General features: G+C 46.5%; 61 protein-coding genes, 1 pseudogene, 1 riboswitch and 1 other annotated feature (2 of these 64 only partly in view). Of the genes and pseudogenes, 22 read left to right on the top strand and 40 right to left on the bottom strand.

Annotated features, from left to right (window positions below):
- Positions 1–766, top strand: the final stretch of a protein-coding gene (locus NLX73_RS16450; protein WP_254326718.1) for a Ppx/GppA phosphatase family protein. Its footprint begins 770 nt before the window's first position; only the last 766 of its 1,536 coding nucleotides appear in the window; its start codon lies off the left edge, out of view; its stop codon occupies positions 764–766.
- Here NLX73_RS16450 and ppk1 read toward each other — a convergent pair.
- Positions 726–2,834, bottom strand: a complete 2,109-nt coding sequence (gene ppk1, locus NLX73_RS16445; RefSeq protein ID WP_235308432.1) for a polyphosphate kinase 1 — start codon at positions 2,832–2,834, stop codon at positions 726–728. The two genes, NLX73_RS16450 and ppk1, sit on opposite strands and share 41 nt — an antisense overlap.
- A 307-nt stretch (positions 2,835–3,141) precedes the next feature.
- Here ppk1 and NLX73_RS16440 point away from each other — a divergent pair, with 307 nt between their 5' ends.
- From NLX73_RS16440 to NLX73_RS16430, 3 genes are all read left to right on the top strand, one after another.
- Entirely contained in the window at positions 3,142–3,387 is a 246-nt protein-coding gene (locus NLX73_RS16440; protein WP_007431922.1) for a hypothetical protein, read from the top strand.
- Between the two features lie 200 nt (positions 3,388–3,587).
- A complete protein-coding gene (locus NLX73_RS16435; protein ID WP_254326840.1) occupies positions 3,588–4,250 on the top strand; it encodes a futalosine hydrolase in 663 nt (220 codons plus the stop codon).
- A complete protein-coding gene (locus tag NLX73_RS16430; RefSeq protein ID WP_254326717.1) occupies positions 4,251–5,105 on the top strand; it encodes a 1,4-dihydroxy-6-naphtoate synthase in 855 nt (284 codons plus the stop codon).
- 151 nt (positions 5,106–5,256) lie between these two features.
- Here NLX73_RS16430 and NLX73_RS16425 read toward each other — a convergent pair whose 3' ends face one another.
- The 6 genes from NLX73_RS16425 to NLX73_RS16400 all read right to left on the bottom strand — a co-directional run bounded on the left by NLX73_RS16425 (position 5,257) and on the right by NLX73_RS16400 (position 8,539).
- The gene (locus NLX73_RS16425; protein ID WP_014277849.1) at positions 5,257–5,577 is read right to left on the bottom strand and encodes a hypothetical protein; all 321 of its coding nucleotides are present in this window, start codon (positions 5,575–5,577) and stop codon (positions 5,257–5,259) included.
- A gap of 313 nt (positions 5,578–5,890) precedes the next feature.
- Positions 5,891–6,181: a hypothetical protein gene (locus tag NLX73_RS16420; protein WP_254326716.1), complete on the bottom strand. Its 291-nt coding sequence runs from the start codon at positions 6,179–6,181 to the stop codon at positions 5,891–5,893.
- A gap of 18 nt (positions 6,182–6,199) precedes the next feature.
- Positions 6,200–6,526 carry a hypothetical protein gene (locus tag NLX73_RS16415; RefSeq protein ID WP_254326715.1) on the bottom strand — a complete coding sequence of 109 codons (327 nt, stop codon included), beginning with the start codon at positions 6,524–6,526 and terminating at the stop codon, positions 6,200–6,202.
- Between the two features lie 30 nt (positions 6,527–6,556).
- The gene (locus NLX73_RS16410; protein WP_235308429.1) at positions 6,557–6,901 is read right to left on the bottom strand and encodes a YkvA family protein; all 345 of its coding nucleotides are present in this window, start codon (positions 6,899–6,901) and stop codon (positions 6,557–6,559) included.
- Between the two features lie 9 nt (positions 6,902–6,910).
- Entirely contained in the window at positions 6,911–7,525 is a 615-nt protein-coding gene (locus NLX73_RS16405; protein ID WP_254326714.1) for a hypothetical protein, read from the bottom strand.
- Between the two features lie 84 nt (positions 7,526–7,609).
- Positions 7,610–8,539, bottom strand: a complete 930-nt coding sequence (locus NLX73_RS16400) for a DMT family transporter (protein ID WP_254326713.1) — start codon at positions 8,537–8,539, stop codon at positions 7,610–7,612.
- A gap of 147 nt (positions 8,540–8,686) precedes the next feature.
- Here NLX73_RS16400 and NLX73_RS16395 point away from each other — a divergent pair, with 147 nt between their 5' ends.
- Positions 8,687–9,565, top strand: coding sequence for a LysR family transcriptional regulator (locus tag NLX73_RS16395; RefSeq protein WP_254326712.1), 879 nt, complete (start codon positions 8,687–8,689; stop codon positions 9,563–9,565).
- A gap of 146 nt (positions 9,566–9,711) precedes the next feature.
- Here the strand turns inward: NLX73_RS16395 and NLX73_RS16390 are convergent, their stop codons facing one another.
- Both NLX73_RS16390 and NLX73_RS16385 read right to left on the bottom strand, forming a co-directional pair.
- Entirely contained in the window at positions 9,712–11,286 is a 1,575-nt protein-coding gene (locus NLX73_RS16390) for a sigma-70 family RNA polymerase sigma factor (protein WP_254326711.1), read from the bottom strand.
- A gap of 193 nt (positions 11,287–11,479) precedes the next feature.
- Complete coding sequence (locus NLX73_RS16385; RefSeq protein WP_254326710.1) at positions 11,480–11,845, bottom strand: hypothetical protein; 366 nt, start codon at positions 11,843–11,845, stop codon at positions 11,480–11,482.
- 353 nt (positions 11,846–12,198) lie between these two features.
- Here NLX73_RS16385 and NLX73_RS16380 point away from each other — a divergent pair, with 353 nt between their 5' ends.
- Positions 12,199–12,426: a helix-turn-helix domain-containing protein gene (locus tag NLX73_RS16380; RefSeq protein WP_013311830.1), complete on the top strand. Its 228-nt coding sequence runs from the start codon at positions 12,199–12,201 to the stop codon at positions 12,424–12,426.
- Positions 12,427–12,877: 451 nt separating this feature from the next.
- On the opposite strand, the gene NLX73_RS16375 is transcribed toward NLX73_RS16380, so the two are convergent.
- Positions 12,878–13,648, bottom strand: coding sequence for an S-layer homology domain-containing protein (locus NLX73_RS16375; protein WP_254326709.1), 771 nt, complete (start codon positions 13,646–13,648; stop codon positions 12,878–12,880).
- 237 nt (positions 13,649–13,885) lie between these two features.
- Entirely contained in the window at positions 13,886–14,245 is a 360-nt protein-coding gene (locus NLX73_RS16370) for a HesB/IscA family protein (RefSeq protein WP_254326708.1), read from the bottom strand.
- Positions 14,246–14,618: 373 nt separating this feature from the next.
- Between NLX73_RS16370 and mqnE the strand changes: the two genes are divergently transcribed.
- Both mqnE and NLX73_RS16360 read left to right on the top strand, forming a co-directional pair.
- Entirely contained in the window at positions 14,619–15,725 is a 1,107-nt protein-coding gene (mqnE, locus tag NLX73_RS16365; RefSeq protein WP_254326707.1) for an aminofutalosine synthase MqnE, read from the top strand.
- Positions 15,726–15,929: 204 nt separating this feature from the next.
- Positions 15,930–16,997, top strand: coding sequence for an NAD(P)/FAD-dependent oxidoreductase (locus NLX73_RS16360; RefSeq protein ID WP_076294236.1), 1,068 nt, complete (start codon positions 15,930–15,932; stop codon positions 16,995–16,997).
- Between the two features lie 111 nt (positions 16,998–17,108).
- Here the strand turns inward: NLX73_RS16360 and NLX73_RS16355 are convergent, their stop codons facing one another.
- Positions 17,109–17,366, bottom strand: a complete 258-nt coding sequence (locus NLX73_RS16355; protein WP_023990179.1) for a YuzB family protein — start codon at positions 17,364–17,366, stop codon at positions 17,109–17,111.
- An 87-nt stretch (positions 17,367–17,453) separates the two neighbouring features.
- Between NLX73_RS16355 and NLX73_RS16350 the strand changes: the two genes are divergently transcribed.
- On the top strand, positions 17,454–17,699 hold the full coding sequence (locus NLX73_RS16350; RefSeq protein WP_013311836.1) for a NifU family protein: 246 nt from the start codon (positions 17,454–17,456) through the stop codon (positions 17,697–17,699).
- 92 nt (positions 17,700–17,791) lie between these two features.
- On the opposite strand, the gene NLX73_RS16345 is transcribed toward NLX73_RS16350, so the two are convergent.
- The 8 genes from NLX73_RS16345 to NLX73_RS16310 all read right to left on the bottom strand — a co-directional run bounded on the left by NLX73_RS16345 (position 17,792) and on the right by NLX73_RS16310 (position 25,869).
- Positions 17,792–18,556 carry an SDR family oxidoreductase gene (locus NLX73_RS16345; protein WP_043882348.1) on the bottom strand — a complete coding sequence of 255 codons (765 nt, stop codon included), beginning with the start codon at positions 18,554–18,556 and terminating at the stop codon, positions 17,792–17,794.
- 144 nt (positions 18,557–18,700) lie between these two features.
- Positions 18,701–19,543, bottom strand: coding sequence for a MetQ/NlpA family ABC transporter substrate-binding protein (locus tag NLX73_RS16340; RefSeq protein WP_061829843.1), 843 nt, complete (start codon positions 19,541–19,543; stop codon positions 18,701–18,703).
- A 74-nt stretch (positions 19,544–19,617) separates the two neighbouring features.
- Positions 19,618–20,286 carry a methionine ABC transporter permease gene (locus tag NLX73_RS16335; RefSeq protein WP_013311839.1) on the bottom strand — a complete coding sequence of 223 codons (669 nt, stop codon included), beginning with the start codon at positions 20,284–20,286 and terminating at the stop codon, positions 19,618–19,620.
- Complete coding sequence (locus tag NLX73_RS16330; protein WP_254326706.1) at positions 20,283–21,305, bottom strand: methionine ABC transporter ATP-binding protein; 1,023 nt, start codon at positions 21,303–21,305, stop codon at positions 20,283–20,285. Before NLX73_RS16330 ends, NLX73_RS16335 begins: the two co-directional genes overlap by 4 nt.
- A 136-nt stretch (positions 21,306–21,441) precedes the next feature.
- Positions 21,442–21,581: riboswitch (SAM riboswitch) on the bottom strand.
- A gap of 125 nt (positions 21,582–21,706) precedes the next feature.
- Positions 21,707–22,432, bottom strand: a complete 726-nt coding sequence (locus NLX73_RS16325; protein WP_061829845.1) for a Cthe_2314 family HEPN domain-containing protein — start codon at positions 22,430–22,432, stop codon at positions 21,707–21,709.
- Positions 22,433–22,483: 51 nt separating this feature from the next.
- Complete coding sequence (locus NLX73_RS16320; protein ID WP_061829846.1) at positions 22,484–24,250, bottom strand: UbiD family decarboxylase; 1,767 nt, start codon at positions 24,248–24,250, stop codon at positions 22,484–22,486.
- 129 nt (positions 24,251–24,379) lie between these two features.
- Complete coding sequence (locus tag NLX73_RS16315; RefSeq protein ID WP_165179076.1) at positions 24,380–25,309, bottom strand: COX15/CtaA family protein; 930 nt, start codon at positions 25,307–25,309, stop codon at positions 24,380–24,382.
- Between the two features lie 215 nt (positions 25,310–25,524).
- Complete coding sequence (locus NLX73_RS16310) at positions 25,525–25,869, bottom strand: thioredoxin family protein (RefSeq protein ID WP_025723593.1); 345 nt, start codon at positions 25,867–25,869, stop codon at positions 25,525–25,527.
- 234 nt (positions 25,870–26,103) lie between these two features.
- Here NLX73_RS16310 and NLX73_RS16305 point away from each other — a divergent pair, with 234 nt between their 5' ends.
- Positions 26,104–27,393 carry a DUF2515 family protein gene (locus NLX73_RS16305; RefSeq protein ID WP_254326705.1) on the top strand — a complete coding sequence of 430 codons (1,290 nt, stop codon included), beginning with the start codon at positions 26,104–26,106 and terminating at the stop codon, positions 27,391–27,393.
- Between the two features lie 17 nt (positions 27,394–27,410).
- Here the strand turns inward: NLX73_RS16305 and NLX73_RS16300 are convergent, their stop codons facing one another.
- The 7 genes from NLX73_RS16300 to NLX73_RS16270 all read right to left on the bottom strand — a co-directional run bounded on the left by NLX73_RS16300 (position 27,411) and on the right by NLX73_RS16270 (position 36,556).
- The gene (locus NLX73_RS16300) at positions 27,411–29,045 is read right to left on the bottom strand and encodes a putative polysaccharide biosynthesis protein (protein WP_103049982.1); all 1,635 of its coding nucleotides are present in this window, start codon (positions 29,043–29,045) and stop codon (positions 27,411–27,413) included.
- Positions 29,046–29,183: 138 nt separating this feature from the next.
- Positions 29,184–29,663, bottom strand: a complete 480-nt coding sequence (locus tag NLX73_RS16295; protein ID WP_061829850.1) for a DUF456 domain-containing protein — start codon at positions 29,661–29,663, stop codon at positions 29,184–29,186.
- Between the two features lie 51 nt (positions 29,664–29,714).
- Positions 29,715–30,464, bottom strand: coding sequence for a Cof-type HAD-IIB family hydrolase (locus tag NLX73_RS16290; RefSeq protein WP_061829851.1), 750 nt, complete (start codon positions 30,462–30,464; stop codon positions 29,715–29,717).
- 82 nt (positions 30,465–30,546) lie between these two features.
- Positions 30,547–32,625, bottom strand: coding sequence for a peptidoglycan D,D-transpeptidase FtsI family protein (locus NLX73_RS16285; RefSeq protein WP_254326704.1), 2,079 nt, complete (start codon positions 32,623–32,625; stop codon positions 30,547–30,549).
- 178 nt (positions 32,626–32,803) lie between these two features.
- Complete coding sequence (locus NLX73_RS16280; protein WP_254326703.1) at positions 32,804–34,885, bottom strand: peptidoglycan D,D-transpeptidase FtsI family protein; 2,082 nt, start codon at positions 34,883–34,885, stop codon at positions 32,804–32,806.
- A gap of 20 nt (positions 34,886–34,905) precedes the next feature.
- Positions 34,906–36,057, bottom strand: a complete 1,152-nt coding sequence (locus NLX73_RS16275) for a transglutaminase domain-containing protein (protein WP_254326702.1) — start codon at positions 36,055–36,057, stop codon at positions 34,906–34,908.
- A gap of 16 nt (positions 36,058–36,073) precedes the next feature.
- Entirely contained in the window at positions 36,074–36,556 is a 483-nt protein-coding gene (locus NLX73_RS16270; RefSeq protein ID WP_071558288.1) for a hypothetical protein, read from the bottom strand.
- A gap of 223 nt (positions 36,557–36,779) precedes the next feature.
- Between NLX73_RS16270 and NLX73_RS16265 the strand changes: the two genes are divergently transcribed.
- From NLX73_RS16265 to NLX73_RS16255, 3 genes and pseudogenes are all read left to right on the top strand, one after another.
- Complete coding sequence (locus tag NLX73_RS16265; protein WP_254326701.1) at positions 36,780–37,952, top strand: MFS transporter; 1,173 nt, start codon at positions 36,780–36,782, stop codon at positions 37,950–37,952.
- Between the two features lie 184 nt (positions 37,953–38,136).
- A pseudogene (locus tag NLX73_RS16260) lies at positions 38,137–38,205 on the top strand (YjcZ family sporulation protein); the annotation flags it as partial.
- Between the two features lie 166 nt (positions 38,206–38,371).
- The gene (locus tag NLX73_RS16255; protein ID WP_235308411.1) at positions 38,372–38,716 is read left to right on the top strand and encodes a toprim domain-containing protein; all 345 of its coding nucleotides are present in this window, start codon (positions 38,372–38,374) and stop codon (positions 38,714–38,716) included.
- 89 nt (positions 38,717–38,805) lie between these two features.
- Here NLX73_RS16255 and cyoE read toward each other — a convergent pair whose 3' ends face one another.
- Entirely contained in the window at positions 38,806–39,750 is a 945-nt protein-coding gene (gene cyoE, locus NLX73_RS16250; protein ID WP_254326700.1) for a heme o synthase, read from the bottom strand.
- Between the two features lie 203 nt (positions 39,751–39,953).
- Here cyoE and NLX73_RS16245 point away from each other — a divergent pair, with 203 nt between their 5' ends.
- Positions 39,954–40,937: a metal-dependent hydrolase gene (locus tag NLX73_RS16245; RefSeq protein WP_254326699.1), complete on the top strand. Its 984-nt coding sequence runs from the start codon at positions 39,954–39,956 to the stop codon at positions 40,935–40,937.
- 252 nt (positions 40,938–41,189) lie between these two features.
- Here NLX73_RS16245 and NLX73_RS16240 read toward each other — a convergent pair whose 3' ends face one another.
- Positions 41,190–41,411, bottom strand: a complete 222-nt coding sequence (locus NLX73_RS16240; RefSeq protein WP_013311857.1) for an alpha/beta-type small acid-soluble spore protein — start codon at positions 41,409–41,411, stop codon at positions 41,190–41,192.
- Between the two features lie 121 nt (positions 41,412–41,532).
- On the opposite strand from NLX73_RS16240, the gene NLX73_RS16235 reads away from it, so the two are divergent.
- On the top strand, positions 41,533–41,700 hold the full coding sequence (locus NLX73_RS16235; RefSeq protein WP_007431986.1) for a hypothetical protein: 168 nt from the start codon (positions 41,533–41,535) through the stop codon (positions 41,698–41,700).
- A gap of 43 nt (positions 41,701–41,743) precedes the next feature.
- Here NLX73_RS16235 and trpS read toward each other — a convergent pair whose 3' ends face one another.
- Positions 41,744–42,733 carry a tryptophan--tRNA ligase gene (gene trpS, locus NLX73_RS16230; protein WP_254326698.1) on the bottom strand — a complete coding sequence of 330 codons (990 nt, stop codon included), beginning with the start codon at positions 42,731–42,733 and terminating at the stop codon, positions 41,744–41,746.
- Between the two features lie 51 nt (positions 42,734–42,784).
- Positions 42,785–43,043, bottom strand: a binding site (T-box leader).
- Between the two features lie 141 nt (positions 43,044–43,184).
- On the opposite strand from trpS, the gene NLX73_RS16225 reads away from it, so the two are divergent.
- Positions 43,185–44,150: an aldose 1-epimerase gene (locus NLX73_RS16225; RefSeq protein WP_250270224.1), complete on the top strand. Its 966-nt coding sequence runs from the start codon at positions 43,185–43,187 to the stop codon at positions 44,148–44,150.
- A 90-nt stretch (positions 44,151–44,240) separates the two neighbouring features.
- Positions 44,241–44,477, top strand: coding sequence for an alpha/beta-type small acid-soluble spore protein (locus NLX73_RS16220; RefSeq protein ID WP_013311861.1), 237 nt, complete (start codon positions 44,241–44,243; stop codon positions 44,475–44,477).
- A gap of 122 nt (positions 44,478–44,599) precedes the next feature.
- Here NLX73_RS16220 and NLX73_RS16215 read toward each other — a convergent pair whose 3' ends face one another.
- Both NLX73_RS16215 and NLX73_RS16210 read right to left on the bottom strand, forming a co-directional pair.
- Entirely contained in the window at positions 44,600–45,001 is a 402-nt protein-coding gene (locus tag NLX73_RS16215; protein ID WP_013311862.1) for a hypothetical protein, read from the bottom strand.
- Between the two features lie 261 nt (positions 45,002–45,262).
- A complete protein-coding gene (locus NLX73_RS16210; RefSeq protein ID WP_250266634.1) occupies positions 45,263–47,050 on the bottom strand; it encodes a M3 family oligoendopeptidase in 1,788 nt (595 codons plus the stop codon).
- Between the two features lie 97 nt (positions 47,051–47,147).
- Here NLX73_RS16210 and NLX73_RS16205 point away from each other — a divergent pair, with 97 nt between their 5' ends.
- A complete protein-coding gene (locus tag NLX73_RS16205) occupies positions 47,148–47,318 on the top strand; it encodes a YycC family protein (RefSeq protein ID WP_013311864.1) in 171 nt (56 codons plus the stop codon).
- Entirely contained in the window at positions 47,315–47,551 is a 237-nt protein-coding gene (locus tag NLX73_RS16200; protein WP_023990206.1) for a hypothetical protein, read from the top strand. The genes NLX73_RS16205 and NLX73_RS16200 overlap by 4 nt, the downstream gene beginning before the upstream one ends.
- Positions 47,552–47,643: 92 nt before the next feature.
- Here the strand turns inward: NLX73_RS16200 and NLX73_RS16195 are convergent, their stop codons facing one another.
- Positions 47,644–48,375 carry a DUF2225 domain-containing protein gene (locus tag NLX73_RS16195; RefSeq protein ID WP_254326697.1) on the bottom strand — a complete coding sequence of 244 codons (732 nt, stop codon included), beginning with the start codon at positions 48,373–48,375 and terminating at the stop codon, positions 47,644–47,646.
- A 21-nt stretch (positions 48,376–48,396) separates the two neighbouring features.
- On the bottom strand, positions 48,397–48,774 hold the full coding sequence (locus NLX73_RS16190; protein ID WP_023990208.1) for a globin domain-containing protein: 378 nt from the start codon (positions 48,772–48,774) through the stop codon (positions 48,397–48,399).
- Positions 48,775–49,184: 410 nt separating this feature from the next.
- On the opposite strand from NLX73_RS16190, the gene ylbJ reads away from it, so the two are divergent.
- Both ylbJ and NLX73_RS16180 read left to right on the top strand, forming a co-directional pair.
- A complete protein-coding gene (ylbJ, locus tag NLX73_RS16185) occupies positions 49,185–50,483 on the top strand; it encodes a sporulation integral membrane protein YlbJ (protein WP_254326696.1) in 1,299 nt (432 codons plus the stop codon).
- Between the two features lie 66 nt (positions 50,484–50,549).
- Complete coding sequence (locus NLX73_RS16180; RefSeq protein ID WP_013372943.1) at positions 50,550–51,353, top strand: NAD kinase; 804 nt, start codon at positions 50,550–50,552, stop codon at positions 51,351–51,353.
- Positions 51,354–51,411: 58 nt separating this feature from the next.
- Here NLX73_RS16180 and NLX73_RS16175 read toward each other — a convergent pair whose 3' ends face one another.
- Positions 51,412–52,263 carry a YutD-like domain-containing protein gene (locus NLX73_RS16175; RefSeq protein ID WP_254326695.1) on the bottom strand — a complete coding sequence of 284 codons (852 nt, stop codon included), beginning with the start codon at positions 52,261–52,263 and terminating at the stop codon, positions 51,412–51,414.
- Positions 52,264–52,287: 24 nt separating this feature from the next.
- A complete protein-coding gene (lipA, locus tag NLX73_RS16170) occupies positions 52,288–53,190 on the bottom strand; it encodes a lipoyl synthase (RefSeq protein ID WP_069290345.1) in 903 nt (300 codons plus the stop codon).
- Positions 53,191–53,436: 246 nt separating this feature from the next.
- Between lipA and NLX73_RS16165 the strand changes: the two genes are divergently transcribed.
- A complete protein-coding gene (locus NLX73_RS16165; RefSeq protein ID WP_254326694.1) occupies positions 53,437–54,543 on the top strand; it encodes a M23 family metallopeptidase in 1,107 nt (368 codons plus the stop codon).
- A 46-nt stretch (positions 54,544–54,589) separates the two neighbouring features.
- On the opposite strand, the gene yunB is transcribed toward NLX73_RS16165, so the two are convergent.
- From yunB to NLX73_RS16145, 4 genes are all read right to left on the bottom strand, one after another.
- The gene (yunB, locus tag NLX73_RS16160; RefSeq protein WP_414126568.1) at positions 54,590–55,396 is read right to left on the bottom strand and encodes a sporulation protein YunB; all 807 of its coding nucleotides are present in this window, start codon (positions 55,394–55,396) and stop codon (positions 54,590–54,592) included.
- A gap of 129 nt (positions 55,397–55,525) precedes the next feature.
- Positions 55,526–56,458, bottom strand: coding sequence for an aldo/keto reductase (locus NLX73_RS16155; protein WP_254326693.1), 933 nt, complete (start codon positions 56,456–56,458; stop codon positions 55,526–55,528).
- 83 nt (positions 56,459–56,541) lie between these two features.
- The gene (locus NLX73_RS16150; protein ID WP_254326692.1) at positions 56,542–57,378 is read right to left on the bottom strand and encodes a carbohydrate ABC transporter permease; all 837 of its coding nucleotides are present in this window, start codon (positions 57,376–57,378) and stop codon (positions 56,542–56,544) included.
- Between the two features lie 2 nt (positions 57,379–57,380).
- Positions 57,381–57,427 carry the 3' end of a carbohydrate ABC transporter permease gene (locus NLX73_RS16145; protein WP_069290350.1) on the bottom strand. It continues 856 nt past the right edge of the window, so 47 of the gene's 903 nt are visible here — the last part of the coding sequence; its start codon lies beyond the right edge, outside the window; it ends in the stop codon at positions 57,381–57,383.

Here is a 57,427-nt window from a genome sequence, read left to right as displayed (position 1 = left end):
CAAAAAAACAGCCGGCCTGTCCAAGGACAGAGCCGACATCATTGTACCGGGTCTTATTATATTGAAAACGATATTTGAAGCTGCTCAAGGTTCCGCGTATTTGGTCAGTGGGGCGGGTCTGCGAGACGGCCTATTTCATGAGCTGGTCAACGCTGAACAGCCCGTGGTAGCTAATCCGCTTATCACATCCATTCGCAATATCCTTTCGTTTGCTGTCCCGGTTAGCGAAGCGCATGTCAAGCGGGTTAACGAGTACGCCGTCCGTCTTTATGACACATTGGCTAACGGAACCTCAGCTGCTATGGACAAGCGCTTGTTACTGACCGCAGCAACTCTTTACAAAACGGGGGCTGCCTTGAATTACTATCATTTCCGCCAGAATTCCGTATTCTGGATTTTACATGCAGGCATTGGCGGTCTATCCCATAGGGAAACGGTACTAGCCGCGTTGATCGCGGATTACCATCCCAAGAACCGGACTCCCCGTTTGCTACGCACACATGCCGATATTTTGGAGCCTTCCGACGAGGAACGTGTACATCGGCTCGGCTCGCTGCTCCAGCTCGCGATTGGCATGGATCGGAGTGAGTCAGGAATGATTACCAGCATCAATCCCACTACAGGGGATGACGCACTGCATCTTCGTCTGGAAAGCAAGAGTGAACCCATATTAGAACAACGGGAGCTAGAATCGGTTGCCAAGGATTTTCAAAAGGCGTGGAACCTTACATTGTCGTGGTCCATTCTACCTTCTTCCAATTTCTAACCTTCATCGCTTCAGATTGGCTCCTAATGGGAGCCTCTTTGTCGTTTCTGGACACAAATTGATAGCTGCCGTTAGGCAAAAGCTGGCGCGCCTTCACATTATCCCTTAACGATAAATGCAGAATATCTGCCAGCATTTCTTTGATCCCGTCATCATAAATCGGGCACATCAGTTCAATTCGGCGGGTCAAATTGCGCGTCATCCAATCCGCACTGGACAAAAATAACTCGGAGTTCCCTCCATTTTCAAAATAAAACAATCTGGAATGCTCCAGGAAGCGGTCTACAATACTGATGACACGTATGTTCTCGCTGAATCCTTCCACACCGGGACGCAAACAACAAACCCCTCTAATGATAAGATCAATCTTCACACCTGCCTGGGAAGCTGCATATAGTTCATCGATCATCTCTTGATTGGATAAGGAGTTGATCTTGGCAATAATCCGGGCGGGCTTACCTGCCAATGCTTGCTCAGCTTCCCTACGGATGAGTTCAAACAGCTTGTTCTTCATTCCCGTTGGAGCCACCGTAAAAGCTTGCAAAGTCTTGAGCGCAGAGAAACCCGTGATTTCATTAAACAGTTCGGAGGCATCCTCGCCAAGTACCGGATCTGACGTAAACAATCCGATATCCGTATACACGCGCGCCGTGCTTTCATTATAATTGCCTGTGCCTACGTGCACATATCGTTTGAGTGCGTTGCGCTCATGACGTATGACAAGAATGATTTTGGCGTGCGTCTTCAAGCCAACCAATCCATACACTACATGACAGCCTGCTTTTTCAAGCTTACGCGCCCAGGCAATATTACGTTCCTCGTCAAAACGGGCTTTCAGCTCCACCACCACCGTTACCTGCTTGCCCGATTCGGCCGCACGTGCCAATGCCGGAATCAGTTTCGATTCCCCGTTGACACGGTATAGGGTCATTTTGATTGCCATCACATCCGGGTCTTCTGATGCCTCAATGATAAAATCAGTTACCGCATCGAATGATTCATATGGATGGTACACGAGCACGTCCCGTTTGCGAAGTACGTTGAAAATATCCTCTTGTGGGGGCAGTTCTTCCGGATACAGTGGTTTGATTGCCGGAAATTTCAAATGCGAATACCCCTCCAAATGATCGGCAAAAGACGACAAAAACGTCAGATCCAACGGCCCGTCCATCTCAAACACATGATCGAACAGCTTGAATTCGCGTTGAAGCTCCATCAGGGCATAGGGATGAATCCCTTTTTCTACTTCCAGTCTAACCGGCGCCCCCCGGCGTCTTCGACGCAGCTCTTTTTCAATCTCTTCGAGCAAATCTTCGATCTCTTCTTCATTAATGGATAAATCGGAGTTACGGGTAACACGAAAGGCATGAACCGCCTCCGGAACATATCCAGTGAACAGCGTTTGGATGTGATGCTTGATTAGTTCCTCAATTAAAATAAATGATTTCTTCTTGCTGTTCGACCGCAAAGGCACCGTAACAACACGTGGAATATTCGAAGGCACCTGCACAATGGCAAAAAGCGGTTTATCCTCCTCCGTATCCCCGGGACGTCTCAAGACGACCGCTAAATATACGTATTTATTATGAACCAGTGGAAAAGGACGGCTCTGATCGACCGCCATCGGCGTGAGTACTGGAAATATAATTTCATGAAAATATGCATCCAGCGACTTGCGCTGTGTTGTATTTAAGTCTTCATATTCGAGCAGTAAAAGACCTTTTTTCGTCAAGAGGCGAGAAATATCACGATAGGTCCGGTATTGTTCTGATACCATCGAGACGGTACGCTTGATCAGGCGTTTGTACAAACCGGAAGGGGTATATCCCGTAAAATCCTTTTGCATAAAACCCGCCTTGATCTTCTCGCGCGTCTCTGCAACACGAACAGCCATAAACTCATCCAAATTGCTAGATACAATCGCCAAAAATTTGGCTCTCTCCAGCAACGGTGTATCTGCATCCTGAGCTTCCTGAAGCACACGGCGATTAAATTCAATCCAGCTTAAATCTCGGTTAAAGTAACGTTCTGACCCGGCTTTATCCTTATTCTGACTCTCTATCAACATATGGCCTCCATCAATTCATGCAGTATAGTATCCCTTTATTGTACTATTAGATGAAACGCACTAGCATCACAGCAGTGTAAACGCAATGTAAAATGTGTGTAAACACAAACTGGATGTATGAAAAGGTCAATCGGACGCTTTACAAAAATAGCATTAAGCGGTACAGTGTTTACGTCTGTTTCATAGAGTAGATTAACGAACCGTTCCTTTTTCAGTTGTTTATGTTCATTATGATGTGTAGTAATCACTTAGTAGCCACGTTCAATTGCTGATTTTCAAATGGCATGATATAGGGAGGATTTACGTTATGGAACCCAAGAAAACGCCACGCGTACTGCAAAAAAACATCGAATTTTTCACCGCGGCGCTATCTCAACACCTCGTTTCGGTCTGGCAAGAGGACCCTACAGGTGTATACTGTGAGATTGGCTGTGGATATATCGAGTTATTCAGTAGCGAGATGATTCGGGTGCGCAATCAAGATGGAACCCCAAGCCATTATGACCGCAATATCACCATGTTTCAGTTAATCACGAAGGATCAGCCGATATAATTATTATATGCTATGCCTGCGCTGTTCTTCCAGATTAGAATTGTTTTATATTACAATTACCGATTTTGATATCTGCTGAATCTTGCAGATTTTCCAAAAAGCGCCTCAGAGCGCTTTTTTTGTCGACTTTTTTTGAACATCGTTTCGAAAAGCAGTATGATAAGGGAGCATATTACCTAAATTTAAAGGGGAATCAACCGATGGAGCATACAACATCAGATGGGCGCATCCTGGTTATGACCGCGGTTGAAGGCGAACGGGAAGCTGTACTGCGGGGCCTGAAAGGCGACACCCGTTTTGTGGTCGAGCTGGCTGGCGTGGGCGCTCCGTCCGCAGCGGCTTCAACCGCGCTAGCACTGGCAGCGGCTGGTGACTACCATCTGGTCATCAGCGCCGGAATTGGTGGCGGCTTCGTGGAGGTCGCTGCACTGGAGAGCGTCGTTGTTGCTGACGCGATCATTGCCGCCGACCTGGGAGCAGAAACGGCAGAGGGCTTCAGCAGCGTGGACGAGCTGGGTTTCGGCTCAAGCCGAATTGCCGTGAACGTTGCCACCGCGCAGCGATTCGTTCAGGCGTTGCGTGCCGCTGGACAGACGGCTGTCGCGGGGCCGATCCTGACCGTTTCCACAGCCACTGGTACGGCGGCAACAGCGGAACGGCTGGCCAAGCGCGTTCCCGGAGCTGCTGCCGAAGCGATGGAAGGCTACGGCGTAGCCGTGGCGGCAAATAGGCTGGAACTGCCGACGATGGAAATCCGCACGATTTCCAATGCTGTCGGTCCACGTGACCGTGCAGCCTGGCGGATCAAAGAGGCTTTGCAAGCGTTGGAAGCCGCATTTTCTACATTAACGGAGGTTATATAGATGCAAATTGCTTTTTCACCTTGTCCCAACGACACTTTTGTCTTCCATGCCCTGGCGCATGGATTGATTCCGGGCGCACCCGCGCTGGACATTACATTTGCCGATATCGACATCACCAACAATCTGGCGATCACACCAGACGGACTCGATATCATGAAAATTTCGTATGCTGCACTCCCTTGGGTGCTGGATGAATATGCCCTGCTGCCTTGCGGGGGCGCACTGGGCCGGGGGTGTGGTCCGCTCGTGCTAACCAAGGAAGGTTCCACCGTCGAAGGCCCGGAAGCCCTATCCGGCAAGCGTGTAGCCGTTCCGAGTGAACGTTCCACTGCCTATCTGCTGTTCCGCCTGTGGGCAGCCAAGCATGTGCCTGGAGGTGTCGGCGAGATCGTCGTGATGCCGTTCGACCAAATCATGCCTGCTGTCCGTGACGGGGAGATAGATGCCGGGCTGGTCATTCATGAAGCACGGTTCACGTATCCGTCCTACGGACTTAGTAAGCAAGTCGATCTGGGGAACTGGTGGGAAGAAGATACAGGGTTGCCGATCCCGCTCGGAGCCATTATTGCCCGACGTACGCTGGATTTGGATGCGATCACAAACTGGATACGCGCCTCTGTCGAATACGCTTGGAAGCATCCAGAAGCTTCGCGTGAATATGTATTGTCTCATGCGCAGGAACTTTCACCCGATGTCGCCCAATCGCACATCGACCTGTACGTTAACGATTTTACCGCCAATCTGGGCGACAGCGGATATGCCGCCATCGAAGCTTTGCTCGGTCGCGCAGCGCAGGAAGGGCTGGTACCTTCGTTTGATTTAGCCCAACTGCGCCTTGCGTCCACAATCCGCTAATGAATCGACATTGCATGTTTTCCTGCTGAATAGAGTAGTTTAAACATATAAAACCTCCCGAACGAGCACATTGCCTAGCCATGCGCCCCATTCGGGAGGTTTTATGATTTCATATTGCGAATCCCCATTCGGACTCGCTTGATCCTTATTCTTAGTTCTGTTCCTGCTCCACAACCTCGGTCTTAAACACGTTATCCAATTTGGTACCCAATCTTTTGACCAGTGGTACCTTGATATCCCGGCTCAGCTCCTTGAAAAAAGCGTCCATGTCACAATTAATCTTATCCAACACGACCTTTACGGTGCCCTCTGCCAAGATCTGCTCATTCAGATCCTCCGGTACGGTAACCGAGATATCATACTTCTTGCTTAACGTTTTAATGTAGCGGGTAAAGATTTCGATAAGCTCCTCATTGTTGAACTTCTCAACTGCAACTTGCCCTTTGTTGGTAAATTTCAAATTCACTCTCACGTTAGCATTTCCCCTTTTCCTTTTGACCATTTATTTTGGATAAACGTTGAACCTTTCAGAGGCTCTTCAAAGAAAGGGCCTTACCGGTCGTTTTAGACTCTTGTCCTTTGATATACTAAGTATAACACATTAAGTCCGTTTTCATTTCCCAACTTGTCGTTTTATGATAAAAAATGATACAATTTGCGCATTTTCAGCATAAATTCTTTCTTTTCATGCCAATCATTAGGAATAGTTTATACACAAATACACAAAAAAACGCCTATCTCGCAAAAGAAAGACGTTTCCGTATAGATGCTGAAGTGGTATGCATTTACAAAGGTTTTGTACATTCCCAACCATGTGAACGATACTCACGTACCGCATCCCGTACATCCTCGATATCATCGGTATGCAGCAGAACCGCAGGTAAAATCACCCAGTATTCGTTTTCTGCCATATCAATAAACACGTCCTCGACGTCATAATATTGCATATCGCCAAATGCCGTATCCCTGATTTTCTGTCCAACCAAAGGTGTAAACTGGGAATCAAATGTTTTCATCACCTTCGTATATTCCTTCACGCCCGTTGCCGAGATCTGCTGTGAAATAATGACGCTCAATGCCGTTACCTCCCTGACCTAATAATGCTCATTATACCCTTCTCTCAGACCCTCTACAAAACCTTGCGCAAAAAAAATCATAAAAATCAATAGTCCAATGCCAATAGCTACGGAGCTGATTACGATAATGAAGATACCCTGCGTGTTTCTTTGTTCCATCTTTCTAGTCAAAATTCCGAAAACAAGACCTATGATCCCTAACAAGCCTCCAAAGACAAAAAAACTAAATATGAACCCCAAACCTGCAAAAATCCAGCCAAAGAAAGCGAGCAACCATCCCTGCTGCTGCGGCTCACTCTGCTTCATCTGCCAGCGTTCCCTCGCTGTAGGTGTGTATCTGTCCATTCCCTAGCTCCCCCGCTCATCTTGCAATCCTTAAGAAAAAAATTCGCTCGCCTTCTCCCGATGGGCAGGCTTGATATGCATATCCAACACTTTCAAAGCTGCTAGCACAACCCCCGCATCATCCGTGAACCCCAGCATCGGAATAACATCCGAAATCACATCCAATGGTGAAATAAAATACGCCAAGGCTCCGAATGCTACCCCTTTGGCATAAAGAGGCGTTTCAGGATCTATTGCACAATAATACATGGCTACAGCATCCTTCAAAAAGGGTACTTTTCCAGCCGTAGACTTTACCTTTTTGAAAAATCCCTTTTTCACCTGTTCTTCCTGTTTTGGGTCATACTTGGCTTTGGTTACGTCAAAATCCTTCATAGGTTCCTCCTATTGCTGACCGGTGAGTTTGAAAGTGCCGCCTTCCCGCTTACCAAGCGGATAATTTTGAACCGTCATTTCCACCTTCGTATTCTTATCCCATACCGGAAGCTTGTCAGATGTACCGTACTCTTTCATAGCTATATTTATGACTTCCTCCGCCTTCTTCGTCAAAGTAGCAGAAGCCATATTATATTTACCATAACCTTGATAGGCACCGCCAAAACCAAGATTTGGTTGATTATTCACATTTAAAAGCACACCCTGCAACGTACCATTCTCTGCTACATCAAAGGTCACTTTTTCCAATACAAAATCATCGGTAACGACAGATGTCTGTTCCAATTGATGCGATATAGATGACAGGTTGGCTGCTAATCTAACCCGTTGCAGCAGCGCCTCTGTATCGTTTTGTTGCTTCGCCAATGCTTGTGTTGTCTTATTTAGTGATGCGTTCGCTATAGTTAAAGTATTTACCTTCGTATTCAGATTATAATTCCATACCGTCAAGGCTATACATCCTAGTACCGCTACTCCTGAAATGACTGTTGCTACAACTGCGAGCTTACGAACAGAATGTGGTTGCGGCTCCACAGACTGAGTATGACTGCTTAATTCTCCCATACCAAACTTCCTCTCTACTTATATAGTCATATTTTACTATTCTCCTCTCTGTTAATCTAGTATATTTTTCCTAATCCCGTATTTCTATGCATTTGTACAGGAATTCGTTTCATCAGCCTTGGAGCTTCGGTTCCTCCGTTTTCCGGGAGATGCTGTATTTACCAGATACACACTACCTGCAATCAGCACCAGCCCCACAACAAACGTCAAAGTAAGTGATTCCTTGAGCATTACCATACTAAAGACCGTGGACAGCACCGGAATCATAAATGTATATGAGCCGACGGTTCCCGCATCTCCGTTGTCGATCAGTTTAAAATAAATCATCCAGCCCATCGCAATCACGAATATCGAAATAAACAATAAAATCGTGATAAAGGAGGTCGTCCAGTGAATATCGCTCCATTTCTCGGTCGTAAATCCAATCCCATTGAGTATGATCCCCCCAAAAATGAGCTGCATCGTCACCGCCCAAATGGAATCCAACTGCTGGCTTTTTTTCTTCATATAAATCGTTCCGAGCGCCCAGCACAGTCCTGAACCTAGCCCCAACGCAATGCCCAGTACCGATAAATGCCCTGCCATTCCACCAGAGCTAATCACGATCACCCCGCCAAACCCCAGTACCAGTCCAATGACCTTCAGGGGAAACATGCGCTCCCCCAACCACATCCAGGAGAATAATCCCAACAGGATAGGCTGAAGGAATACTAAAGTGGAAAATAACCCAGCAGGCAAATAACGCAGCCCTACCGTCTGCAAGCCATAGTAGCCTGCAATATTAAATATGGCCAGCACAAGATAAGTCCACCCATTCTGTCTAAGGCGCAAGGTTTCCCGGCGACGCATAGCGAACAACAGTAGAATCACACCACCCAACAGGGTGCGGATTCCTGAAAAAAATATCGGCGGCGTATCTGGCAAAGCCAACTTGGTCAACGGCCAGTTGATCCCCCATACCATTACTAATATCAAGACAAGCCACAGCGTGGCTTTAGGTGTTAATTTTTTCATGATGTCTTCTCTCCCTTAGATTTTCATCGTTCATTGCTTACGACTAAAATATGAATAGCCGTTTGCAAAGTTTTGCTTTACTAGCGTATACTGTGGTCACTAATAAATAAAATGAATGTTTTCAATGAGGGAGATAACTTTTCACTTATGACCATTACTCAAATCATGATCTTCGTTCGTGTAGCTGAAACGCTAAACTTCACCCAAACTGCCCATGAGCTGCATATGACGCAGCCCGCGGTCAGCCATGCCATCGCCAGCATCGAAAACGAGCTGGATGTCCAGCTATTGCTACGCGACCGAAAAAAAGGAGTGCTGCTGACAGATATCGGGCACAAGGTACTGCTGCAATTCCGCATGATGCTGCAAAGCATGGAAAAGGTACAGCAGCAGGTAGCCGCTGAAAAAGGCCTGGACGTGGGCACGATCACGATCGGTGCCTTTCCCTCAGCCTCAGCCTATTTTCTGCCTCCAATCATCCATCATATTCGCCAGCATTATCCGAACCTGGTTTTTGATCTGCACGAAGGGTCCACGAATGAGGTCAAGGAATGGGTGCATACCCGTGAAATCGAGGCAGGTATCATCCTGCTGCCCGATCCACAAGTGGATGTCATCCCTTTATGTCAGGATGACATGGTTATTCTCCTGCCAGACGGTCACCCTCTACAATCGCACAATAAAATCGCCATTCGAGACTTGAATGAGCAGGATATGATCTTTTGTAAAGGTGGACATGAGGTCGCCATTATGGAAGGTTTTGAACGCGAGCAAAGTCAGTTGCAGGCACAGTTCATTACTCATAATATCAGCACCTTGGTCAGCATGGTTCGACAGGGACTAGGTATGGGTATTGTCTCTTCACTCGCCTTGTCCACGTTCCCCCATGATCTGACCGTCAAGGAGACTTCACCTCTGATCACACGCCAAATCGGTATCGCTGTACCATCCCTGCATAATGCTTCACTTGCTGTACAGTTATTTGTGCGGACCGCGCAGGAGCTATTTACGGATTCGAAGCAGTAGAAGCATCGGTAACGAGATTTTGGCAGGTGTATAATGTTTCCTAAATACTTTTCTTGTCTTAATATGGTGTACTTAAAAAATAAAAAGGAGTTTTCCATAAACGGAAAACTCTTTCGCACTTTAAACAATCTGCTTCTATACTTTCTTCAATGTCGGACCAATCCACCAGCCAAATCATCCCATCGCCAAGAAACCTCATGTCCATGGAGATGTAGCCCCCCAAACCACTCGTCGATCCCTTGAACTGCAATGCGGTCCACTGATCCATTCAGTACCTCATTACCCAACTCTGTCAGAATTACCTTTCGGTTCAGAAAATCCGGAATTTGTCTGAAATCCAAGCCGGCCTCATCCCCGTCAATGATCAGCAAAGGATGTTCGCCTTGAGCCAAAGCACGAATAAATTTCCAGTATTCGAGATCACCCATGCCGAGCACATGCAGGACGTCAGTTACCTGACGAAACAATTCCAATGGCGTATTCACTCCATTATGAACGGCCTGAAGCGTGGTCTGTTCCACAATGCCAAGACCATTCCACTCCGAGGGCAACCGCTTGAGATGCGCTGTGAAAGCTTCATAGGCAAATGGCAAGCCGGATGCTGCCAATTCTGCCTTCTTGTCTTCCAGCAGATTAGCCATTTGAGTAGGATCAGGAGAAGCGTACGCCTGCCAAAGCTCGCTTCCGAGCTCCATTTCTTGCCGCCCAATAGTTCGCCAGGTCCCGGATAATGTCTGAAGCTGTGCCGGAGTGAGCTGTCCCAGACCATGAAACCGTTCGATTCCCGGGAACTCCCCAATACAGAGCAGGCTCAGCTTCGTGTGGCCCAGTTTCTGTCTCTTGAACCAGTGGAGCAGATAGGCGAGCATGCTCTGATCAAACAGGTCATGCTCAAACCACAACACGACTTCATCATACTTAATAAACTCACGAAGTTTCTGCTCTTGTTCCTCACACCCCGTAATATATTCGCTGGCCGGAATACCCATCGTTTCCTCCAGGACCCGGGCCCGCAGTACCCGTTCTTCAGCCCCCGCTGGATTTGTAAATATCGGTCCTGCCGGATATACCTCTCTCCATACAAGCACGTCACCTTGTACAACACCCTGCTTCAACATGTCACCTACAACATCACCGTTAACAATATGTAGCATGTTTTGCCCTCCTTCATACAAATGATTGAACACGGAAACGAGGTCGGCTACCGGGAGTGTACCTTTCAACTTTCGGCGGGCATCGTGCAGCCGCTTCTTAAGCGTCGGGACCGGAGTGCCCAGATAATCGGAAATTTCCTGAAGAGAGTAGCCGTAAAAATAAAACAATCGCAGAGGCACGCGCAGCTTGGCAGACAGTGCCTTCACCGATTGTTGCAGAACTTGGCTCTCCTCCCTACGCTCCGCAATTTCTGCTACACCCGGTACTCCTCCGGAAACCTGCACAGCCTCATCCAGAGGAAGCATCGAATGATGCTTGCGCCGCAGCATCCGCTGGCATTGTCTTACGACAATGGTCTTGAACCAGCCTGGAAAAGCGGACGGGTTCTGTAGCTTCTCCAGATTCTGATAAGCCTCTATGAACGCATCCTGCACGGCATCTTCCGCAAGATGAACATCCTTCAGCATGTCATAGGACACCGCATAGGCCATCCCGCGAAAATGCAGCATCAGCTGTCCGAACGCTTCCGCATCCCCTAGCCGCGCCTTTTCAACCCACTCCCTCATACGTTCCTAGCCTCTTTTCTTTCGTGTTCTTATTCTTAAGTGCCAACTCCGTGGGGGAAGGTTACAAATCATGTTGATGGAAAAATGAAATGATTGATAAATAGCGTCACTGAACACAGCAACCATATTAACAGATTCTTTCTCAAAAGAAGCATAATGTAGCTACAGGTTGTTGGTTTTCAATAGAAATATATCATCCTTTATTTTTTACGAGGTTAAGCTCAACATGACTTCGACCATGTAGCCATAGCAATTCATCCAGTAAAAACGCCAATCCATCCTTACTACGCAAACGCTCGATCAGTTCTGCAACAACCTCCATAATCTCACGCTGTACATTGTTCGCTAGTTGGAGGCCCCCACTTTCCCCATCCACATAAAGATGTGGATGATGCGGTTGTTCTACCTTTCGTACATGTCGCAGGCACAGTATCCCATGTTCAAGATAAAAGAAATAGCTACGATCATACAGAACTCCCTCAAATAATTCATACATATGAGGATCATCATCAGGTCCATATACCATGACAACTCTATTCAATTCAACCGATTCCGTCATAATTAATTCCCCCTACCTTTAATAGCACTGATCTAATTATGTAATGATATCCAGCGTAAACATGATTACTGTATGAATGATCTGGATAACATAAACGACACGCCCCTTCGCTCCCTAGATCATTGTTATAGGAAATTTTTCATCGATGCTTAAATTAAGTATCGAAACCGTTCTATTTTAGAACCAAAGTACGGAGTGATCAATAGAAACAATACTGAAGGGAAAATAAATTTTATACTAAAATTCGTATATACGTTTATGAGTAATAATATATACGACTTTTAGTATAAAGTCAACATCTATTTTACGGATATTCGTATATTGGATATAATGGGCTGGAGGATGGTGTACATATGAGAACGATTCGGCTTAAATTGAACGAAGTTTTGACACAGCGGAGACTTACGCAAACTCAACTTTCCGAACTATCTGGTGTTCGTCAGGCGGCTATATCAGAAATGTCACGGAACATTCGTGAGCAAATAAATCTAAAAACACTTATCAAAATCGCGGATGCACTTGAAATTGATGATATATCTGAACTCATAGTAATTGAAAATTCTGAAAAGGATCGCCTATAAAAGCGGTTCTATTTTTGTAAGTACTTTTCGTCTGCATTAGCTAAACTTAGGAAATGTACACGAAAAACGGAGTAGGCGGAATGGTGCTGTACAAGCGAAGCGGTCGCTTTTGTCCCCGGATTTCTACCCTAACACAATCTTTATTCAAGAAATCCGGGGGCGGTGGCGATGGGAAGCACCATCCGTCTGCGGAGTGGCACTAAAGTAACTTTTAAGTTCCATTTATATATTCGATCTTTTGATTAGTTGCTCCATTGCTTTATAAAACCAATATATACAAAACAAAACATAAATAGCTCAGTGCTCTTATTTGCATTTTTAGTTTTATATAGTGTAGTGATAATGATCATTAAACACATTCAAAAAGACCTCCTTAGCAATATAGTACGCGACTATACCGCTATAGTGGCCTTCATTTATAATTGGATCTTTTCTTACTTTCGTCTGATCATTACTTCGATTGCTTTGTGGCTTCGTACAAACGCTGTAAAATGGTAACCGCTTCAGCCCGTGTGACTAGCGCTTTTGGGTGAAGGTATCCATCATTGGCGGTAAGGACGCCCATATTAGTCAGGGTGTAGAATGCTTCTGCCTTTTGAGTTTGGGAATCTTCATAAAAGGGCTCCTCTTGAGTCGTGTCGATGTATATTACTGGATAGCTGAACGAGTAATTGTCATTGTAATTCGCCTGACGAATTTTTATATCCTTATACTGCGCAGCTGCAGAGATTACTTCCCTGATCTCAGGATGAAGAGTCTGATTCGTATAATCCGTCCGAACGGAAGCAATCATCATAACATCCCAGCGGGTCAGCGGTTTGTCGGGATTGATATAGAATTGATAGTTTGGATATTTGCCTCCTACTCTTTCAGTGAAGCCCCAAACATAATCCCCATTGAATAATGCTGCAAAATCTTTATTCGCCCAGTGCTTACGCGCATCAACAAATTCTGAAGCTTTTCCAGACGAATGATTGATCTCTGGAAAAAGCTTGTGAAACATATTTACAAATTCCGCTTTCGTTATGGTTTTGCCTGGCTTGAAGGTGCCATCCGCATAGCCCTTGACAACACCTTTGTCGACCATCGAACGAATAGATTCAGCAGCCCACTCATATTTTGTCCCGTTCACATCAGTAAACGTATTTGCCGCGAATGCGGATTGACTAAAAAACAGTGCCACCGCAACCAACAGGGTGATAAGCCATTTCTTTCTTAACATCTCTTTCCACTTCCTTTCGGTAAAATTTATGTAGAACATAGTTCTCCAAACTCCATGTTATATCGGCATTTCAAAAGCAAATGATGATATTAGACAGAAGAAACAACACAAAAACGACCTCCGCAACGAGTAAAATCCCGTTACAAAGGCCGTTATCCGCAACCTAAACACATGTTTTAGGGAACCATCCTGACATTTAGGCTTCTATAATTCAGACCACTACTCGAAAAACCTTAATTAACAAGGCTCTTCGTTCGGTTTCCCGGCATCCGTAGCCGTACGGAAGCTTGAACCACAGCCGCATGTAGCTACGGCATTCGGGTTATGAATCGTGAAGCCGCCTGACATTCCAGACTCTTCAAAGTCGATTTCCAGTCCGTCCAGGTAGCGAATGCTTTCTTTTTCCACTACAATCTTCATATCGTGTACATTCATATATATATCCTGATCCGTCTCGTTGTCGTCAAAGCCCATTGCATACGAAAATCCCGTGCAACCACCCGGCGTAACACCCAGACGCAAAAACATATTCGGCGTTTCCTGCTGCGACAGCATATCTTTCAAACGCTCAGCAGCGGAATCGGTGATGTTAATCATATCTCCATCCTCCTCTTTTACTTCATGTTCTCCTTCAGTATACTCCACTATTTGCAGGTGCTCAAGTCATGGAATGTCCTTCCCTTACAGGCTTAAAGACCTGTTTTTCTATTCGTTTGTATTGAACACCGGTGGTGTGAGGTTTATAATAGGTGAAGAGTGTGTAAAAGAAACTGTCGGAAATTTGTCATTTCAAAGGCGATGTTTTGAGACATCCGTCATTGTAGCCTGGCATTGTAACATTTTTCACATATCGTATATCCGCGCTGCCGGATTCTCACCGACGGAACGGGACATCCTGTGCGCATCCAAGCGCTTGTGTCGCTGATTTGGCGGACAGCCTCGCACAGAGCAACTTGAAGGAGGAATAGGCATGTCCACATTAGTTACACCCTTTACAGACCGCAGAATGGCGGAAATTGTAGAAAAGGTACAGAACGGTATTCGTTTGAACCTTGAAGACGGTATATATTTGTATGAAACTGACGACATTCTCACACTGGGTCAGTTGGCTAACGAAGCTAATTTACGCAAGAACGGAAAAAAGGTTTATTTTATTGAAAACATGAGCCTGTACTTCACCAATGTATGCGAAGCGCGCTGCGCGTTCTGCAATTTCCGCAAGGATCAGGGGGAGGACGGCTCTTATACGTTGTCCGGGCAGGAAATGATTGATTATGTAGAGCAACACATCCATCCGGGAGTAAGAGAATTCCATATCGTCGGTGGTCATAATAATCATGTGCCTTTCCAGTACTATGTAGACTCATTGAAGGCGCTGAATGAAAAGTATCCCCACGTTACATTGAAAGCTTACACAGCAGCGGAAATTGACTTTTTCACACGCATAAGCGGCTTGAGTATTAAAGAAGTGCTTCAGGAACTGCAAAACGCTGGACTTCAATCCCTGACTGGCGGTGGCGCGGAAATCTTGTCCGACGAATATCGGAAGAAGATGCGTGTCACGAAAGCCAACGTGGACCGCTATCTCGAAGTACATCGCACGGCCCACAATCTCGGCATGAAAACTCATACGACCATGCTGTACGGTTCGGTCGAATCGTATCAGGATCGTATTGAACATATGCTGCAAATTCGTGAATTGCAGGACGAAACGAACGGATTTATGGTATTTATTCCACTGTCCATGCAGCCGAAAAGCAAAAACGCCAACATCATGCGCCGGAACTCCGCTTACGAGGATCTCAAAACCATTGCGATCAGCCGCCTGATGCTGGACAATATCGACCATGTCAAAGCTTACTTCATTAATATTGGCCCGCAATTGACGCAGGTCGCTCTCACCTTTGGCGCATCAGACGTCCATGGCACGATTGTGCGTGAGCAAATCAGCCATGCCGCAGGTGCGTTGACCCCTGCCGGATTGACCCGTAAAGAGCTGATCTGGCTGGTCAAAGGTGCAGGACGCATACCTGTAGAACGGGACACCTTCTATAACGAAATCGAAGTTTTCGAATAAATGTAATATCGGATTCAGATTTCCCGCGAGCATTTCATCCCCATTACTCACACTATGCAGCGTCAAGCTGCCCCGGAATACGCCGGTCTGTCTGCCAAAGGCAGGCCCGATTCTCGGGTTTTATAACAACAAAAACTTGTGTTAGATCAACGAGACACCAGACCATTTGCCGGGGACACGGTAGCGAAAGGAAGGCGGATTTTGATGAAAAATTTCGTTATTCTGGGGGGCGGCTATGGCGGCCTTACCATTGCCAAAGAATTGCTGGATAAACACATTCCCGACGATGTTCAAGTTATTTTAGTGGATCGGATGCCCTTTCAGGGGTTGAAAACAGAATACTATGCCCTCGCGGCAGGTACGGTATCTGATTTTGATTTGCGTGTGCATTTTCCAGATGAACAACGTCTTATTCGCAAATATGGAGAAGTCACCTCGATGGATCTGGAGAATAAAATGGTCCATTTTCAAGACGGTGAACCCTTGCCCTATGACCAGCTTGTCATTGCGTTGGGTTGTACCGACCGCTTTCACAATACACCGGGGGCTGAAGAACACAGCTGTACGATCCAGTCGTTTAACCATACCCGCCAAACCTATCTGCGCTTGAACGAAATCAAGCCATATGGACATGTCCATATTGTAGGCGGCGGTCTTAGCGGTGTTGAGATTGCTGCGGAGTTACGTGAAAGCCGTACAGATTTGAATATTACCATTATGGATCGGGGCGAGCGGGTGCTGTCGGCATTCCCGCAACGTTTGTCTGCCTACGTACATGCTTGGTTCAAGGAGCATCAGGTTAATGCCCTGAATCACGTTGCGGTTTCCCGTATTGAGCCGGGGGCTATTTATAACCGTGACGAGCAAATTGTAACGGATGCAGTGGTATGGACAGCGGGGATTCAGCCAGTAAAAATCGTGCAGGATTTAGCCGTCCCTAAAGATCCTCAGGGCCGCATCGTGCTCAACGAATATTATCAAATACCGGACCATCCTGAGGTGTATGTGGTCGGAGACTGTGCGAGCCTTCCCTACTCTCCAAGCGCTCAAGCGGCAGAAGTGCAAGGGGAGCAGATCGCACACATTGTACGCGACCTGTGGAAAGGTCAAACGCCTCATCCGCATCCTTTAAAGCTGCGCGGTACATTAGGCGCACTTGGCAAGAAGGCCGGGTTCGGCTATGGCTTTATGGGCAGTACCTCATTGCGTGGACGAGTACCACGCCTGCTTAAAAGCGGTGTGCTCTGGAAGTCCAAACGCCATTTTGGCTGATCACATGCTAAACAAACAAAGAAGGCCCGCTCCCAGAGCAGGTCTTCTTTGTTTCTTGAGTGTTTGCATCATGTATATTCTCTACAAAAAGGAGCTGGCTAACAGAGCCTTTCAATCCAAATCTAGGTTATCCCATGCTTCAGCTTCCTTAATTTTGTTCATAATCACTTCGTACAGAAGCTCTGCTGAATCTGCGGATACAATCTCGCCGTTGACCATCGCATAGGGTTCGGCGTTGCACTGACCGCAATTGCTTAGGCAGCCGTATTCAATCACATCATAATCTGGATTCTGTTCCAGCTTGGACATGATTTCATCGGTACCCCAATGCATATTACTGGTGCAAAACTCAATAATAGGTCTTAACATTTTTTCACCTGCTTTGGATGACGGGCATTTTAATTTGGCCCGCTTTGTAATATAATAATAAAGGTATAGGAAAGGAGTTGAATTCTAATGAGCGAAACACAAAGCGTTCAAATGTATGATGAAGTAGCTGATGTACTGGATAAGCTCCGTCCGTTCCTGCAACGCGATGGTGGCGACGTTGAGCTGGTTGACGTTGAAGACGGCATCGTTAAGCTGAAGCTGGTAGGCGCTTGCGGCAGTTGCCCAAGTTCCACGATCACGCTGAAAGCAGGGATTGAACGTGCTCTTCTCGAAGAAGTCGACGGCGTCCAAGAAGTGGTACAAGTATTCTAATGCTTGATGCATAATGATCATGAGAGTCTTGACTTCGGTAACGAAGCTCAAGACTCTTTTTTGTGTTACAGCGTCTGAGGGATCACTTAAGCTTATATGGTTGGCCGAATGGGGTCCAATCCTCCCGATACATCCATAATATTACCTGTTATAAAATCCGAATGCTCCTCACACAAATAGGCGATCACTCGCGCAATGTCCTCTCCGCTCCCCGGACGTCCACGCGGTGTCTCTTTATCCTGCATACCGATGACATCGGCAATTGACATTTCCTTATTTGCTCCTCGAATATCCCCTGGACAGATCATATTGACCGTAATGCCATTAGGAGCTTCCTCCACAGCCAGTGACTTCGTAAAAGACACCAGCCCCACCTTAGCGGCTGCGTAGACGGCGCGATGAGGCCAAGCCCTTGCTTCTCCAGCATGACCAAAGCCAAAATGAATAATACGTCCCCATTGCTGGCTACGCATGTGAGGCAATACCAAATGATCCAGCAACATGGTACCGACCAGATTCCCTTGTATCATGGCATGAATCTCAGCTACACTGTAATCCGCAAACAGACGGCGTTCCCGGATGAACGGTCCGGCATTGTTCACCATAATATCGACTCCGCCTAGCCGATCCTGTACTTCACCAATCAGCCTCGTGATATCTTCCTGAACAGAGATATCCCCTTGTAAGGACAGGCAGCGTACTCCCTTAGACTCAATCACCCGCTTAAGCGCTTCGGCTTCTGCTTGGCTATGCACATAATTTAGTGCAATATTACAGCCTTCATCCGCCAGACGCAGAGCGGTCGTTTTACCTAAACCTTTGGCACTGCCCGTTATGAATGCGACTTTATCTCTCAACAATTTTCCTCCTGTTCACAGAGAACGGTCACCCCCAAGTATAAAATATTTAAGCTTCCCCTACAACTCCATCCAAAAAGAAACCCCCAGTCCTCTTGTTCAAGAGAATCTGGGGGTTGCGTGCAATGCGTTCTCGTTCCCTACTTAAAATGCCGGGATAATTGCGCCTTGGTATTTATCTTCAATGAATTTTTTAGTTTCTGGAGATTGCAAAGCTTTAAGAAGCTTCTGAATCGCTTCAGAATCCTTATTATCAGGACGTGCTACCAGAACGTTAGCATAAGGAGAATCCTTGTCTTCCAGTGCCAGTGCATCCTTCGTAGGGTTCAGCTTCGCTTCCAAAGCGTAGTTCGTGTTGATCAACGCAATATCCACTTCAGGCAACTGACGTGGCAGCATAGCCGCTTCCAGCTCCTTGAATTTCAGGTTTTTCTTATTTTCAGTAATATCTTTTACCGTAGCTTCAATGTTGCTTGCGTCTTTCAGCTTGATCAGACCTTGTTTCTCCAATAACAGCAAAGCACGGCCTCCGTTTGTCGCATCGTTCGGAATGGCTACAGTTGCGCCATCTGGGAGTTCATCAAGCTTTTTATATTTTTGGGAGTAGATGCCGAAAGGCTCCAGGTGAACCGCGCCCACAGAAACCAAATCCATTTTGCGCTCTTTATTCATCACATCCAAGTAAGGTACATGTTGAAAGAAGTTAGCATCCAGCTGCTTGTCAAACAATTGAACGTTCGGCTGTACATAGTCGTTAAACTGAACGACTTGGAGGCGAACCCCTTCTTTTTCCAACTGAGGCTTGATTGCTTCCAAAATTTCCGCATGTGGCACAGGAGAAGCTCCAACTTTCAGCTCCACTTCACGTGGTGATCCGCCTGTATTTTCGTTCGCATTGTTTGTATCCGATGTTGTGCTCTTAGTACCGCAAGCCGCCAGCACCGCAATTAATGTCAAGCTTAGTACAGCCAATACCCATTTCTTCATGTTATTACCCCTCCAATAATTTGTAATATTCAGGAGCAGACGTCCTGATCAATAAGGATATCTATATGTTTTCCCTATTTTCGAGTATAATGCCGCACGAGGCGATCTCCCGCCATTTGCAGCAATTGTACCAATACAACCATCAGCACGACCGCAACGATCATGACAGCCGTTTCATAACGATAATAGCCGTAGTTGATAGCCAGTGTACCCAGTCCACCGCCCCCGATCATCCCGGACATTGCCGTGTAGGATACGAGTGTAACGACGGTAATGGTTAATGCAGCGAGCAGACCCGGAAGTGCCTCACGTAACAGCACACGCCGGATAATTTGTCCTGTCGAGGCACCCATCGCTTGTGCGGCTTCAATGACACCCTTGTCCACTTCACGCAGAGACGTTTCGACAAGACGTGCGAAGAATGGGGCAGCCCCGATAACCAATGGTGGGATGGTTCCCAACACCCCGGTCGAGGTACCTACCAGCGATCGTGTAAAAGGAATAAGTGCAACGATCAAAATGATAAAGGGTACGGAACGCAAAATGTTAACGATGAATGATAATACAATGTATATCACCTTCATCAGAGTTAACGAGGAGCGGCTCGCCAGAAACAATAATATACCAAGCGGCAAACCAATAACGAGGGTGAACAATGCGGATGCCCCGAGCATCTGAAGGGTTTCCAGCGTAGAATTCCCTAGCTCTTCCCAACTCACTTGTGAAAAATCAAGTTCGCTCATTGTCCGATCACCTCCACATCAAGTCCTTGCCCAGACACTTCGCGCAGCGTATGCTCTATATCCTCATGATTTCCTTCAAAACGAACGATTAGCTGTCCATAGGGTACATTTTTAATCGTAGATATGGTTCCCTGCAAGATCGCAAAATCAACACCAGTACTTCGAGCCGTACGCGACAGAATCGCATCATATGTTTTACTGCCCAAGAAGGAGATACGCACCACCTGCGCCGACTCGCCGCCACCTGCTGCCGCAATCGCTGCTTGCAGCTCCTCGGGATGTTCTGACTCCCGTTGGATAAAGTCCTTGGTTACCTGGTGCTGCGGCTTCAAAAATACTTCCGCTACCGGACCTTGCTCCACGATGTCGCCCTGATGAATGACACCAACTCGATCACAAATGCTTTGAATGACATGCATTTCATGTGTAATCAGCACGATGGTTAAATTAAAGCGCTGATTAATATCCAGCAGCAATTTCAGGATAGACCCCGTCGTCTGCGGATCAAGCGCAGAAGTTGCTTCGTCACACAGCAATACATGAGGATCACTAGCCAGCGCCCTTGCAATTCCTACCCGCTGTTTCTGTCCACCTGAGAGCTGTGACGGATACTTTCCACTGTGTTCTTCCAGACCCACCAGTTCCAGCAGCTCACGAACCTTCATGTCCACCTTCTGCTTGGGAGTGTTTACCAACCGCAATGGAAATGCAATATTGTCATACACCGTCGCCGAAGACAACAAATTAAAATGCTGAAAAATCATTCCGATTTTTCGACGTTGCTTCTGTAACTGGGATTGACTCACAGTGGTGAGGTTTACCCCGTCTACCCATACTTCACCTGAAGTAGGGCGTTCCAATAAATTAATACAGCGGATCAATGTACTTTTCCCCGCCCCGGAGTGACCAATCACTCCGAATATTTCTCCACGCTTTATAGAAAGATTCAACCCAGACAGCGCATTAACGCGTCGGTTGCCTTTGCCATAATGCTTGGTTAACTGCTTAAGCTCTATCAACGTGCTGCGACCCCCTTCACTTCTTCCTTACCCTTTTAACCAGTTGTCATCTCTCAGGATTGTATAAAATCGCTATTTATTTATACAAAAAAGAGCCCCTTTCACAGAATGAAAAGGGCCCCACCTTGCGAACCTTTTCTCATCTGCCAAAATCGCTATAACTCTAGCGGTTTTGTAGGAATTAGCACCATCATGTTCCCTCCCAGTGTATTACACCGGGAAAGAACGGGTTGCCGGGCTTCATCGGGCCAGTCCCTCCACCTCTCTGGATAAGAAAAATATGTTAAACTCCAGCTTTAGCTGTCCGTTAAGTTTATATAAAAAAATATAATTCAAGCATTTTTCTGAAACTAGGTTTCAGTATAGATAGTTTACATAGCTTTGTCAAAGGATATTTTCTATCATATTTTTGGGCGTACTGCCCGGTTCTCCCATTGTTTCGCAGTATAAGTAAAGGCGTTTGACAGCGATCGACACACCATTTCCAAGCCCTGCTGCAAATCTTCCAAATGGTGATCGAGGTCCTCCAGTTGGATTTTTCCATACAAAGCTCGGTGTCGTTGCCAGAGATCATCCTGCATTTCCGTATTCATATAGTGTATCTCCGTATTCCGACGCTTACGCAGCCGATTGATGGCATCGTTGTATGTGTCCTTGATATCAATTAAATTATCGGTCAATACAGGATGCATTTTGAGATACTTGAGCTGCCGCAACACGGTAAAATACGAATAATGAGCTTTATACTGCCCTGTTTTTAAATCACATAGATCATTTAGCCAGTTGCCCAGCTTATCTAAAATGGAGAATACCCTCACAAACCCATCTTTATAAAAGAAAACATACAATGCATAGTCGGATTTTTCATCCTCGCTCATATCTTCAGCATATCCGGCTTTCACTTTCATACGGAAAAAGGCGGCAGCATGATGGCTCTGCTCCAGTTCATCCAGAGATGACATTAGACCGCGTGTCAAAATATCCGCCTTCCGAAAATCGTGGGTCGGATCTCCACCAGCCTGAATTTGCCGCTCCAGCAAGTTCAACATATCTGACATGCTATTCATGGCATCCAGCAAGATGCCCTTGTTCACACGTGGCGGCTCACCCAGTAGCTTGCGTATCATGCTTACGCCTCCTTATAAATGTAAAATCCGGCTGTAGGTTTCATTAGGGCGTCAAGCGAAATAACTCGTCCATCGTTGATCTACAAGCTTAACAATATCCTCACGCGGTAACACCTCATCCGGATACCCCGGCTTCATACGCGCATCCACTACAATCGGCAGCTTATAGTTCAAATGATGCAAACGCACTTCGCTGTCCGCGTACATATCCGTAGCCGGGTTAAAGCGTGTGAATACCGTCCACAGGAACGAGGCTTGAGAGCGAACAACTTCTTTGGCATCGTCCACAATGAAGACGAGCGGCCACTCTTGCTCACCCGCTGCTAGTCGCTCCAAAACACGTGCCGCCAGCTCAGGCTCCTGCTCAAAGGACGCACCCGATACGACGAGGCATCCTCCGCAATAGGGCTTAATTTCACGAATTCCCGGCAAATCGCCTCCCTCATAAGCACGAGGCAATTCACGTACAGGCTCACCTATCCCCATCAGGATCGCCTTACTACCATGATTCAGCTTGCGGCCTGTGTAATCGAGCGTATCGTGTGACGTGTGATTGAAAATAAATAAATCCGTTGCTGGATTAAATCGCTCCAGAATGGTTTCCAGCAGTAGGTTAAAGTCAGATAAATCAATTACTCGATCCGTCAGCATCAGGAACTTGGTCAACGATAATTGACCTTGACCCAAAATAGTAAAACCGGATACAAGCGCTTCACGGGAGTAGCTTTCACGTACGACTGCCGCTGCCAGCGCATGTACGCCCGTTTCCGCATACGCCCACAGGGACTTGACGGAAGGCATCACAAGCGGATAGGCAGGCGACAGCAGACGTTGCAAAAACTCACCGAGATAGTAGTCTTCTTGCCGAGGCTTACCTACAATGGTTGCCGGATAAATGGCATCCTTGCGGTGATGCATATGTTTGACATGAAATACAGGGAAATCATGCTGTAATGAATAATATCCAAAATGATCACCAAACGGGCCTTCCGGACGGCGTTCATGAGGCGGCACATAACCGCTGATTGCAAATTCTGCTTCTGCTGGAATCCGGTGACCCCCAAGCGGGTCTTCTGTCATGGGCAGCTTGCCTCCCATAATAAGCGAAGCCAGCAGCAGCTCAGGCAAGTTTTCCGGTGCTGGAGCAATGGCGGACGCAATCAGGGCAGGCGGGCCACCAATGATAATCGTCGTAGGCAATGGCTCATTACGCAGCTCCGCTTCATGGTAATGAAAACCGCCGCCTTTATGAATTTGCCAGTGAATGCCCGTCGTCTGATCATCATAAATCTGAATGCGGTACATCCCCAGATTATGATCCTTGGACTGACCTGGCTTCTCGGTATACACAAGTGGAAGCGTAATAAACGGCCCCCCGTCCTCATGCCAACTGGTCACTTTAGGCAGTGGCGCTAACGGAGCCTCTGTACGGCGAACCCCCAATACAGGGGCCTCGCTGTGAGATACTGTTTTTAGCCCTACTTTTAGCATGTCCTTAATCAGGCCACGTTCATTCCACAATGCTTTGGGTGTAGGTGGAAACAATGTTTTGGTGGCTCCGACAATCGCATCCATCAGTTGCTCAGGTCGCGGGCCAAAAGCCATATCTACACGGCGATTCGTGCCAAACAGATTACTGGCTACAGGAAACGGGGTTCCTTTTACATTCGTGAACAGCAGTGCCGGCCCTTCTTCCTCAATGACTCTTCGATGAATCTCAGCCAGCTCCAAGTAAGGATCGACAGGTGCCTCTATAATTTTAAGATGATTTTCTTTACGCAGCGCTTCAATAAATTGGCGCAAATTCTGGTAGATCAACTGGACGACTCCTCCTAAGCAAATCAAGCCCTCGAGAAACTCGTGGGCCTGGTTTGTTTCTTATATGCTATTATACGTGTTTAAACGCCTCTTGGGCAAAAATCCGCTTCACTATGATCTATGAAATGCTTAGGTACGTTGTGCTTGGGTCGGAACAAGCTTGCGGTCCGGTGACAATTGCCATACACGATAGCTCAGATAAGCCAAAATGGAGAACAACGATGCAATCACCAGCATATGTCCCAGCACGATAAACATGTAGATTTCAGGTCTGTTGACGTACAACAAGATAATTCCAATCACCACTTGAAGCAAAATTAACAAGACCGATACGACACCCAATATACGGATATCTCGGTGATTCGGGTGATAACGGTATGAGTAGTGACCCACAGCCAAGATAATGACGAACAGCAGACCGGCTGAAATCTGATGTAGCAGCAGTGGAGATATGAAGCCCCCAATATTTACAACCTTCTGGATGACCGAGTGACTAAGCAACGCCCCTGAATAGACAGCAATATAGGTATAGATCGTCGATAGCCATATAAAGTTGCGATAGCCCCGACTGACACGCCCAGGAATCAGACGCGGAGTGTGGCGTGAGTCCGCGTGCTCCTGCCAGGCCCCCAGCGTCATCATAGTTGCACTGGCAAAGGCGATAAGCGCAAAGCCAAAATGCAGTCCCATGACAGCAGCCGATTGGGAGAAAATTACAGCCAACGCCCCCATGGCACCTTGTATGATGACAAACAAGAGCGTGAGCAGCGAGAATAGCTGTAAATCCTTCCGATGCTTCATAAACAGCAAAAAGCCGACAAATGAGGCGATAGAAAGAATTCCGGCCATGGCACTGACCGAGCGATGTGAGAACTCAATAAGGGATGCGATCGTATGTGCCGGAACCAGCTTGCCATTGCAAAGCGGGAATTCCCGGCCACAGCCAAGACCTGAATCCGTCCGTGTCACGACACCTCCACCGAAGGTAGCCAAAAACATGACAATACATGTTACGAGTGCCAGCCATTTTAATATTCTAATTTTGTTATTCAAATTCACCCGTATCCTTCCAAATATAATATTTATTCACTTTATATGTTGTGAAATGATCACTTAAAGTAATTATAACTGATATATCGTTCCTTGACATACGAGCTTTGTTGACAAAATGTGAACGTGTCCGTGAGAAAGCCGCCCCCTTAGAAGGAAGCGGCTTTCTGAATGTCTTGATGTTTAAAATTCACTTTGCAACCTTCATGCATGCACAGCATTCATTATTTTGCCAAGCTCGCATGGACTTCAACAGCCCGATCCAAAAATTGCTCAATCTCCTCGCGGGATTTGCGCAGTCTGTTCACCAAACGCACCAGTTCTCGCCCTTCACTGTAAGCGATAAAGCTAGGAATCCCCAATACATTCTGCTCTTGACTGACGCTTTCGGCCTGTTCTACATCAATCTCAATTAATGTAAGCTTATCTGCATATTGTTGTTCCACATCAGGCATGAACGGATCAATAAAATGACAATCCCCACACCAGTCCGCCTTAAATACAGCCACCGTTACGCCGGGAGTAGATATTGCCTTATTAAAGTCTTCATGAGAGACGATTTTTTGCATGGATGATTCCTCCTTAAATTCTTTTATGCTAAAGAGATTGCAATTTCTATTGTAACGCCAAGTGAAGCTTTTGCACACTCCCCCATTCTGCTCACATGCCGATTGGAAGCCCTCTCATTGAGGCATACTAAAGATATACTTAAAATCCACATAAGCGACGACATCCTAACAGCATACCCAACATACTTGGCAGGATACGGGGATGCTTGCAATTGGAAAGGAGGTTATTTAGTCATGTCTCTTACCGAATGGCTCCATACAGCATCTCGACAGGTTCAAGGAGGGCTAAAGCTACTGGGTTCCGTTCCCCGTGTTGCTGAAGAAGCTTGGGAGGGCAAACGGGCGGCTTGGACCGAATCCCGCAAATTACGCTACCCCTTGCGTGAACTAGCGTGGGATTATCATACAGCACAGGCCGCTATGAATGAAGCTGAAGCATTAATGCTGGTGAACGGACCCGCTACGCGTCCATCTTCTCTGAATATGCCCTTATGCGAAACAGACTGTGAGCTGCTGGAGCGGATCAAAAATGATACAGCACAGGAGAATCGCAGCAACGTCACCCGCACGGCCGCTTACCTTGAATGCTATCGTGGCTACCCGGAGTTACACTGGGCATTACTGGCCCACCTGGTTTCTCGTAATGGCGGCTATAATATGACCGATCTGAAAGGGGGACTGATTGGCAACCTGTTTGGCGAACAGGAAAAGGAATGGCTGTATCGGCTACTGGAGCGCTGTAATGCCCTTATTTTTCAAGACGCTTATCCGCAGTTGCAACTTTACATGCACAGCCGTCATTTGGGTCGGAGTTGCTTTCATTTGTTGCCTTATTTTCACGTTTCGCCATTCATGAAGCCCTTTTGGGAACGCTTCTGGGCTTGGCGGGATAGCTCTCTGTTGACTGTTGCGCTCATCATTAATGAACAAAACTATATTGAAGGACGTGTGGTAAAAGATCCGTATTTTCAAAAATTCGTGACACACAAGCCGGGCTTTTATTTGCATGACTGGCTCCAGCTTAATCAGGTTATATTTCCACTTGGGCTGAACGGTGGACTTGCTGGACTAGTGATGGAGCGTTTCGGCCATTTGGACGAGCGGATCGGCTTTGGCAAAAGTCTCTATGCTATGCTCTTCGGCCATCAGCAGGTGCTGGACCAGGTATCAGCATTCGCTAACAGTGTGCCGCATACGGGTTCACGCAGCGACTATTGGCCCGGATTGTTCACCCCGAATGAACAAAAAGCGCTGCACTCTCCAGATGAAAGTGCAACGCTTTTAGCACATGAATGGCTACCGCCAGGACAACGTCTGTACAGCCCGGAGCTGAACGCCGTCTGGTCCGATACAGCTTATGATCCAATCCCCCGTTATGACTGGTTTCAGGACGGCTCCACACTTGGGCATCTCAGCGAACCAAGGCGACCGCTGTTATTTGCCATGCGCCATGAGCATCGCCACGGCATCCAAAAAACAGCAATGGCCCACGTTGCCCATAACAGCTTGCAACCTTTCCACTGATAGACTGGAGGACTCTTTTAGCCTTGTTGTCTTGTGGATTCACGCTGTAGGCGCATTAACGGACGCAGTACCTTTTGCAACATACGTGGGTAGTTGCCCAGCTCGTCCCTGCGCAATACGCGCAGTACAACCAGCAACAACAAGTAGCATACCAGTACAGCTGCCCCGGCAATACAGCACGCGATCAAGAAGGCCACACGCGCAGGCATCAGATGCACCAGCAGAATACAGGCTTCATTTACACCGTATCCGATAGCTCCCGAGACGACGACTGCGGTTAAGAACCCTGCCCAGCGACGGCCCATGATGGAAAAGGAGACGATCCCTTTAAGCACACGTAAATTCAGCAACGTGATCACGAGGAAACATAATCCGGTTGCGGCAATGATCCCGTAAATCCCAAGCCAACCAGCCAGCAGCCAGCTCGCTGCAAACTTGACGACGATACCGACCATGACATTAACCATTGAAATACGTGGCTTGCCCATACCGATCAATATCGAATTAGAAGTCATCATCGTAATCTGGAATATCGTTCCGAGTGTCAGAACAGCGATAATACCGCTGCCTCCAAGCGAGCTAAACAGTAAACCATTAATAGAATAGGCGGTTACACATAAAGCCAGCACAATTGGCATTCCAGTCAAAATAGAGATACGCAAGGCCAGCGTCATCTGATTTTGTAAATGCTGCTCATCCTTACGGGCAAATGCCGCTGAAATGATCGGAATGAGCGATTGGCTGAGCGCAATGGCCAAAATCGGCGGAATTCCCGCCACACTCTGTGCCCGAGAGCCTAGATAACCCAACTGAGTAGTCGCCTGATCCAATCCCACTTGACCAGATAGCAGTCTCACCACAATCGACGTATCAATAAAATTGACCGCCGGAACCGTCAGAGACGACAATACAATGGGAATGGAAAGCTTGAAAATATCTTTGTAAATGCGCATCATCGGTAGCGCGGAGCTTTCCTCTTGGAATTGATCTTGGCGATCCTGTCGATCCTGGCGGCGCAATTTCACCGTGTAGTACAACATGACCGCTAGAGCGCCAAGACTTCCCATAACACCTCCAAAGGAGGCCCCGGCCGCAACCTCGCGATCTCCATAACCCAGCTTCAAAATAATAAAAGCGAGTACAATAGCAGTCGCTACACGTGCAACCTGCTCCACAATTTGTGAAATACCGCCTGCGGTCATATTACCGCGCCCTTGGAAGTATCCACGCATCATGGCAATGGCAGGGAACAGCAGTAATGCTGGTGCCAAAGCCTGAATGGCCAAAGCGGATTGCGGAACCCCTGCTACATGCTCGGCAAAGTAAGGTGCTCCAAAATACAGTAGCGCTGTAATGATAATGCCTGCCGCGGCCGCGAATATCAAAGCCGCACGATACACACGTCGCGCTTCCGAAGGCCGATCCAGTGCATAACGTTCTGAAACCATTTTGCTCAATGTACTTGGAATACCGGCCGTAGCCACTGTGAGCAGCATCAAATAAGCGTTGTTCGCAATGGTAAACGAGGCGTTCCCAACGGAACCAAGCAGATGCTCCAATGGAACACGCTGTACCAGACCAAGCACTCTGGCCACCAAGGCAGCAGCGGCTAAAATAAGCGTACCTTTAAGGAATGTTTCTTTATTGGACAAAATGCGTTCCCTTCTTTCTTGCTGTTCACACGCATGCAAAAACCCCGCACAAACAGTCATGGCCTGAGCCATCACCGGTGCGGAGCCGCATGTCGATTCTGTCTCTGCAAATCATAATAAACGAAAACGAATTTCGGGTCATAACACCCAAATCAAGAATACAATAATCATGGCAAGCTGCAAAATCACTTTCATCACGGTGCTGGTAAAAAGGCCTAATACAGAGCCAAAGCCCACTTTAATAGCTCGGTCCAGCGGGGCTTTGCCAATTAGCTCACCCAGCACAGCGCCGATAAATGGCCCCAATATCAGACCAAATGCCGGAATAACGAAGGGACCAATAATAATCCCGACAGTGCTGAGGATCGCCGACAGACGCGAGCCGCCAAATCGCTTGACTCCCCAGGCATTCACAGCATAATCTGCAACAAAAAGGGCAACAACGATTAGTGTTTGTATAATCCAAAACAATGCATTGTATGGAGCAAACGAGAAAAACCAGCCGTATACAAAAAATGCAAAATAGATGGCGAGCGCCCCCGGCAATACGGGATATACCGCCCCAGCCATGCCCACAATGAACAGCACAATGACAACAATCCAGCCTACAACGTCCATGGGCCTCCTCCTTCTCGTTCATTCATCCTGCTTGCTGCATCATTCGTTGCATTACACAAGCACATAATCACGGATCACTTCTACAATGCCGTCGTCATTGTTCGAAGCCACGACCACATCAGCGGCTTCTTTAACCGTATCCTGAGCATTCCCCATTGCTACACCCAGTCCAACCGCTTGAATCACAGCCAGGTCATTCAGACTGTCGCCAACGGCAACCACCTGCTCCAAGGTAATGCCAAGCAGGTCGCACACTTCAGCGATTCCACTGGCTTTGGATATACCAGCCGGGTTAATTTCCAAATTTGTCATCGAAGAATTGGAAATTTCAAGTCCACCCATGTCCTGAAGCTTAAGCAAAATTTGGTGGCGAATTTCGTCATTTTCCGTATTATAACCGAATTTGAGCCACTCCTGTGTGTCCAATGTATCCGGCCAACGATCCCTGTTATATAATTCCTCTGTTGAGTACGCCCAGAACCAGGAGCCTGTTTCTACAGCAATCTGGTGCATCTTGCGAACGAGCTCCTTATCAAGTAAATAACGGCGCCACAACTCGTGGGGTGATTTCCACACCTCACTGCCGTTTACGGTTACCATTGGCGTCTCCAGGCCGAGTTGCTGACCGTAGGGCAGAGCATGCATGGCTGCACGTCCGGTGGACAAGCATACATGAATCCCTTCCTGAATCGCCTTGTTAATCCAGTTAATCGTTTCCAAGGAAATTTCATGATTATCATTCAGTAAAGTTCCGTCCATGTCGAGCGCAAGCAGTTTGTATTTATATTGGTTTTCTCCCATAGTCTCTCTTCCTCCTGTATGTCCCTTATGTCCAACGACATTTTACCATGAAAAAGAGAAGCCCACAAAAGTATTCAAGTCCTCACTTTGCTGCTAGAGGCTTTTTAGGAGTACCATCTAGCCCGTAAACTTCGTCATACGCATCAAATATTTTACGCGCAACCGGTCCCGCGCTCGTCGCACCAAAGCCCCCTTCAGGAATGATGACCGCTACCGCCAGCTTCGGATTTTGACGTGGAGCAAAAGCGATGAACACCCCATTATCTTTAACCGTACGCCCCACCACCTGCTGAGAAGTTCCCGTTTTGCGGGCATAATCATAAGGAAATCCGTTAAAGGCTTTAACATCCGTAGCCATACCCCGAATCACTGTATTCCAGTACGTATCTGAAAAGGCGACCTCATTCAGCACCTGCGGCTTAAACTCACGTACGAGATTCCCCTGATCATCTACAATTTTGCTGACCAAATGAGGCTGCATACGCTTGCCCTTTGTTGCCAGCACAGTTGTATACTGGGCTAACTGCATCGCTGTATATTTTCCCTGCTGACCAAAGGATGCCTGTACCAAACGTGTCAGCGCACTTTCATGCTTGCTCATATACTCAAGTCTGCCTGCCCACTCGCCCGGCAAATCTACTTCAGTTGGTACGCCTAATCCAAATGCCTTCATATACTTGTCCCATACATCAATTCCCTGATGCACCCCTGCATTACTTCCGTATTTGTCATACATTGGCTTGCCGATCATATCTACCATAAACGTATTCGACGAGACCTCAATCGCCCTGCTAGGTGTCAAAGAACCATACACATGTCCGCTAGAATTCCCAACCCGGCTGGAGCGATTTTTGCCGTAGTACGCACTTCCCGTATCCAGATAAGTTTGTCCGGGAGAAAACAGGTTTTCCTTCAACCCGATCAGCACGGTTAGCGGTTTAATGGTTGAACCCAAAAGCACTGAGGATTCTGGATGTGGACCCGCTTTTCCGCTAGGCACGGATTTAATTGTTCCATTTCCCATTTTATGCTGAATTTCGTCATATACCGAAGGCGAGGTACTTCCACTTTTCCATACATTAGAGTCATAATCCGGCATACTGGCCATTGCCACGATATTTCCAGTCTCTACCTCCATCGCTACAGCGAAGCCAGTGGTAGCGTCTTGATGAAGCTTCCCCGATACGGCATGAGTATGAAGCCAGCGAAGCTGATCCATAATGGCCTGTTCGGTTTTCTGCTGAATTTCCTTGTTGATGGTGGAATATAAATGATGTCCTTTTTCAGGAGGAGTAATGGATTCAATGCCCTCTGGCATGCTGCGCGGATTGACCTCTACTGTTTTATATCCATTTTTTCCTCTCAGCTCGTCCTGGTACTGAAGCTCCAAGCCATCATATCCAACCGTTTCACTTTCCAGGTAAACCTGTTCTGGTCTTAGAACCTCCGAATTAGCTTGGTACAGCTCTTTATATTTGGTTCGGTTCGCACGGGCTCCTTTGAACTTGTACATATATCCAATCGCTTGGACCGCTACCCGATCCGGGTCATAATGGCGGACACTTTCTTCTACTACCTCCACGCCAGGAAACTCTGTCCGATGCTCCAGAAAATAAGCGATTTCCTCCTGACTCAGGTCGGATTTGACCAAACGTGGGGTAAACCCCCTATATTGATTATAATCCGGATCCAGTCGCTTTTTTATTTCCTCTGCATTGAGCTGCTCTCCTTCGGTACGCCCCAGTTCGTTTAATTTGGCAGCAAGCTTGGTAGCAAAAGCATTAAGCTCAGGGAGCAGCTTTTCCCCTGGTTTGCGGTCTTTCTCCGTACGCTTGCTATAATCCTTAGATAAAGTTACATACAAGGACTGTACTGAAGTCGAATACGCCAGCTTAACCGTACCTGTAGAATCATAAATCGTGCCGCGACTCGGGGCTAACGGGACATTTTTCGTATTTACGGATTGCTGCTGGCCCTTCAGCTCCTCCGATTGTACAAACTGCAATACAGCTAGTCTGGTAATGATCAGGGCAAACAGCACAAAAGCACTAAAAAACAGTAGGTTGGTTCGTAAAACCGTCCGTTTTTTTCGTGACTCTTCATCCTCTTCTTGATTTTTCTTTTTGAATGAAAACTTTTTATCTAAACTTCTTCTGTCCATATTAGCTGCATTACTCCTTCCAATAGGTTTCATATTCCCTGATCCTACCATATCTAAAACAATAAACGATGAATTCTAAGATGACAATTTTGTAAGAAAACGTAGAAAAAACATAAAAAAGCTTCCCTCAGCCCAAAGGCTAAGGGAAGCTTTCATGAAATGACATCGTATAAAAGGATTATGGCTGTTTGATTGCATTAGGATCGGTTGCTGTTTCATCCTTTTTCTTTGGAACACCGTCCAGACCGTACACTTCATCGTAAGCATCAAAGATTTTGCGTGCCACAGGCCCAGCACTCCAGGCCCCAAAGCCCCCTTCAGGAATAACAACCGCTACTGCAAGTTTGGGATTCTGACGTGGTGCAAAGGCGATAAATACTCCATTATCTTTCAATTCTCTTCCTACACTTTGCTGCGATGTCCCCGTTTTACGAGCAAAGTCGTAAGGGAAACCTTTAAATGCGCTGACATCTGTTGACATCCCGCGTATAACTTCATTCCAATAAGCATCCGGAAATTTCACTTCATTCAGTACCTTCGGCTTAAACGTTTGAACTACATTACCGCTGGTATCTTTAATTTGACTGACCAAATGCGGCTCCATCCGTTTGCCCTTGGTAGCAATCATCGTTGTGTATTGGGCAAGTTGCATAGGTGTATATTTACCTTGTTGACCAAAGGATGCATATGCCAATTTAGAAAGTGCTGACTCTGATTTACTCGTGTACTCCCGCCAACCCCGGAACTCACCGGGCAAGTCTACTCCAGTAGAAACACCTAATCCAAACTCCTTCATATAACGATCCCATACGTTAACGCCCTGGTCTTCTGCGGCATTGTTGATGTATTTGTTATATAAGCGTTTGCCAACCATATCGACCATAAAGGCATTGGAGGAATGGCGAATAGCGGTTGCCGGGTCCATTGAACCGTACACATGACCAGATGAGTTGCGCACCCGTGAGGAGTTGTTACGTCCGAAATAAGCCGCTCCTGTATCTTGATAGTACGTATTTGTTGTAAACAGTCCTTCTTCCAATCCAATAAGAACGGACAGCGGTTTAATAGTTGATCCGAGAAGTACAGTAGAATCAGGGTGCTGTCCAGATTGGCCAGAGCCAACGTTCTTAATTGTGGCGTTTTGATACACATGTTCAATCTCTTTATATTTATCTGTGGAAATTGTACCCGTTTGCCAGTAATTCGCATCATAATCCGGCATGCTCGCCATGGCTACCACATTACCAGTATCCACTTCCATCGCGACAGCAAAGCCTGTTTTCGCATAAGGATGAGTCCTGCCAGATACAGCGTGTGAATGGAGCCATCTCAATTGATCCATAATGGCATTTTCAGTCTTAACCTGAATTTCTTTGTTAATCGTGGAATAGACATTATTTCCTTTTTGCGGAGGAGTAACAGAATCTACACCTTCCGGCATATTACGCGGATCTATCGGAACGGTTTTATAGCCATTTTTCCCTCGTAACTGTTCCTGATATTGGAATTCCAATCCATCAAAGCCTACAGACTCGTTATCCATATAGATGAGACCCGGATCGTTTTCAGCTGACATGGATTTTTGAATATTCTTATATTTATCCAACGTTTCACGCGCACTTTTATAGCTTTTAATGTAGCCAACCGTTTGAACAGCTACCGTATCTGGATCGTAATGACGTACCGTTTCCTCTACGACATCTACCCCAGGAAACTCGCTTTTATGCTGCATAAAATAGGCAACTTCATCTTTATTAAGATTGGTTTTAATCAGACGCGGCGTAAAACCGCTAAATCGCTGATAGTTCCGGTCCATAGCGTCCATAATTTGTTCTGCCGTCATTTTCGGCTCATCTTTATTACCATATTGAGCAAACCGATTTGCCAGCTTTTGCGTCATATTTTCCAGCTCAGGCAACAGCTTTTTATCAGGATTACGTAACTTTTCCATACTGTCACTATAGTTCTTGGAGAGTGTGATATACAGCGATTGTACAGGTGTAGAATACGCCAGTCTATTCTGCCCGGTGGAATCATAAATCGTTCCGCGAATCGGCGTAAGTGGTACATTTTTGGTAACATTACTGGCCTCCTGCTGCTTAAGCTGAGGTCCATCTACAAATTGAAGTATCGCCAGTCTTACAATAATGACCGTAAATATAATGAACGAGCTGAAAAAGAACAGATTGATCCGAAAGCTGAATCTTTTTCGATCAGACGCCTCGTTGTCTTTTCCCTGCTCGTTGTCTATCTTTCTCATGTGCCCTTTTCCACTCCTTATTAAATCACTTTATCCTTGATATGTGTTTGGGCAAAACCAGGCGGATTAAACCAGTCCCCACTTTGCGCCCAGGTCGGGTCTAGCGGTACCCACTGATCCTGTGCGCTCAAATACACTTCATTCCATGCATGGGAACCGTAGCCTCCCTGTCCGTTATAACCAAGCCCTGTCACCACCTTGACCTGTAGTCCCTGCGACCGAGCCATCATCGCATACAGGCGGGCATAATCAATGCAGACTCCTTTACGTGTATCAAACGTATCTCTAGGGGTCTGTTCATGCCAGTCACCACGCTGCTCATAGGCTTCTACCTTACTGAAATCATAGCTAATACGAGTACCTACCCATTCATACAACGCTCTGGCTTTTTGCTCATCACCGCTCATCCCTTGCGTAATCTTGGCTGACGCCTGACCGATATCGTTCGGAATTTCCCGGTCAATCATTTCGTATTTACGCTGCAGGATACCATTTAATTCCTTGGTAACGGCCTGCGTAAATACGGGCAATTTATCCTTAATCAGAGTCCCGGACAACGGCTCAATGACCGATTGCGCTCCCTGCTTATAAATCGGTGAAGCTTGGACGTAGCTGCTAAACCCGCTGTCTGGATACAGACTTACGCCGATGAATAGCAGGGCTATAACCATGATAGCGCGTGCTCCACCAATAAGAGCACCTATTCCAGCCCCTGCCACCCTGCTGAAAAAGCCTGATTTTTTTTCATGCTCATGGAAAGAAGAATCTGACTTGCCACCTACCATCAACACATAAATTGCACGTAGTACAAATTGGGCGATCGCATAACTGAGCATGAACAATACGGCGAACCGCAGCAGCGGAAACCCCTCTAACCCCGCCACCAACGTATAATAAAATTGCTCAATCCCACTTAGTTCTCGCTGAGGCAAATGTTCCATGTAAGCCGCCAGCCATTGTTGTACCTTCGGTGAAAGCCACATGGCTAATCCGAGCGAGCACAAAATACCCGCCACAGTCAGTATGCCATCCACAATAAGACTGAACAGCGCCCCTACAGATCTGGAAGCTCCTCGTCTCCAGCCCTGAATCAACGACAGCAGTACAATGACAATCAAAAACACCGTCACGCCATTCCAATGAAGAATAGGCTCCAGCCAGGATGGTTTCATTGTGTTCCTCCTGTCTCTACGGCGACTGTGGCGACTGTGTTACAGCCGAGCCTTTCGCACCTTCGATATATTTCTTAACGGTATCGCCCATACTCCACTCGCCCAGCGACATCCCCTGAAACCATACCTTGACCTTGTCACCATCAAATGGACCTTTCACTTCCAGGTTGGAGCTGGTTACCGAAAACGTACCATCCGCGTTGGATGTGTATTGGGCATCCCGTCCCTCTTTGATCATCATGTTCAAAGCCTCGCTCTGAACCTTGTTAATCGCATCATCCTTTGCCTGAGTAACGACCTTGCCGACCTGTTCAAAGGAAATGCCACTGTAGATAAGCAAGCCTGCAATTACGACAATGACAATCAGCCATTTTACGAGAGTTCTTACAATCTTTAATATGACTAACAGTAGGACAAGCCCAATTAATATATACATCCAGTTATCCTGAACGATCTGCCAATTATGTTCCAAAAACTCTGTCCAGACGCCCTTATCCATTTCGCTACACTCCCGTTTTCAACTACATCATTTAAATCACAAAATTGTCTCTGTAATTATACATGATTACGTGATGCCCTGTCAGCTTAGCTCTTGTACATACCTTGTTATTCAATTCTTGTCCATACAAAGTGGTCTATGTTCGTCCATTCCAGCGTACAACTTAGGAAGGGCCAATACGTCGTGCAACATGAAAGTTTACATTAGGGAAGGGGGTCATCCCATGAAAACAGCCCTCTGGCTGTATCTCTTTTTATTCATTGCTTTTTTCGATCTGCATGCACAATATCCTATTTTGACACCATTCGCTATCTCCCTGGGTGCAGCACCTACTTTTATTGGCTGGATGATGGGGATTTACTCTCTAACTCATCTGCCTGGTAATTTGATGGCCGGCCCCAAGGTCGACAAACACGGGAGCCGCCGATATATTATGTTCAGCCTAACAGCCGCAGGCATCATTCTTGTCATTCAATCATACATCCACACACCGTGGGAATTACTTTTTCTTCGGGCGATTAGCGGTTTTGTGTTGGCCTTTTTATCTCCGGCCTGTCTAGCCATGTTGGCACAGCTATCCGATCATCCAGTTACGCAGGGCAAATATATGTCGGGACATGGTGTCGTTCACACGTTGGCCTCTGTCCTGTCTCCAGCCGCTGGCGCTTTTATCGTAGCCAGTTTCGGCTTTAGTGAGACGTTTAGTTCCCTTGGCATCATTCTCGTAGTCACGGGGCTTATGGCTTATTTCACCTTGCCCAAAACAGCACCCGCTCCACAGGCCCAATTATCTGATGGTCATGCGACACCTGCTCCGCTATCCGGGGCACAGAAGACGCGCTTACCATTCAATTGGCGTTACCTGCTCCTGCCTTTTGTTTTGGCGTGTGCACAAGGCATTTTATTTTACGAAATTCCATTACGGAATAACGGTTCTGCGTCCATGATGTCCACCGGATTGCTCTTTTCCATCATCAGTTTGGGAGCACTTTGTACGCTCAGCCTGCTGTTTCTGAACAAATATTCACCAATGGTGCGACTACTTTGTGGCATTATTTTGATGTCTCTAAGTTTTTACGCACTCGCCACCACGCCCGAAGCGGCGATGGGTATTATACTTTTTATTTTGGGAACTGCCAAAGGCATCATTTTCCCAGCGCTAGCCTCCCTTTTCATACGAATTGGAGGTGCGCGACTGGGCAAAACCTTTGCACTACAGTCTATTGCAACATCTATCGGCTCCTTTGCCGGACCTGTACTGGCAGGTCAGCTACCCGATCACATTTCTCCTTTTTTCATCGCATTTCTAATTCTGATGGCTGGTCTGCTATTCGTTCCTATTAAGCGATTATCTCCGACGCCGCCACTGTCCGCCTCAGGACCTTATCATTCCTAGCTAGTCTGAGGGCAGTGGTATGCTAATATGCTACCTTTAAAGCCCAAAATGTCGTTTCAGAGGGCAAATGCACAGTACACTATCCCCCTATCCACATAGACTATTTTGACTGAACATTCACTAACAAAGGGAGGTGCAGCCTGTGAGCCACTGTCATCCTGTAAGCCCTTGCCCTGTTTTTGGAACTTCAACTGGCACCATTCTTGTTCTTTATATTCTGCTCGTCATCATTCTCCGTACTTGCTGGTTTTAATGTCTGAATTGCCCTAACATGTTGCCCCTTGTACCCATGCCTGCCACTTCTGGCAGGCTGTTTTGTTATTTTTTGCATGAGAACCCTATTTGGAGCTACACTATACACATATTCTTCATTTCCCGGGGAATTTCGAGCATATGTATCAGACAAGGGGTGAGCTTAAATGGCGATAACCGTGATTGTTGAAGGGAAAAATGACCGCAGCAAACTTCGCCGATTACTTGACCCGGAGGTTCACATTTTATGCACCTTCGGTACACTCAACTCTATAAAACTGGAATCCCTCCACAAGCGGGCCAAGCACGACGAAATATTTTTATTTATGGACAATGACAGCTCAGGGAAGAAAATAAGGGGTGTGCTTGCAGACTCTTTTCCGGATGCCTGCCATATGTATACCCGCAAAGGATACGCTGGCGTAGAAGGCACTCCAGACGAATATGTGATCGCTCAATTGGAAAAAGCAGGGTTGGAAGAATACATTATATACCCGCCACCTGTTCTTTAGTCTTGAAAATAACAAAAAAGCTGTCCTCAGGCTGCTTTCATGCCTGTTGGACAGCTATATGGTCACTATAAAAAGCCTCTAAAATGATATTAGAACTTATGAACCGTATCGACGATCATCAGCAAGAAGCTGAGTGTCAGATGGTTAATGGAAAAGAAAAATACTTTTTTTGCCCAGGAATCCGTTTCTTCTCCCTTAATCGTAAAACCTTTAAAGGCGTAGAATGCCCACAGCACGGACAGTAACACGGACACGATCATAAAAATCATACCGGCATATCCATAAGCATACATAAGGATGGGTACCGGAATCAGCAATACAATATAAGGAATCATCTGAATCTTGGTCCGATGGATACCTTTTACGACTGGCAACAACGGAAATCCTGCTGCGCGATATTCCTCAACTCTGCGAATAGCAAGTGCCCAAAAGTGAGGCGGCTGCCATAAGAACAGGAGAGCGAATAAGAGCCAAGCGCCCATATCAATACGACCCGAAGCGGCCACATAACCAATCACAGGAGGCATTGCACCAGAAATACCGCCGATGGATGTGCTCCATGTAGACGAACGTTTTAACCAAAGTGTATAAATACCGACGTAAACGAACATACCAAGTAATCCCAGTAATCCTGCCTTTACACCAGAGAAGAAGAATAGAACAGCTAACCCGACAACACCCAAAATAATAGCGTATGACAACACCGTGGTAGGGGTCAGACGCCCTGTTGGCAGTGAGCGATTACGTGTACGTTCCATTTTCAAATCCAGCTCACGGTCAAAATAGTTGTTAAAAACACAAGAAGACGCCATAACCAGCATTGTACCTAAAAGTGTAAGAATTAGCTTTATATAATCAACGTCCCATTGCGATGCTAACCAAAAACCACCAAAGGCTGCAACCAGATTGGTACGAAGGATGCCTGGCTTGGTAACTGTAATAAAATCTTTCCAAGTGCCCGCTTTGCCGGGTGGTTTAGATTTTACAGAATAGGTAGCCGCATCCGAAGAAGTCTTATAACTTATATTATCCATTGTGAGTAACTCCCCCTTAGAGATGTATGAATTCGGGAGTAAGTTGAACTCCGATATAAATTTTATCATATACCTACCCCAAAAAGTTTGACAGAAAACGCACAAAACGTTCACAATTCCGATGGCAAATCGCCCCTGCTGATCGTTTACAGTAAATTTGGGTAGTAATAAGTACAGGAAACAATACAAAAGGAGCGACAGATATGGATACAGCCACACACTTTGTCATGGGAATCGGATTGGCCGGGCTGGCCTACACTGATCCTGTCGTCGCCGGAGATCCAAAGTTGGCCGCAGTCGTACTGCTCGCTACAGTCGTAGGGTCACAAGCTCCGGATTTTGACACTTTGCTTCGGTTGAAAAACAATGCAGCCTACATTCGCAATCACCGTGGACTGTCGCATTCAATTCCCTTCTGGTTGATATGGATCTTGTCCATAACAGGACTGATTTGCCTGATCTTCAGAGATGTGCCCCCAGGTCATGTAGCATTATGGGTAACGATTGCTGTCTGCCTGCATGTATTCACAGATTTATTTAATACGTACGGAACACAGGCATTCCGGCCGTTTACAAACAAGTGGATATCTTGGAATATCATCCATATTTTCGATCCCTTTATCTTTGGCACCCATGTTGCTGCGATTATGCTGTGGGTCACCGGATTGATTTCACCCGCTCCCTTATTTATTACGCTGTACGTTATTATTGGCCTATATTACATTTGGCGAACCTGGAGTCATTTTATAACCAGGAAAGCGGTACGTGATATGGACAATGAGCGTCAGGAGGGCGACATCTATTATATCATTCCCACCGTATCATGGAACCGGTGGCATGTGGTAAAAGCTCATCAGAATGGAAGTTATGACATTGGCGGTTTAAATGGCAAACACTTATTTTGGACGAAACATGCAATTCCATCCACACATCCTGCCGTAGAAGCATCCAAATCCTATCGCGATGTGCAGGCATTTCGCTATTTTTCCTCCTTTGCCGTTGCCGAGGTGGAAGAACTGGAATGGGGCTACATTGTGCGATGGGGAGACGTCAGGTACCGACACCGGAGACAATATCCATTCGTGGCTGTGGTCGCGATGGATAAGCAGTTCGGACTGATCAACAGCTATATTGGATGGCTCAGTGACGAAAAGATGCAAAAACGCCTTTCCCTGCATACGAATTAAAACCTGCCTACAAGCTAACAACAAGCCGTATGAACAACAGACAGCAAGTCTCCCTTCATCTGGAGCTTGCTGTTTTTTTGGCCATACGCGTAATAAATCACATCTCATGAAAGCGCCCTCTTGACGAAGCGGACTTGCGTGATTCACAATGGTGATAAGCCATGCGTAAAAAAATCCGGAGCATGATCGCTCCGGATTTTCTTCATCACAGTTGCTCATAATACAGCTTCCAAGATGGAGTGTTTATGTGTATTACTGCAAACGGCTGCTGCCCGACAAGGATTGTTCTGCTTGTTGGACCAGCTTTTTCGTGATATATCCCCCAAGAGAACCTGTTTCGCGGGAAACAACATTACCGAAGTAACCGTCCTGAGGGATCGTGATGCCAAGTTCTTGAGCTGCCTCATATTTTAATTGTTGTAAAGCGGCGTTGGCCTGCGGTACTTGCAGGTTGTTTGAACGACGTCTGCTCATATTTGAATCTCCTTTCAGTTCTTTGTGAGTGAGGTTCATTGCAAGCTTGCAAGATTATTATGGCTCGCTTACAACTACTTATTCCTGAAATTCAACATTCGAGCACTGGAGGTTTTTACCAATGAGCAAAGGTTTATCCCTATGGTTTGCCGTTTCATCCATTGTCCTGCTGACCGCGGCCGCAATATCCATCAGTTATTCCGCATGGCTTGCCATTCTACTGGGGCTATTATCTGTCGGCAATATCGGCTGGGGTTTCGTGGTCAAAGCCCGACAACGCCGCTCCTAATCCAATCCTTTAAAAGGCCTAATCCGTTTCGTCTCAATATGCTTTAGCGTACACGTGGCAGAAAGCCCATGCGCTCTTTGACCGCAGACAGCGTGACTTCAGCCGCTTCTTGTGCACGCTCTGCGGATTGGGCTAAAATACGTCCAATCTCACCGGATTCCCGGATGTCGCGATAGCGTTGCTGAATCGGTTCAAGCATAGCTACAACGGTCTCTGCCAGTTCTTTTTTAAATGTTCCGTACATTTGACCTTCATAGCGATCCTGCACTTCTTGGAGTGACAAACCGGAACACTGGCTGTAGATGCCCATCAGATTACTTATTTCCGGTTTATTGGCCGGATCATATCTAACCTCACTGCCGGAATCAGTAGTAGCGCGGCTGATTTTCTTGCGTATGACTTTCGGTTCGTCTAGTAGCGCAATAAAGCTGCCTGCATTCGGATTGCTCTTGCTCATTTTTTTGGATACATCATCCAGGGACATAATTCTCGCCCCTACTTCAGGGATATACGGTTCAGGAACAGTAAAATAATCTCCATAACGGTGATTAAAGCGACCCGCCAAATCGCGTGTCAGCTCCAGATGCTGTTTCTGATCGTCGCCTACCGGGACGAGATCCGCGTTGTAGAGCAAAATGTCAGCTGCCATCAACGATGGATATACGAACAGCCCTGCTCCTACAGAGTCCTTGCCTGCTGCTTTGTCCTTAAACTGAGTCATACGTTCCAACTCGCCCATATTCGTCAGTGTTGTCATCAACCATCCCAACTCAGCGTGCTGAGGGACATGGGATTGTAAAAAGACATTGGATTTCTCCAGGTTAATACCTGCTGCGATAAATAATGCTGCTACCGCCTCCGACTGCTCACGTAATTGAGCCGGTTCCTGCGGTACGGTAATTGCATGAAGGTCTACGACCATAAAGTAACATTGATGATCCTCTTGCAATTTGACAAAGTTTTTCATGGCACCAATGTAATTGCCCAAAGTAAGTTGTCCGCTAGGCTGAATACCTGAAAGTACAGTTTTCATATTCTTCCTCCTCAGTATTTCAAAATTAGAACGCAAAAAGGCCCCGCATCCTCAAGGGACGCGAGACCGTGGTACCACCCTTATTCATTGCCGTCAGCCTATTACTTGTCGGAGCTATGCTCCGTGGCTGCCTGCAATCTTAAGGCTCCGTTAACGGGGAGCAATCGGCCGTCATACTGAGGACAGTAAATTCCTGTTCTGTACGGCACTCCAAGGTCCATTCAGCAGTGCAGGCTCACCGGTTCCCATCCACCACCGGCTTTCTGAAGAGCTTATGCGAAAGCTTACTTGTCCTCATCATCGCGTTATCCATGTCATTACTTTCTAAACTACATTAATGATAATTCCGCATAATGTTATTGTCAAATGACGATTGTGCCCTATGACCAAAAATCTGTTATCATAATGACACGAAGCTTCAACCGATTATAGTGGACAAAGGAGCATGGATATGAAACAAGTGACCAAAGAACACTGGAACGGTTACGATACGTATGTTTTACATAGTGGTGAACTGGAAGTTACGATGATCCCTCGCCTCGGGAATAATATTATTTCAGTGCGTGATCTGAAACTCGACCGGGATATCGTACGTCGGCCCGGTGAGGAAGAATTGGCTTTCTATTTACAAAAGCCTTATCATTTTGGCTTGCCCATTTTGATTCCTCCAGGCCGAATTCGCAAGGGACAATTTGAGTTTGACGGTGTTCCTTATCAGTTCGACCGAAATACAGCCAATGACAATCATATACACGGTCTGCATCGTAATCAATCCTGGCGCTGCAGTGATATTGAAGAGGATGAAGAAGGTTGCAGTGTTACTACCGAGCTTTTAACAGAAAGTGATCCGCACTGGATGGAACAATTCCCCATTCCTTTACGTTTGGAGATGACGTATCGCTTGCAGGGTGCTGTATTAAGTCAAACGCTGCGCGTAACGAATTTGGGTGAAAAAGCAGCCCCATTTGGCTTGGGATATCACACTTGGTTTATGGTGGACGGAGAACCTGAGCGCTGGCGTCTAAAGCTACCTGTGAACGGCGTATATGAGCAGGATGCTGAACAGCTACCTACAGGTATCATTACTTCGTTAGATGACTTGGAACAGCTCTCTTCGGGACTTTCTCTGAAAGGAACAAATCTAGACACTCTGCTGCGGGCAACGGAAGGCCCTGCTGAAGCTCTTTTGACTCGTGACGACGGTTATCAAATCCGCTACACAGCAGATGAGCAATATTATAAGTATTGGGTTTTATATACCAAAGGTGAATGCGACCAGTATCTTTGCATTGAGCCTTATACATGTCTGCCTGATGCGCCCAATTCACCTGATCCTGTCGGGGAAGCCGGACTGATCCGTTTGGAGCCTCAGCAATCCATCGATCTCAAAACTCAAATTCATATCATATATCCGTAATTTTCCTCTAGTCACTTTTCTTCCTTCGGCGCATATTTTCATAACTCTGTCGCATACTAACCTCATCACAGCCGAAGGAGGTGACTACACATGAATGAAGCTAATCAAGGCAGAAGCCGTCGCAGTAACAACCTAGTTGTTCCTCAAGCCAACAACGCATTGCAACAATTGAAATATGAAGCTGCACAAGAGCTGGGCATCACCATTCCGGCAGATGGTTACTACGGTGACATGCCATCCCGTGAAGCTGGTTCTCTGGGAGGCTATATCACTAAACGCTTGGTACAGCTGGCCGAACAGCAATTATCAGGTCGTTCAGGTCAATAAGCGTCATTATTCCACATGAGCATTCCGTTCATCGTAATTTACCAAAATGTGTTATAACGGGTATATAACAAAGGCGGTCTTCCTTAGGAAGGCCGCCTTTTCTTTACTTTTTTTTAATTGAATTATTCGGAATTAGCCGCTCGGTATGTAGGCTTGTTGTAGCGGATCATGAGATTCGCCATGTTGTAGTTGGACTCCAGTGTTGCATCTACCAAAATCGTTCCTTGTCTAATGGCAAAATCGAAAGCAATCTCACCATGAGTCCAGCTACGCTTATGATTTAGCGTTTCTAGAGCCATACGCCGAAAATCCTCCCGATGCTTTGCTGATAACCCCGGTTCTACTGCTGCAAATGTGCCCCCTTTACCTGCAAGCGGGTTATGGCGAATCCCAAATTTCCCAACTACATTGTTACGTATTTGTACAAATACGATACCTGAGGACAAACCCGCCAGTTCATTATCCAGTTCTTTTAAAACGATATCCATCTGCCTTGCTAACGACAATTGACCTACTTCATCCATTACAAAAACCCTCCTATATACCTTATCAAGAAATAATTAATAGGTCTTACGGCTCAATTATATGCGAAGATTTTTAACCTTACAATCAAAACCAACATAATTGGGTATTTATAACTATTTTCTAAGTATATCCATCATTTTAAATTTCGCCAACAGGTAATGTTAATTACACTTCGACATTTTGCGACTTTGTTCATCATCTTCTGCAAAAATCACAAAAAAGGCCTCCCTTATGGGAGACCTTTCAAAAGTGTAAATCTGTTATTTTGTCATTTGTAAAAATTGCTCAATATCCTGAACAGTAACTTGCGCAGCATTACGCCAGAAGTCAGCCTGTGTTAAATCGGTACCTAAGTGCTTGGAAGCCAATTCTTCGACTGTCATGCGACCCGTATCACGCAGCAAGGCATCATATTGGTCGGCGAAGCCGTCAGGATTTTCCTTCGCAATAGCGTAAATTCCTGCACTGAACATATACCCGAATGTGTACGGGAAGTTGTAGAAAGGAGTGTTCGTAATATAGAAATGTAGCTTGGATGCCCAAAAATGAGGATGAGCCTCATCCAGGATACCACTAAACGCTTCACGCTGCGCTTGTTCCATCAACTCGCTTAATTGTTGCGCTCCTACAACTCCTTTTTTCCGCAGCTCGTAAAAACGGGTTTCAAACAGGAAACGAGCATGAATGTTCATAAAGAAGGCTACACCACGCTGAATTTTATCCTCCAGCAAAGCGACTTTCTCCTGACCCTCGGCAGCTTCCAGCAAAGCATCTGATACAATTAGTTCTGCCAGCGTTGATGCCGTCTCAGCTACGTTCATGGCATAGTTTTGATTCAATGGGTGCAATTCATTCATCACATGCTGATGATAACCGTGTCCGAGCTCATGGGCCAGTGTCGAAACGTTGGATGGTGATCCGGCATAGGTCATAAAAATACGGGTCTCTTTGCTCAGACGCAGAGATGTACAGAAACCGCCCGGACGTTTGCCTGGACGATCCTCTGCTTCGATCCAGCTTTTCTCAAAAGCCATTTGGGCAAAGTCAGCCATTCTCGAGCTAAATTTACCAAATTGCTCAACAATCGTTACAGCAGCATCGTCGTAAGGGATTTTAGTAGTTGATGTCCCCAGCGGAGCTTCAACGTCATGCCAGGAAAGCTTCTCTAAGCCCAGCAGTTTTGCTTTCCGCTCCAAGTATTTGACTACAATAGGCTTTGTTTCATTAATAACCTGCCACATCGTATCCAGCGTTTGTGCAGACATACGGCTGATTTCCAACGGTTCCTTAAGCACATCTGTCCAGCCTCGTTTTTCATATAGCTTCAGACGAAAGCCTGCCAAATGATTCAATGTATCCGCGCAATAGTCCTCTACCTGAGTCCATGCCTCTTCCCAACGTGCAAACACGTCTTTACGTACGCTGCGATCTGCTTCATCCAGCTTATTAGCAGCCTGACCTACAGACAAGTTTACGATCTCGCCATTTTCCGGCACGGGGATCGTCATATTTTTGACAATAGTATCATAAAAGTCGCCCCAGCCATGGTAGCCATCCACTGCGAGATCCAATGCAAGACTTTCCAGCTCAGGAGCCATTTTTTCACGTGCTTCGTTCCGATATTCGGTCAGGACAAAAGAAATCGGCTGGATAGCTTCGCGCTCCATCCATTTCTGCCAAATGTCTTCACTGGTTTGTGCCAGCAAGTTCTGGAAAGATACTAAAGCACTTTTCCCTTGGGCATACAGCGTGTTGACACGCGCCCCCAGTTGAACAGCCAGCTTGTCGTGCTGGTTTTGAGCAGTTAGACAAGAGACAAAGGAACCCGCCTGCGACGCACCATTAAACAGCTCCTGTAAGCTATTCAGTACACTATCCAGACGCTCGGTATCCAATACCGTTTGTGGTACTTTGGCTGCTTTAAGCTGGGATTGCAGCTGTTGGACCTTGCTCTCCATTTCTTCCAAAAATGCATGAAATGAGGCAGAGGAAGATCCTCCGCTAAAAATAGATTCCAGATCCCATGTTTGCTTTAACGGTGTTTTCATAATAGTTCCACCTTTCTTTTTTGGCGAATTCATGTGGTTTCATATACAATAAAGTTACATCGTGATCGTAAATCACTACAATTGGGAGGAAAACAGGATGAGACCCTTACAAATTTCGCCGGAAACGGCTGTGAAATTATCCGAAAAGCTCGGCATTCCGCTGGAACACCTTATGCATACACCCCAGCACATTTTGATGCAAAAGCTGGCCGAACTGGCTAAAGAGGAAACCGCTGACCCGAACGGCGGAGAATCGAACAAATCATGATCCCTTTTCATAAAACCTGGCCTTATGACATCGTCATGGGAGACGTTTATGTACAGTCTTGTCCGTTTTGCGACCATGATAATGTTTTGCTGCCCCTGAAGCCAAAAGAACTTAAGCTCATACACGAAGGTATGAAAAAGTTGCTTGTGTTTCCATGCTGCCATAACAAGGTTACTTTGGTGGATTGTGATGACGATTATTTGCTGTCAGATACCACATTGCGTCATCATTAATTCATGAGGCAGTTGTAAGATAAGATAACCCGTTTTACAAACAAGGTGTGAACCATGAGCCTAAATCGGCCATAGTGCACACCTTTATTTCTTCAAGAGGAGCTTGCGTCCTGCATTTCCTCCGGCAGTTGGAAATTTTTAGCCAACATTTGTTCTCGCAGTACAGACCACTGTTCACGGGAAGCCCGGATCATAGCTGCATCCATAATCTTTTTGTCATTAATGACACGCGAAAACCAGCGTACCGCTTCGTGAAAGTTGCCTGTACGTCGATGCAGTTCACCAATCAGATAAAGCAGTTTGGCATTATTCGCCCCGACACCCTCCAGCTCATAGACCCGAACATACGAATCCAGACTAAATTTGAGAAAGCGAAGCTCCTGCTCCTCATTTCCCTGGTATCTGTACATCCATGCGATATGCTGTAATATACTGGCTACTACGCGTTCCTTTTCTCCGATGACCTGGGCACAGAGTAAACCCAGTTTATACGTTTCTAATGCCTCTTCCCAGCTACGATGCCCGCCATATTCGCGAGACTGCCAGCGGTTACCGATTTTATCCTTAAATATCTTGGTTTGCTGATCGCTTAACTGAACGGTAGAGTGCTCTGTCGAGGTAAATCCACAATGAGGACAGACCCTTACGACATAAAAATCCGGATTTTCATTCTTATAATAAGCACAAAAATCTGAATCCGTACGAATGGCCTTCTTTAGGCTTGGTCTGACACGGGATGTCTGAAATTCTTCTTCACAATGTGGGCAAGCGATTTTGATCTGATATAACGGTTCAAGTTCCAATGTTTTTACAACCCTCTCCAAAATTCGGCAATCCCCGAATGCTTACGGGGTATTTACAAAATGATGCGCAGGACCAGACAAACGGTTAAGTATGATTGAACGAAGCGGCTCCTCAATGCCCGTATCCGTTAACGCACCTGCCATACAAGACAACCATGCCTCTGCTCGCTCCTCCGTTACGGGAAACTTCATATGTCTGGCACGTAACATCGGATGACCATATGCATCAGAAAAAAGAGACGGTCCTCCAAAAAACTGGCTCAGGAACATATACTGCTTTTCCTTAACCGGTTCCATGTCTTTAGGAAACAGGGGACTTAACAACGGATCTTTATAAACTCTCGGGTAGAAGGCCTCAATAATAGCACGAACACCTTCCGCACCCCCAAGGTTGTCATAAATGCTCAGGCTAGGATTCACTTTTCTCCAACTTTCTGTGCTATGGTAATAAATATACACCCGTATTATAACAAAAAACAAAAAATGACGCTAAAAATAAGCGTCATTTTATCAATTTAACATATGAAGAGGGTGTGCTTCGTTGCACACAGCTTCGTCATTCTATAAACACAACTAATAACTCCGCCAATCCTCTTCACCGGGATGGACGAGAGAGGCACGAATAACATACACAAAAGCACATACGAACAGACCGGCAACGATACTCATCCTGATCACTCCATCCTTAAGGTTATGGATCGTTGTTTTCCTATTTTAACATACTATTTACAAAAATACAGCATTAGATGTAATCGTTTTCTTTGATTTTTTGTACTCTTTGTCCATCCCCGGCATAGGTATATTAGTACAACTCCAAAGGAGGGGCCTCTATGTCGCTATACCGTCGTTACTCGCTTCCTCTGCTCATCCTTACACTGCTATTCCTATTTATGCTTATGGCTGTATACCCGCAATCTTCTCTGAATGCCGGGCTTCGGGGGCTTGCCATCTGGTGGGACGTGCTGTTTCCGTCTTTATTCCCGTTTTTCGTTATTTCCGAGCTTCTCCTCGGTTTCGGCATTGTTCATTTCATAGGTGCGCTGTTAGATCCGCTGATGCAGCCTCTATTCCGTGTACCTGGCTGTGGGGGGTTTGTCGCTGCGGTCAGCTGCGCATCCGGTTACCCGATTGGAGCTAAACTAACAGCCAAGCTGTGGGAGCAAAAATGGATCACACGCATTGAAGGAGAGCGTTTGGTCGCGTTTACCACTTCCTCTGATCCGATATTTTTGATCGGTGCGGTTTCCGTTGGCTTCTTCCATCAACCAGAAATTGCACTCGTACTGGGCGCGGCCCATTATGGTGGCGTGCTCATCATCGGGCTGCTTATGCGCTTCCACGGTTCCCGTTCAGGGGAAACAGATACTCGCAGCGACCGGCCTCAACCTACTCAAAAAGCCTGGTCGAAGTCCACGAATACAAAAGCAGCAGGTCGCAATAGGCAGCCTGGCCCCCTACGCCAAGCATTATATGCCATGCATACAGCTCGTTTGGAAGATGGTCGCCCATTGGGTGAGTTACTTCGTCAGGCGATTACTTCCTCCCTACGCCTTATTATTGTCGTAGGAGGGCTAGTTGTATTCTTCTGCGTCATTTTAGAAGCTTTGACGAACTCCGGTTTAATGAGCGGGCTTCATCTGCTTACGGCAAGCCTATTGACTGCATGTGGTCTTCCTCCTACGTTAACGGAGTCCATCGTGGGTGGTATTTTCGAAGTCACTTTAGGAGCGCAAGCCGCAGGTGAAGCCACGGCAGCAGCGTTACCATTCAAGGTAGCCGCAGCCGCTTTTGTTCTCTCCTGGGGCGGGCTGTCGGTTCATGCGCAGGTTGCAAGTATTTTAAATATGACAAATCTCCGCTATATGCCATTTTTGTTGGCCCGGGCTGCGCATGGCATCATCTCAGCACTGCTAGCTCTCGTGTTATGGCGGCCTCTGATGGGACAGGGAAGCTCTCCAGTCTTTTCTCCAATATACGACATCGCGTGGTCTCCTGGCTTCTCGTCCGCCATGCTGTTGCAAAGTCTGCTAGTTCTTGCCTTTATACTGGCTGGAATGCTTAGTCTCTCATGGTTGAGTGTGGGTACAAGTCGCTTATACATACGTTTGAGAAGAACACACAGGCAATGAACGATTGTGTTCTTGCTCATAATTGATTATGATCGATATATACCCATGACAAAGGAGCTTTTCATCTTGAGATATTATGTTCTGGATCGCGGGGATCAGCACTCCATGGACTTGAGTCAGCAATTTCACCGTCTTGCCCAAGAAAAGAATTTCAAGCTGGATGCCGAATCGCCGGAAATCGTCGTGTCTATTGGAGGCGATGGTACGATGCTTCATGCGTTTCATACCTTCATCGACCGCATTCCGGATATTGCCTTTGTTGGTGTACATACCGGTCATCTGGGCTTTTATGCTGATTGGCGTGCGGACGAGCTGGAGGAGCTAATCCACCTGATGAGCCAAAGCGGATCTGAGGGACCGCTTAACCCGAGAATCGTTAAGTATCCACTGATTGAGTTGGAAATTCACAAGAAGTCAGGCAATGCTTCTTTTATTGCCTTGAATGAGTTTACGTTAAAAGGGGTGGATGGCACTGTCGTTGCCCAAGTAGATATTAACGATATCACCTTTGAGATGTTTCGCGGTGACGGTATATGTGTTTCTACCCCCTCTGGAACGACCGCCTATAATAAAGCACTTGGCGGAGCTATGGTTCACCCCACCATTGAAGCATTGCAATTGACTGAGATCGCTTCCATTAATAACCGCGTGTATCGGACACTGGGATCGCCATTGCTACTGCCCAAACACCATCATTGTGATATTTTTTCACGGAAAGATCAGCGTCTTTTATTGACAGTAGATCACCTGAACTTTCCTGTCGATGACTTAATCTCTGTTCGATGTCAGGTCGCAAGTCAGAAGATCAGCTTCGCTCGTTACCGTCCTTTCCCATTTTGGGATCGAGTACGCAACGCTTTTCTTAATTAGAACCTATAAAAGAGCCGACTCTGGCTCTTTTTTTACAAACAAAACGGTTCCTGAAAATTCAGGAACCGTTTTGTTGTGGAGCTGTAAATGTCTTATTCTTTTTACTACCCTCAGCTCTTTCGGCTTTAGCAGCTGGCTGGGTCTGACGCTGGCCCTCAGATTCACGAGAGACACGAACTTGCCGTCCCTCCCGATTTTCCTTTGACTGACGCTCATAGCGTGGTCCACGCGATTCCTTTTTATCGAAACTTCCCTGCTGATTGCGCTGTCTGCGTGGTTCACGGGTTTGCTGCCCTTCACCCGGATTCCGTCCATCCTTTGCTTCACGTCTTTCTCTGGATGGACGAATTTCGCGAGCTTCACGCGGCTGTCGTTCACGTACTTCTTGGGCATCCTTCGGTTCCCGACGTTGCAACTCACGTGGTTCTCGGGACTCTCGAGGCTGCTCCACTCGCGATTCCTCTGTAGCTGTGGAATCCTGCTGTGGTTGCGGCCACTCCTGTTCTTCAGCTGTATGTTGCAATACTTCTTGCTGCTCTTCGGTTTCTAACGTTCCCGCTTGTTCCCTTTGAGCATCTACCAACTGCTGAATATCTGGAGCAATGATTTCATCATTGGCGCCGTTTTTATTAACCACTTCACGGCTTTTTTGCAACACAAAATAGGCACAGCCAAAATTGCAGTATTCATTAATGTAATCGTCCAGTACCACTATAGATGTATCCTTATTTGCTTTGGGATGACCGTCTCGATAAAAGCCCTTCAGACGTAGCTGATTGTAACCCCAATCACCAATAATGTAATCATAGCGATCCAGCACTTCACTATACCGATCACGAAACGCTTCGGGATTCCACCCGTTCTTGTGATCCTGCAACAATTCATAGTTTTTACCACCGATTTGAAACAAGCTATTCTGACCGCCTTTCCCGGATCAAGCCTGCGAAAGGGCGCCTTCTTCCTTATGCTGAGCAGCTGACTTCACCTGCTCATGCGCTTGGTAGGAGCTGCGGACCAACGGTCCAGATTCAACGTGGCTGAATCCCCGCTGTAATCCCTCTTCCTTTAACTTCGCAAAATCTTCCGGTGGATAATATTTTTGCACATATAAATGTTTCTCGGACGGCTGCAAATATTGACCAATTGTCAGAATGTCACAATCGACTTTACGCAGATCATCCATGGCTTGTAAGATCTCGTCCCACTCTTCTCCGACACCTAGCATGATGCTTGATTTCGTTGGAATAGCCGGATTTAATTGCTTCGCATGTTGAAGCAGCTCCAGAGAGCGACGGTATTTCGCTTTAGCCCGAACCTTGTCGGACATACGCTCCACCGTTTCAATATTATGATTCAGAATATCTGGTTTGGCATCCATGACGATTCGCAGCGATTCAATATCGCCCATAAAATCGGGAATCAATACTTCTACACTGCAAAGAGGTAATCGGCGGCGAATCGCACGAACCGTTTCTGCAAATATAGTAGCGCCCCCATCTTTCAAATCGTCGCGAGCCACACTGGTAACGACACAGTGCTTCAAATTCATGTTTTCAGCCGCTTCCGCGACGCGTTCAGGCTCCTGCAAGTCCAGTTCCGTAGGCATTCCCGTATTTACTGCGCAAAAACGACACGCACGCGTACAAATATCACCCAAAATCATAAATGTAGCTGTCCTATTGGCCCAGCATTCATATATATTAGGGCATCGTGCCTCCTCACATACGGTATGTAATGTCTTGGAACGCATCATGCTCTTGATTTCCTGATAGTTATCGCCTGTCGTAAGTTTAATACGAATCCAGTCGGGCTTAGCTTCCTTTACTTTTCTAGACAATGGCATAGACCTTCTTTCTGATAAGCTTAAGCTGTCATTGCCATACATTATAACATGAAAGCCATGGAAAAACCTCCATTCATTGTTCCCTTTTTGATATGACATTGATGCCGGAAAAAGTAAACTCTTTACATGGATAAAAGCGGCGGATATGGCTCAATCTAAACAAAAGCGCCCTATTCACGCTATTGTATACGGGCCTAGAATTTATCGGGCGATCAAGCCCTTTATAGGAGGTCGGTTCACGTGCCTTACCCTACGCGGACAGCCCGAGCTGTTCGTCTGTTATCGCTGCTGTTATGTGCTACTACACTGACAACGGCCTGTCCGCTTCCTGCCCATGCCTTTGCCAATCACTTACAGTCCTCGTCCGCCGAAAGCAACCTGACCGCAAATGTAGATGCTTCACATGCTCAGTCTTCGTTGTATACGTCCAGGCTGGCTTTATATCATTCCATCGAAGCCCTGACTGGAGTTCCTTGGTACAGACTGGCCGCTATCGACCAGTATGAACGCACACTTACGGTGGCCCATCCCAAGGATCGGAAGCATGCGGAACGAATCATAGGTATTTTCATCACGGGACCAGTCTGGTCCGGCATGTTGAACCCTGATTCGGAGGATCAAAATCCGCGTTCCATTGAACTATTTTCCGGGCTGGGACAAGACGGTTCGGGTGATGGAATCGCTGACCGTAATAATGACAAGGATCTGCTGTTCAGCATCGCATCTTATCTCGGAAAGTATGGAAACAACGAGGATGAATTTGGTATTGCCGTTTGGGAATATTACCATAACAGCCGCGCAGTTCAAAGAGTTCAGCAGTTTGCTAAGCTGTATCGGACGTATGGCAAGCTGGATCTGGTCAGTCAAGCTTTCCCCCTTCCTTTAGGCAGCATTTATAGCTACCGCAGCACATGGGGAAGCCGTCGCAGCTGGGGCGGCTACCGGATACATGAAGGAACTGATCTGTTTGCTGGCTATGGAGTTCCAGTTCGCAGTACCTGCTACGGTGTAGTTGAGATGAAGGGCTGGAATCCCTTCGGCGGATGGCGAATCGGAATCCGAGATCTCAACAACCGCTATCACTACTATGCGCATCTTTCCGGCTTTGACAAAACCGTCCACAACGGAGACATCGTTACACCCGGCCAGACGGTTGGCTGGGTCGGAAGCTCGGGCTATGGAAAACCCGGTACCCAAGGCAAGTTTCCACCGCATCTGCACTATGGTATATATCGTGACAATGGTTGGGCAGATTGGTCCTTTGACCCGTATCCGTTATTAAGACAGTGGGAGCAGTCCGAACGCAAAGCGCTCAAAACAGGAAAAACAAAAGGGACCTCCTCATAGGGTCCCTTTTGTTTTTCCTAGGCAGCTCACGTCAGTCCCCTCCGCTCTATGGCGTTGGGGACTGGCTAGAGGTGTTTTGGTTTTCCTGTGCCTCTGGAACACTTTCTATGGTGGGATCTATAGCGCCGCTACTCTCTATGGAATGGGGAGGCAACGCCAACTGCGGAGCGGCTGCACCATTTTTACCCACTGGTTTACCCTGATTGTCATAGTAGTACATCGGAACGTTGCCTACCACTAATAAATAAGAAACCGGAATTTCCGTCTCCACAATCTGAGGTTGCATCTCAAACGGTATAACCACGGACACTTCCGTCGTAATCCGAATGTACACTTCCACCAAGATCATGTTTATGCCCGCATCCTGTTGACGGGTATTTAAATCCACCTTGATTGCTCCATGCGGCTCCACCTTTAGGGGGACCGTTGGTCCATAAGCTGCCAACAGTGGACTGCCCAATGCCTGACCAATCGGAACGCTCTCATCAAAATGGCTCATGCTGTCCATCGTTGCCTTGACTGCTTTGAGCGTATCTGACGTAATTCTCATATGTTCCGCATAATTCAGAACAAAACCGGAGGTTCTCCCTTGTGCATCCGTTCTCCATTCGATCAAATTATCAGCTGTCTTCCCCTGCTCTACCTGTGCTGTAATTGCTGAATTAATAGCCTCCGTCGCCATTTGTTTAACCCGCACTTTTGCCAGGTGCATCATGGGCGGCTTCAAATGCTGCTCCACATAAGCAGCCATCTGTATGATCCCTACCAACAGCGCCAGTGCCACAATAAAAAAAAACCTACGTCTGCCGCGTCGCCTTCTGTTGGGTGCGCTGTGCCATTGCGGTCTTCTCATCATCCGATCCCCCCGCAGCGTTGAACTTACCCTACAAGGATATGCGAGCTGTACACGAAAAAGAAGCCGCCCGTCCGGCAGCTTCTCTAAATGGAACAAATATATAAATGCAAATATAAGGTGCACTCATTATTTGAAAATATGGTCAATCTTTTCGATATCAGCCTGACTCAATTGGACATTTAGCGTCTTCAGATTCGCCAGCACCTGCTCCGGCCCCTTCGCCCCTGGAATGAGGGCATCAATCGAATCACGGGTCAAATACCATGCGAGTACAACATGAGCAACCTCTGCATTCAACGCATTGGCAATCTCCCGTACCTGCTCCACTTTGTCCAAATTACGAGCAAATGCATCGCCCTGAAACAATGGATTTTTCGCTCTGATGTCCGAGAAGGTCATGTCTTTCGTATACTTACCCCCCAGCAATCCCGAAGCTAACGGGAAATAAGGCACAAACGAAATACCATTTTCCTTGGTATAAGGCAGCAGATCCTTCTCAGCTTCCCGTTGAAACAAATTATATTGGGATTGAAGCACATCTACATAACCGTCACTATTCGCATCCTTAAGTTGTTCAATGGAGAAGTTAGATACACCAATGGCCTTGATTTTGCCTTCGTCCTTGAGCTTCTTCAGTTCTCCGACTGCTTCTGCCTTCGGTGTAGTTTCGTCCGGGAAATGGATGTAAAACAGATCAATATAATCGGTCTGCAATCTTTTCAGACTGGATTCGACGGATTCACGCAAAAAAGCAGGCGAGTTGTCAAAAACGACCTCTCCGTTTACGAATTTGTGTGCACCCTTCGTGGCAATAACAGCTTTATCACGCTGACCACGCTCTTTCAGTACCTCACCAATCAACCGTTCCGAGTGCTCAGGTCCATAAATAAAAGCCGTATCCAGAAAATTGATGCCGTTGTCCAAAGCTGTGCGAACAACTTCTTTGCCCGTTTCATCATTCAAATCGGAAAAGAGATTATGTCCTCCCACTTTATTTGCACCCAAACCGATTGGTTTTACATATAAATCTGTTTTACCAAGACGCACTTGCTCTGCCAATTCACGTCATCTCCTTTTCGAAAGTTACTTCCATTTTATTATTAGATTCCAAAAAAAGCAAAGTGCGTACCTGGCAGTTGTCCTCATCCTTTAATCCCCGTCAAGGCAATCCCTTCCATAAAATACTTCTGTCCTATGGCAAACAGAATAATAGCAGGCAAGACTACAATTAAAGATGCGGCCATCAAAACGCCCCATTGAGCCGAATATATTCCCTGAAACTGCTGTAGCCCAATCGCCAACGTAAATTTGCTCTCATCATTAAGGTAAACCAGCGGTCCCATAAAATCATTCCATGTGTTCAAAAACGTAAATAACCCAATGACCAAAATCGCCGACCTCGACAAAGGCAAAATAATACGGGTAAAAATCGTAAAATGATTGCCTCCATCCACAAATACAGCTTCATCCAGTTCTCGCGGTAGAGTCATGTAAAATTGTCTTAGCAAAAAAATATTAAAAACGCCTCCACCAAAAAACGAAGGTAATACCAATGGAACGTACGAATTAACCATGCCTAATGCCTGCCAACCAATAAATGACGGAATCAGTGTGACTGCAAACGGAAGCATCATGCTGCTTAATAATAGAGCAAATACCTTATCTCTTCCCTTCCATCTCATTCGCGCAAAGCTATAGGCAGAAATGGTACTCGACAGAAGTACACCCACCAAAGTACCCGCAACGACGATAAATGTATTCATAAAATAGCGTCCAAACGATAACTCTTCAAACGGCTGTAAAAAATTCTCGAGTACAAAAGGCTCTGGAATCCATTTCGGCGGGATCAAAAAAATCTGACTTAAATCCATCATGGAGCTTCGCACCAGCCAGTAAAAAGGAAACATACAAAACAGGGAGCCTACTATGAGAACTGTGTAGAGTAACACCCTGCTCCCACTCCAACCGCGTTTTTTCATCTTCATGCCCCCCCGCCTTCGTAATACACCCATTTTCGGGCTGTCTTGA

Source organism: Paenibacillus sp. CH40, assembly GCF_024213605.1.
Classification (GTDB): domain Bacteria; phylum Bacillota; class Bacilli; order Paenibacillales; family Paenibacillaceae; genus Paenibacillus; species Paenibacillus polymyxa_B.
Note: the sequence above shows the minus strand (reverse complement) of the source record. Positions and strands in the feature narration are given on the sequence as shown.

What these genes read in the sequence shown, in the direction of transcription:
- ppk1 (WP_235308432.1), bottom strand. Translation starts at nt 2,834, where the DNA reads ATGTTGATAGAGAGTCAGAATAAGGATAAAGCCGGGTCAGAACGTTAC.
- NLX73_RS16440 (WP_007431922.1), top strand. Translation starts at nt 3,142, where the DNA reads ATGGAACCCAAGAAAACGCCACGCGTACTGCAAAAAAACATCGAATTT.
- NLX73_RS16435 (WP_254326840.1), top strand. Translation starts at nt 3,588, where the DNA reads ATGGAGCATACAACATCAGATGGGCGCATCCTGGTTATGACCGCGGTT.
- NLX73_RS16430 (WP_254326717.1), top strand. Translation starts at nt 4,251, where the DNA reads ATGCAAATTGCTTTTTCACCTTGTCCCAACGACACTTTTGTCTTCCAT.
- NLX73_RS16415 (WP_254326715.1), bottom strand. Translation starts at nt 6,526, where the DNA reads ATGGACAGATACACACCTACAGCGAGGGAACGCTGGCAGATGAAGCAG.
- NLX73_RS16410 (WP_235308429.1), bottom strand. Translation starts at nt 6,901, where the DNA reads ATGAAGGATTTTGACGTAACCAAAGCCAAGTATGACCCAAAACAGGAA.
- NLX73_RS16405 (WP_254326714.1), bottom strand. Translation starts at nt 7,525, where the DNA reads ATGGGAGAATTAAGCAGTCATACTCAGTCTGTGGAGCCGCAACCACAT.
- NLX73_RS16400 (WP_254326713.1), bottom strand. Translation starts at nt 8,539, where the DNA reads ATGAAAAAATTAACACCTAAAGCCACGCTGTGGCTTGTCTTGATATTA.
- NLX73_RS16395 (WP_254326712.1), top strand. Translation starts at nt 8,687, where the DNA reads ATGACCATTACTCAAATCATGATCTTCGTTCGTGTAGCTGAAACGCTA.
- NLX73_RS16390 (WP_254326711.1), bottom strand. Translation starts at nt 11,286, where the DNA reads ATGAGGGAGTGGGTTGAAAAGGCGCGGCTAGGGGATGCGGAAGCGTTC.
- NLX73_RS16385 (WP_254326710.1), bottom strand. Translation starts at nt 11,845, where the DNA reads ATGACGGAATCGGTTGAATTGAATAGAGTTGTCATGGTATATGGACCT.
- NLX73_RS16380 (WP_013311830.1), top strand. Translation starts at nt 12,199, where the DNA reads ATGAGAACGATTCGGCTTAAATTGAACGAAGTTTTGACACAGCGGAGA.
- NLX73_RS16375 (WP_254326709.1), bottom strand. Translation starts at nt 13,648, where the DNA reads ATGTTAAGAAAGAAATGGCTTATCACCCTGTTGGTTGCGGTGGCACTG.
- NLX73_RS16370 (WP_254326708.1), bottom strand. Translation starts at nt 14,245, where the DNA reads ATGATTAACATCACCGATTCCGCTGCTGAGCGTTTGAAAGATATGCTG.
- mqnE (WP_254326707.1), top strand. Translation starts at nt 14,619, where the DNA reads ATGTCCACATTAGTTACACCCTTTACAGACCGCAGAATGGCGGAAATT.
- NLX73_RS16360 (WP_076294236.1), top strand. Translation starts at nt 15,930, where the DNA reads ATGAAAAATTTCGTTATTCTGGGGGGCGGCTATGGCGGCCTTACCATT.
- NLX73_RS16355 (WP_023990179.1), bottom strand. Translation starts at nt 17,366, where the DNA reads ATGTTAAGACCTATTATTGAGTTTTGCACCAGTAATATGCATTGGGGT.
- NLX73_RS16350 (WP_013311836.1), top strand. Translation starts at nt 17,454, where the DNA reads ATGAGCGAAACACAAAGCGTTCAAATGTATGATGAAGTAGCTGATGTA.
- NLX73_RS16340 (WP_061829843.1), bottom strand. Translation starts at nt 19,543, where the DNA reads ATGAAGAAATGGGTATTGGCTGTACTAAGCTTGACATTAATTGCGGTG.
- NLX73_RS16335 (WP_013311839.1), bottom strand. Translation starts at nt 20,286, where the DNA reads ATGAGCGAACTTGATTTTTCACAAGTGAGTTGGGAAGAGCTAGGGAAT.
- NLX73_RS16325 (WP_061829845.1), bottom strand. Translation starts at nt 22,432, where the DNA reads ATGATACGCAAGCTACTGGGTGAGCCGCCACGTGTGAACAAGGGCATC.
- NLX73_RS16310 (WP_025723593.1), bottom strand. Translation starts at nt 25,869, where the DNA reads ATGCAAAAAATCGTCTCTCATGAAGACTTTAATAAGGCAATATCTACT.
- NLX73_RS16305 (WP_254326705.1), top strand. Translation starts at nt 26,104, where the DNA reads ATGTCTCTTACCGAATGGCTCCATACAGCATCTCGACAGGTTCAAGGA.
- NLX73_RS16295 (WP_061829850.1), bottom strand. Translation starts at nt 29,663, where the DNA reads ATGGACGTTGTAGGCTGGATTGTTGTCATTGTGCTGTTCATTGTGGGC.
- NLX73_RS16290 (WP_061829851.1), bottom strand. Translation starts at nt 30,464, where the DNA reads ATGGGAGAAAACCAATATAAATACAAACTGCTTGCGCTCGACATGGAC.
- NLX73_RS16285 (WP_254326704.1), bottom strand. Translation starts at nt 32,625, where the DNA reads ATGGACAGAAGAAGTTTAGATAAAAAGTTTTCATTCAAAAAGAAAAAT.
- NLX73_RS16280 (WP_254326703.1), bottom strand. Translation starts at nt 34,885, where the DNA reads ATGAGAAAGATAGACAACGAGCAGGGAAAAGACAACGAGGCGTCTGAT.
- NLX73_RS16275 (WP_254326702.1), bottom strand. Translation starts at nt 36,057, where the DNA reads ATGAAACCATCCTGGCTGGAGCCTATTCTTCATTGGAATGGCGTGACG.
- NLX73_RS16270 (WP_071558288.1), bottom strand. Translation starts at nt 36,556, where the DNA reads ATGGATAAGGGCGTCTGGACAGAGTTTTTGGAACATAATTGGCAGATC.
- NLX73_RS16265 (WP_254326701.1), top strand. Translation starts at nt 36,780, where the DNA reads ATGAAAACAGCCCTCTGGCTGTATCTCTTTTTATTCATTGCTTTTTTC.
- NLX73_RS16255 (WP_235308411.1), top strand. Translation starts at nt 38,372, where the DNA reads ATGGCGATAACCGTGATTGTTGAAGGGAAAAATGACCGCAGCAAACTT.
- cyoE (WP_254326700.1), bottom strand. Translation starts at nt 39,750, where the DNA reads ATGGATAATATAAGTTATAAGACTTCTTCGGATGCGGCTACCTATTCT.
- NLX73_RS16245 (WP_254326699.1), top strand. Translation starts at nt 39,954, where the DNA reads ATGGATACAGCCACACACTTTGTCATGGGAATCGGATTGGCCGGGCTG.
- NLX73_RS16240 (WP_013311857.1), bottom strand. Translation starts at nt 41,411, where the DNA reads ATGAGCAGACGTCGTTCAAACAACCTGCAAGTACCGCAGGCCAACGCC.
- NLX73_RS16235 (WP_007431986.1), top strand. Translation starts at nt 41,533, where the DNA reads ATGAGCAAAGGTTTATCCCTATGGTTTGCCGTTTCATCCATTGTCCTG.
- trpS (WP_254326698.1), bottom strand. Translation starts at nt 42,733, where the DNA reads ATGAAAACTGTACTTTCAGGTATTCAGCCTAGCGGACAACTTACTTTG.
- NLX73_RS16225 (WP_250270224.1), top strand. Translation starts at nt 43,185, where the DNA reads ATGAAACAAGTGACCAAAGAACACTGGAACGGTTACGATACGTATGTT.
- NLX73_RS16220 (WP_013311861.1), top strand. Translation starts at nt 44,241, where the DNA reads ATGAATGAAGCTAATCAAGGCAGAAGCCGTCGCAGTAACAACCTAGTT.
- NLX73_RS16215 (WP_013311862.1), bottom strand. Translation starts at nt 45,001, where the DNA reads ATGGATGAAGTAGGTCAATTGTCGTTAGCAAGGCAGATGGATATCGTT.
- NLX73_RS16210 (WP_250266634.1), bottom strand. Translation starts at nt 47,050, where the DNA reads ATGAAAACACCGTTAAAGCAAACATGGGATCTGGAATCTATTTTTAGC.
- NLX73_RS16205 (WP_013311864.1), top strand. Translation starts at nt 47,148, where the DNA reads ATGAGACCCTTACAAATTTCGCCGGAAACGGCTGTGAAATTATCCGAA.
- NLX73_RS16200 (WP_023990206.1), top strand. Translation starts at nt 47,315, where the DNA reads ATGATCCCTTTTCATAAAACCTGGCCTTATGACATCGTCATGGGAGAC.
- ylbJ (WP_254326696.1), top strand. Translation starts at nt 49,185, where the DNA reads ATGTCGCTATACCGTCGTTACTCGCTTCCTCTGCTCATCCTTACACTG.
- yunB (WP_414126568.1), bottom strand. Translation starts at nt 55,396, where the DNA reads ATGAGAAGACCGCAATGGCACAGCGCACCCAACAGAAGGCGACGCGGC.
- NLX73_RS16150 (WP_254326692.1), bottom strand. Translation starts at nt 57,378, where the DNA reads ATGAAAAAACGCGGTTGGAGTGGGAGCAGGGTGTTACTCTACACAGTT.